At 47.3% G+C, this 50,393-nt stretch carries 43 protein-coding genes, 1 tRNA gene and 1 pseudogene; 14 read left to right on the top strand and 31 right to left on the bottom strand.

The window, feature by feature from the left end:
* The first annotated feature begins 278 nt into the window (after nucleotides 1-278).
* Entirely contained in the window at nucleotides 279-1,043 is a 765-nt protein-coding gene (locus KJS69_RS15840; RefSeq protein WP_213584741.1) for an SDR family NAD(P)-dependent oxidoreductase, read from the top strand.
* 22 nt (nucleotides 1,044-1,065) lie between these two features.
* Nucleotides 1,066-2,538, top strand: coding sequence for an MFS transporter (locus tag KJS69_RS15835; RefSeq protein ID WP_213584740.1), 1,473 nt, complete (start codon nucleotides 1,066-1,068; stop codon nucleotides 2,536-2,538).
* A 454-nt stretch (nucleotides 2,539-2,992) separates the two neighbouring features.
* Here the strand turns inward: KJS69_RS15835 and KJS69_RS15830 are convergent, their stop codons facing one another.
* Nucleotides 2,993-4,351, bottom strand: coding sequence for a sulfatase family protein (locus tag KJS69_RS15830; protein ID WP_213584739.1), 1,359 nt, complete (start codon nucleotides 4,349-4,351; stop codon nucleotides 2,993-2,995).
* Between the two features lie 85 nt (nucleotides 4,352-4,436).
* Between KJS69_RS15830 and KJS69_RS15825 the strand changes: the two genes are divergently transcribed.
* A complete protein-coding gene (locus KJS69_RS15825; RefSeq protein ID WP_213584738.1) occupies nucleotides 4,437-5,312 on the top strand; it encodes a helix-turn-helix domain-containing protein in 876 nt (291 codons plus the stop codon).
* Between the two features lie 220 nt (nucleotides 5,313-5,532).
* Here KJS69_RS15825 and KJS69_RS15820 read toward each other — a convergent pair whose 3' ends face one another.
* From KJS69_RS15820 to KJS69_RS15785, 8 genes are all read right to left on the bottom strand, one after another.
* On the bottom strand, nucleotides 5,533-5,886 hold the full coding sequence (locus KJS69_RS15820) for a metal-sensitive transcriptional regulator (protein WP_213584737.1): 354 nt from the start codon (nucleotides 5,884-5,886) through the stop codon (nucleotides 5,533-5,535).
* A gap of 103 nt (nucleotides 5,887-5,989) precedes the next feature.
* Nucleotides 5,990-6,235, bottom strand: a complete 246-nt coding sequence (locus KJS69_RS15815) for a glutaredoxin family protein (protein WP_213584736.1) — start codon at nucleotides 6,233-6,235, stop codon at nucleotides 5,990-5,992.
* Nucleotides 6,236-6,266: 31 nt separating this feature from the next.
* Nucleotides 6,267-6,470 carry a heavy-metal-associated domain-containing protein gene (locus KJS69_RS15810; protein ID WP_213584735.1) on the bottom strand — a complete coding sequence of 68 codons (204 nt, stop codon included), beginning with the start codon at nucleotides 6,468-6,470 and terminating at the stop codon, nucleotides 6,267-6,269.
* 24 nt (nucleotides 6,471-6,494) lie between these two features.
* Nucleotides 6,495-7,121 carry an NAD(P)/FAD-dependent oxidoreductase gene (locus KJS69_RS15805; protein WP_213584734.1) on the bottom strand — a complete coding sequence of 209 codons (627 nt, stop codon included), beginning with the start codon at nucleotides 7,119-7,121 and terminating at the stop codon, nucleotides 6,495-6,497.
* A 32-nt stretch (nucleotides 7,122-7,153) separates the two neighbouring features.
* Entirely contained in the window at nucleotides 7,154-8,017 is an 864-nt protein-coding gene (locus KJS69_RS15800; protein WP_249730546.1) for a hypothetical protein, read from the bottom strand.
* Nucleotides 8,018-8,067: 50 nt separating this feature from the next.
* Complete coding sequence (locus KJS69_RS15795; RefSeq protein WP_283777466.1) at nucleotides 8,068-10,500, bottom strand: heavy metal translocating P-type ATPase; 2,433 nt, start codon at nucleotides 10,498-10,500, stop codon at nucleotides 8,068-8,070.
* Between the two features lie 26 nt (nucleotides 10,501-10,526).
* On the bottom strand, nucleotides 10,527-10,727 hold the full coding sequence (locus tag KJS69_RS15790) for a copper ion binding protein (RefSeq protein WP_213584732.1): 201 nt from the start codon (nucleotides 10,725-10,727) through the stop codon (nucleotides 10,527-10,529).
* 140 nt (nucleotides 10,728-10,867) lie between these two features.
* Entirely contained in the window at nucleotides 10,868-11,209 is a 342-nt protein-coding gene (locus tag KJS69_RS15785; RefSeq protein ID WP_213584731.1) for a metal-sensitive transcriptional regulator, read from the bottom strand.
* Between the two features lie 140 nt (nucleotides 11,210-11,349).
* Between KJS69_RS15785 and KJS69_RS15780 the strand changes: the two genes are divergently transcribed.
* From KJS69_RS15780 to tnpB, 3 genes are all read left to right on the top strand, one after another.
* Nucleotides 11,350-12,312: a cation diffusion facilitator family transporter gene (locus tag KJS69_RS15780; RefSeq protein ID WP_213584730.1), complete on the top strand. Its 963-nt coding sequence runs from the start codon at nucleotides 11,350-11,352 to the stop codon at nucleotides 12,310-12,312.
* Between the two features lie 260 nt (nucleotides 12,313-12,572).
* On the top strand, nucleotides 12,573-12,884 hold the full coding sequence (gene tnpA, locus KJS69_RS15775; protein ID WP_213584729.1) for an IS66 family insertion sequence element accessory protein TnpA: 312 nt from the start codon (nucleotides 12,573-12,575) through the stop codon (nucleotides 12,882-12,884).
* The gene (gene tnpB, locus KJS69_RS15770) at nucleotides 12,884-13,063 is read left to right on the top strand and encodes an IS66 family insertion sequence element accessory protein TnpB (protein ID WP_213584728.1); all 180 of its coding nucleotides are present in this window, start codon (nucleotides 12,884-12,886) and stop codon (nucleotides 13,061-13,063) included. The genes tnpA and tnpB overlap by 1 nt, the downstream gene beginning before the upstream one ends.
* 318 nt (nucleotides 13,064-13,381) lie before the next feature.
* Here tnpB and KJS69_RS15765 read toward each other — a convergent pair whose 3' ends face one another.
* Nucleotides 13,382-13,552, bottom strand: coding sequence for a helix-turn-helix domain-containing protein (locus KJS69_RS15765; RefSeq protein WP_213584727.1), 171 nt, complete (start codon nucleotides 13,550-13,552; stop codon nucleotides 13,382-13,384).
* A 306-nt stretch (nucleotides 13,553-13,858) separates the two neighbouring features.
* Between KJS69_RS15765 and KJS69_RS15760 the strand changes: the two genes are divergently transcribed.
* Nucleotides 13,859-14,971, top strand: a complete 1,113-nt coding sequence (locus KJS69_RS15760; RefSeq protein WP_213584726.1) for an RNA-guided endonuclease InsQ/TnpB family protein — start codon at nucleotides 13,859-13,861, stop codon at nucleotides 14,969-14,971.
* A gap of 211 nt (nucleotides 14,972-15,182) precedes the next feature.
* Here KJS69_RS15760 and KJS69_RS15755 read toward each other — a convergent pair whose 3' ends face one another.
* The 6 genes from KJS69_RS15755 to KJS69_RS15730 form a co-directional block, all read right to left on the bottom strand.
* Entirely contained in the window at nucleotides 15,183-19,538 is a 4,356-nt protein-coding gene (locus KJS69_RS15755) for a polysaccharide lyase family 8 super-sandwich domain-containing protein (protein ID WP_213584725.1), read from the bottom strand.
* A gap of 156 nt (nucleotides 19,539-19,694) precedes the next feature.
* A complete protein-coding gene (locus KJS69_RS15750) occupies nucleotides 19,695-20,732 on the bottom strand; it encodes a M14 family zinc carboxypeptidase (protein ID WP_213584724.1) in 1,038 nt (345 codons plus the stop codon).
* A 9-nt stretch (nucleotides 20,733-20,741) separates the two neighbouring features.
* On the bottom strand, nucleotides 20,742-21,611 hold the full coding sequence (locus tag KJS69_RS15745) for a carbohydrate ABC transporter permease (RefSeq protein ID WP_213584723.1): 870 nt from the start codon (nucleotides 21,609-21,611) through the stop codon (nucleotides 20,742-20,744).
* 9 nt (nucleotides 21,612-21,620) lie between these two features.
* Nucleotides 21,621-22,541 (bottom strand): ABC transporter permease, encoded by a 921-nt coding sequence (locus tag KJS69_RS15740; protein WP_249730545.1) that lies wholly within the window; start codon nucleotides 22,539-22,541, stop codon nucleotides 21,621-21,623.
* Nucleotides 22,542-22,549: 8 nt separating this feature from the next.
* Entirely contained in the window at nucleotides 22,550-24,118 is a 1,569-nt protein-coding gene (locus tag KJS69_RS15735; RefSeq protein WP_213584721.1) for an extracellular solute-binding protein, read from the bottom strand.
* A gap of 182 nt (nucleotides 24,119-24,300) precedes the next feature.
* Complete coding sequence (locus tag KJS69_RS15730; RefSeq protein ID WP_213584720.1) at nucleotides 24,301-26,508, bottom strand: helix-turn-helix domain-containing protein; 2,208 nt, start codon at nucleotides 26,506-26,508, stop codon at nucleotides 24,301-24,303.
* 331 nt (nucleotides 26,509-26,839) lie between these two features.
* On the opposite strand from KJS69_RS15730, the gene KJS69_RS15725 reads away from it, so the two are divergent.
* Nucleotides 26,840-27,100 (top strand): hypothetical protein, encoded by a 261-nt coding sequence (locus KJS69_RS15725; RefSeq protein ID WP_213584719.1) that lies wholly within the window; start codon nucleotides 26,840-26,842, stop codon nucleotides 27,098-27,100.
* A gap of 67 nt (nucleotides 27,101-27,167) precedes the next feature.
* On the top strand, nucleotides 27,168-27,485 hold the full coding sequence (locus tag KJS69_RS15720; protein ID WP_249730544.1) for a pepsin/retropepsin-like aspartic protease family protein: 318 nt from the start codon (nucleotides 27,168-27,170) through the stop codon (nucleotides 27,483-27,485).
* A 51-nt stretch (nucleotides 27,486-27,536) separates the two neighbouring features.
* Here KJS69_RS15720 and KJS69_RS15715 read toward each other — a convergent pair whose 3' ends face one another.
* From KJS69_RS15715 to KJS69_RS15700, 4 genes are all read right to left on the bottom strand, one after another.
* A complete protein-coding gene (locus KJS69_RS15715) occupies nucleotides 27,537-27,926 on the bottom strand; it encodes a hypothetical protein (RefSeq protein WP_213584718.1) in 390 nt (129 codons plus the stop codon).
* Nucleotides 27,877-28,062, bottom strand: a complete 186-nt coding sequence (locus KJS69_RS15710; RefSeq protein WP_213584717.1) for a class I SAM-dependent methyltransferase — start codon at nucleotides 28,060-28,062, stop codon at nucleotides 27,877-27,879. Before KJS69_RS15710 ends, KJS69_RS15715 begins: the two co-directional genes overlap by 50 nt.
* Before the next feature lie 614 nt (nucleotides 28,063-28,676).
* A complete protein-coding gene (locus KJS69_RS15705; RefSeq protein ID WP_213584716.1) occupies nucleotides 28,677-31,265 on the bottom strand; it encodes an adenosylcobalamin-dependent ribonucleoside-diphosphate reductase in 2,589 nt (862 codons plus the stop codon).
* Between the two features lie 391 nt (nucleotides 31,266-31,656).
* Nucleotides 31,657-32,499, bottom strand: coding sequence for a lipoate--protein ligase family protein (locus KJS69_RS15700; RefSeq protein WP_213584715.1), 843 nt, complete (start codon nucleotides 32,497-32,499; stop codon nucleotides 31,657-31,659).
* Between the two features lie 178 nt (nucleotides 32,500-32,677).
* Here KJS69_RS15700 and KJS69_RS15695 point away from each other — a divergent pair, with 178 nt between their 5' ends.
* From KJS69_RS15695 to KJS69_RS15685, 3 genes are all read left to right on the top strand, one after another.
* Nucleotides 32,678-34,465, top strand: a complete 1,788-nt coding sequence (locus KJS69_RS15695; protein WP_213584714.1) for a DEAD/DEAH box helicase — start codon at nucleotides 32,678-32,680, stop codon at nucleotides 34,463-34,465.
* A complete protein-coding gene (locus KJS69_RS15690) occupies nucleotides 34,462-35,397 on the top strand; it encodes a YqhG family protein (protein ID WP_213584713.1) in 936 nt (311 codons plus the stop codon). Before KJS69_RS15695 ends, KJS69_RS15690 begins: the two co-directional genes overlap by 4 nt.
* A 354-nt stretch (nucleotides 35,398-35,751) precedes the next feature.
* Nucleotides 35,752-36,735 carry a hypothetical protein gene (locus tag KJS69_RS15685; protein WP_213584712.1) on the top strand — a complete coding sequence of 328 codons (984 nt, stop codon included), beginning with the start codon at nucleotides 35,752-35,754 and terminating at the stop codon, nucleotides 36,733-36,735.
* Nucleotides 36,736-36,911: 176 nt separating this feature from the next.
* Here the strand turns inward: KJS69_RS15685 and KJS69_RS15680 are convergent, their stop codons facing one another.
* From KJS69_RS15680 to KJS69_RS15650, 7 genes are all read right to left on the bottom strand, one after another.
* Nucleotides 36,912-37,109: a YqzE family protein gene (locus KJS69_RS15680; protein WP_213584711.1), complete on the bottom strand. Its 198-nt coding sequence runs from the start codon at nucleotides 37,107-37,109 to the stop codon at nucleotides 36,912-36,914.
* A 689-nt stretch (nucleotides 37,110-37,798) separates the two neighbouring features.
* Entirely contained in the window at nucleotides 37,799-39,514 is a 1,716-nt protein-coding gene (argS, locus tag KJS69_RS15675) for an arginine--tRNA ligase (RefSeq protein WP_213584764.1), read from the bottom strand.
* A gap of 396 nt (nucleotides 39,515-39,910) precedes the next feature.
* Complete coding sequence (locus KJS69_RS15670; protein ID WP_213584710.1) at nucleotides 39,911-40,390, bottom strand: DUF6530 family protein; 480 nt, start codon at nucleotides 40,388-40,390, stop codon at nucleotides 39,911-39,913.
* 125 nt (nucleotides 40,391-40,515) lie between these two features.
* Nucleotides 40,516-40,875, bottom strand: coding sequence for a GIY-YIG nuclease family protein (locus tag KJS69_RS15665; RefSeq protein ID WP_213584709.1), 360 nt, complete (start codon nucleotides 40,873-40,875; stop codon nucleotides 40,516-40,518).
* Nucleotides 40,876-40,927: 52 nt separating this feature from the next.
* Nucleotides 40,928-41,971: a vWA domain-containing protein gene (locus KJS69_RS15660; RefSeq protein WP_213584708.1), complete on the bottom strand. Its 1,044-nt coding sequence runs from the start codon at nucleotides 41,969-41,971 to the stop codon at nucleotides 40,928-40,930.
* Nucleotides 41,972-42,021: 50 nt separating this feature from the next.
* Entirely contained in the window at nucleotides 42,022-43,143 is a 1,122-nt protein-coding gene (locus KJS69_RS15655; RefSeq protein WP_213584707.1) for an AAA family ATPase, read from the bottom strand.
* A gap of 22 nt (nucleotides 43,144-43,165) precedes the next feature.
* On the bottom strand, nucleotides 43,166-44,374 hold the full coding sequence (locus tag KJS69_RS15650) for an MFS transporter (RefSeq protein ID WP_213584706.1): 1,209 nt from the start codon (nucleotides 44,372-44,374) through the stop codon (nucleotides 43,166-43,168).
* Between the two features lie 1,062 nt (nucleotides 44,375-45,436).
* Between KJS69_RS15650 and KJS69_RS15645 the strand changes: the two genes are divergently transcribed.
* Nucleotides 45,437-46,288, top strand: coding sequence for an MIP/aquaporin family protein (locus KJS69_RS15645; RefSeq protein WP_213584705.1), 852 nt, complete (start codon nucleotides 45,437-45,439; stop codon nucleotides 46,286-46,288).
* A gap of 59 nt (nucleotides 46,289-46,347) precedes the next feature.
* Here the strand turns inward: KJS69_RS15645 and dhaQ are convergent, their stop codons facing one another.
* Both dhaQ and dhaS read right to left on the bottom strand, forming a co-directional pair.
* The gene (gene dhaQ, locus KJS69_RS15640; RefSeq protein ID WP_213584704.1) at nucleotides 46,348-47,346 is read right to left on the bottom strand and encodes a DhaKLM operon coactivator DhaQ; all 999 of its coding nucleotides are present in this window, start codon (nucleotides 47,344-47,346) and stop codon (nucleotides 46,348-46,350) included.
* Nucleotides 47,330-47,929: a dihydroxyacetone kinase transcriptional activator DhaS gene (gene dhaS, locus KJS69_RS15635; protein ID WP_213584703.1), complete on the bottom strand. Its 600-nt coding sequence runs from the start codon at nucleotides 47,927-47,929 to the stop codon at nucleotides 47,330-47,332. The genes dhaQ and dhaS overlap by 17 nt, the downstream gene beginning before the upstream one ends.
* A 175-nt stretch (nucleotides 47,930-48,104) precedes the next feature.
* Here dhaS and dhaK point away from each other — a divergent pair, with 175 nt between their 5' ends.
* Nucleotides 48,105-49,862, top strand: a complete 1,758-nt coding sequence (gene dhaK / locus KJS69_RS15630; RefSeq protein WP_213584763.1) for a dihydroxyacetone kinase subunit DhaK — start codon at nucleotides 48,105-48,107, stop codon at nucleotides 49,860-49,862.
* A 122-nt stretch (nucleotides 49,863-49,984) separates the two neighbouring features.
* Here the strand turns inward: dhaK and KJS69_RS15625 are convergent.
* Nucleotides 49,985-50,167 (bottom strand): annotated as a pseudogene (locus KJS69_RS15625) (helix-turn-helix domain-containing protein); the annotation flags it as partial.
* Between the two features lie 117 nt (nucleotides 50,168-50,284).
* Nucleotides 50,285-50,371 (bottom strand) — tRNA-Leu (locus tag KJS69_RS15620).
* Nucleotides 50,372-50,393: the final 22 nt, after the last annotated feature.

Below are 50,393 nucleotides of genomic sequence, written 5' to 3'. Positions count from 1 at the left end.
GGCAGACATCTTTGCTCGACTGCGGAGCATCGTATCTACGTTTTTGAAGCAAGGACTTTCTGTTCTCCCTTCCCTTTCCCTCGCACTTCGCGGACAACCCATTCTTCTATAGACCTAAGTAGTAACGTTTTTTCATACTATTTCCTTCAAGAGCCCGTCAGATCAAATTGTACCTTTTATCGTACTAAGTACGAATAAAATGCGTACTTTTCATTTCTTCTGCTCCATACCATAATCAACCTTAAACTAATAAAAATCTTCTGAAAGGGTTGAATGTTATGTTTATTTCTTTAGAAGGCAAGGTAGCTGTCGTAACGGGAGCCAGCCGTGGGATCGGTCTGGCCATCGTCCAGGAACTGACCAAATCCGGAGCCCATGTTGTCGCTGCAACCCGTCGCGTGTCCGGTGAACTGGAAGAATGGAGTAAAACGCACTCCGTGCTCATTGTTGAAGCCGATGCGGTTACGGAAGAAGGAGCCCGCATAGTCATGAAGGAGACTGCCGGTCGATTCGGCCAAATCGATATACTCGTCAACAATATCGGTGCGACGGATCCGCGGCAATCCGTCGGCTTCCAGGAAATCACGGATGCGGAATGGATGCAGATGGTGGAGATTAATTTAATGAGTGTTATCCGCTCGACTCGTGCCGCTTTGCCTTATATGATCAAGCAAGGCGGAGCCATTGTCAACATAGCTTCGATGATTGCACGCATGCCTAAACAAAGCATCATGGCCAACAGCGCCGTGAAAGCGGCCGTCACTAATTTGAGTAAAAGCTTGGCCGAAGAGTTTGCCCCCCAAGGCGTAAGGGTCAACACAGTAGCACCAGGTCCGACACGTACAGCGATGTGGGAAGGTGTTCTTCCCCAGGATCCGGAGGAGGCCAAGCGGTTCGCATTAAACAGAGGGATTTCATTAGGACGATTTGCAGAGCCCCATGAGGTGGCTGAGCTGACCGTCTTCCTTGCTTCCGATCACGCAGCCATGATCACTGGAGCAGATTATATTATCGACGGCGGGTTAGTTAAAACCATTCACTGACAACGGAAAGGAATAGGACTTCATGACCAGTAAAACCAGATCTTCGCAAATACCCGTGCTAATCTTGCTATGCACGGTCCAATTCATGAGTCTACTCGATACGTCCATCGTCCAGGTTGCGCTTCCTTCGATTCAACAGAGTTTCGCTCTGCCCAACCAGCAATTGCAATGGGTTGTCACGGCTTACGCTGTTATGTGCGGCGGATTCTTGCTTCTGGGTGGACGATTGGGCGACTTGTGGGGCAGGCGCCGGATGCTCATGTGCGGAATGGTCGTGTTTACGATAGCGTCAGCTCTCGCCGGCCTTGCTCCCGGAGGGATGATTCTTATTCTAGCCCGTGCTCTTCAGGGGGTTGGAGCGGCTATCATGCTTCCATCGGTTCTTTCCCTGATTTCACTCATTTTTGCCGAAGGGCACGAACGTAATCGTGCCCTCGGCTTACTGGGGACGATTTCAGCAGTTGGCTTTACATCGGGCCTTATCCTTGGCGGACTATTAACCGCTACATTAGGCTGGAGGTTTATCTTTTATGTCAATATCCCCATTGGTTTGATTATTTTAGTCCTCTCGCCCAAGCTTCTTCCGGAAAGTACAAAAGTAAAGCAGCCGCTGGACGTCCTGGGCGCAATAACCGTGACGGGAGCATTTGTCGCATTCCTTTATGCACTGACGATCGCTGGCAGTCAAGGTTGGCACTCCTTACTAACTACTGGACTTATCCTGCTTTCCATATTGTTGTTCCTATTTTTTCTAATTATCGAACGCCATACGAAATATCCACTTATGTCTTTTAGTATCTTTTCGCAGGGATCGTTTATTGGAGCGATTACCGCTTCTCTCCTATTTGGAGCGATTATGGGTTCTTCCGTCTATTTAATCAATCTTTACTTGCAGAATATCCTTGGGTACCGGCCCCTTATGGCTGCTTTCTCCTTTTTGCCTCAAGAATTGCTAACCATGGTGGCGGCGGGCTTCGTCTCCCGACTGGTTTCCAAGTCTGGCGTCCAATTGATTTTATCCGCCGGAATGATTTCATTCGGACTGGGATTATGGTTGTTGACTTTCATTACTCCGACCATGGGTTACTTGTATGCTGTACTTCCCGGAACGTTATTTATTGGTTTAGGCGCAGCTTTGGTGCTGGTCTCGGGTTCGATCGCGGCAACTGCGGGAATCCATCCGGAACAACAAGGATTGGCATCCGGGCTATGGAATACGGGACCGCAGATCGGCACAGCGCTAGGAATTGCGATTGTAAGTGCAGTGACAAATCTAGACACTAATCCTGTTCAAGTTCAAGTTCAAGGCAGCAGCGTATCAATGGCGGAGTCCGCATTAGGAGTCAGCGGGTTTCAATCTGCGTTTGCCACGGCGATGATATTTGCAGGGATAGGCTTATGCAGTGCCCTTCTCTGCAACCGTAAAAATAAGGACCAATCGGATACTGCACGATCAAGACCAAGCGGACATCCAACAAAAAAACGCTCTATGTAAGAAGGCAAGCCGCCGGGTGCGGGCGTTGTTGACGAGGAGAAAATCTCTTTACCACGTCCGCCTTCTGCCTCCAAGTGCCCCATTTAGAACAATATAAAAGATGCGACAAGCGCAATAAAAGATGCCATACGGATCCCTCCGTCTGATTAAAAGTTTTTCACTATCATAAGATAAAGAATAGCAACAGGCAGTAATGTGGCGATGACGCCGAAAACAGCCCATGAGTTCGAGATGTTAGTCTTTCTTACTTGTCAAAACCTGGCTCATGAAGGAAGACACGTCTCCGCTGTGAAAGAAGTCCGACTCATCGGGAAGAAAGAACGGACGCGCAGACCGAGCGACAGCATAACGAACAGTTCAGCCGTTTGGTCCGGATCCACCGAATCTCGAATAACCCCATGCTCCCGTTCCTTTGGCGAGGATGGGCGGGAGCAAATCAGCCATCTGTACTTTCTTATCCAAATAATTCAGCAAAAGGATCGCCAACTCGCTTCATCCAATCCGCCAACTCCTGCTCCAGTCTCTCGGCTTGCGCGCAGTATTCGGGAAGTACAGCCAAGTTGCACAACTCCCATGGATCATTAGCCAGATCAAACAGCTGCAAGCAGTCGCTTCCTCGGCCGGTCGCGGCCGAACGGCGATAACGGATCAACTTCCACCGCTCATCCTTCACCATCCGCTGAATGTCTTTATATAAGGCATATACGGTTGGCCTTCCTTCATCCGTCTCGCCCCGAATCAAGGGCGCCATACTTTGCCCCGCGATAGCATCAGGAGGCTCCATTCCTGCGAAGCTGCACAGCGTAGGGAATATATCGAATTGATATGCAAGCGCGTCGACGCGTCTGCCCGCCGGAACTCCGGGCCCCCGGATCAACCACGGAACCCGAATGCTGTGATCATACATATTTTGCTTGCCGAGCAGAGCGTGCCGGCCGACAGCAAGACCATGATCAGACGTATATACCACAATTGTGTTGTCTAAATTTCCGCTTGCGGCGAGCGTTTGCAGCACCTGATCGATGTGGCGATCCATATGGGTAATCATTGCGTAATAATCCGCAATATGGCCGCGGACTTCCTCTGGTCGGCGCGGATAGGCGGCCAGCTTCTCATCCCGGATATCAAGCTCCCCGTTATCAAAAGGATGTTCCTCCATAAAACTTGGCGGCAGCGGGATTTGCTCGCGGTCATACAAGCTGGCATAAGGCTCCGGCGCTGTCCGTGGATCATGCGGAGAAGTGTACGCCAGATAGAGAAAAAAAGGCTCTTCCCCGGAATATTGCTCCAAAAAATCAATGGCCGAATCGGTAAACAGTTCCGTCGAGAACCGCGTTTCAAGACGGGGCTCTTCAGGAGGATGAAATCCGTCGCCGTCATAATCAAACACCGGCACCCGCTGATGCTCGCTCATGCCACCCAAGAACAAGGCGCTTCCGCTGCAAAAGCCGGCGGTAAAACTGTCTCGATCATTATGCCACTTGCCGATCGCATGCGTATAGTAACCGTGTGAGCGAAACCAGAACGGCATCGTATGTGTTCCTTGAGATATAACATTATTTCTGGCGTAATCGTCGATCGTCTGGCTTTCCGTCGCTTGAAAAATATGCGTTCCTGTTTGAACGCAGGCTCTGCAAGGAATGCAAACAGCGCCACTGACGCCGCCGATAATATGAGTTGAAGCCATCATCGTTCCGGCTTGGGCAAGAGCATCCAACGCCGGCGTTTGCACGACTTGGTCTCCCGCCGCCCCCATGGCGTCATAACGGTGATCGTCAGCAATGATAAAGAGTATATTCGGTCTTGCAGCCATGTTGTCCTCCTTGAGTTACATGTCATTATGGCTATAATTATAATGATGTAAAACCATTATTTACATGGCATAAAGGAGTAATCACATGTCAAAAAGTCTACCACTCGATGAAGCTTCCGCTTTTCTGGATTCACTGCTTCATACGGCGCTTGGTGATCGCATATTTCGTATCTATACTTCCTTTAATGTAACCGTCCCCTCTTCCTGGCGCATCGAGGAACGCGTGCTGGAAGAGTTTCATCTTTTATATGTAAAAAGCGGCTGCGTGATCTATCAGGTTAGCGGAGTCCCTCTGAAGCTAAAAGCCGGCAGCCTCTTGTTCCTGTCCGACGGCGCCGTACACTCGGCATTTCGGGACCAGAGCGAACCGCTGAGCATCATTCCGATCCGCTTCAAAATTGGCCGTTACGAGGATGAGCAAGGCCCGTTCCACCAAACGGAAGCTCCTTGCCACTTCGCCTTCCTGCCGCGGGAACCCGCTAAATTGCGCCTCCTGTTCGAGTCGATTCATCATTGTTTCTCCCTGCCTCCTTCTGTTAGAAGGGATGCGCTATGCCATGCCGCTGTCTGCCAGACGCTGGCCGAAATGTCCCGCCAATTGGAAGACCTCCGGCAAGGCGTACCGATCCATCCGGCCATCTTGCATATTAAAAACCATATCGACTCCAATCCCGCTGATCGCCTTTCCGTTCAGGAGCTCGCCGCTTTATCCGGACTAACGCCCAAATATTGCTCACGGCTGTTTCAACAATTGTTCGGGCTGTCAATCAAAGCCTACCAGATTAAAGCCCGCATCGAATACGCACAATATTTGCTGGAGCATACAGACCAATCTATTATAGAAATCTCGTATCATCTCGGCTACCCCGATCCCTTCTCCTTCTCAAAACAATTTAAAGCCGTTACAGGCACGGCTCCTTCTAATACGATTCAGAAGCGCCGTTCATTAAAAGAGCCATAGCGGATTTACAAAAAACAGCGCACACCCGCCGAATTCGAGCGATGATCCCAGTCTTGATGCCAGCTAGGTCGTAGACGAGGATGACGGTGTTAGCTAAAGAATCGCAGTCGCCCATGCCTTCTACCATTGCGTGGTAAGCACTATCTACTCGGGATGGAGGAAGAGGTTAGTGATCACTTCATCAAAAAATGGGGAGGGCCATAGTCGCCTCTCCCCATTTCTATTTCATTAATTTGGCTACGGTGGTCAACAGCTCATCCAATACGTCACGGTCGCCTTCTTCGATGCGCTCCACCACACAGCTCTTTAAATGGTCTTCCAACAGTAGCTTTCCAACTCCATTGAGGGCGGATTGAATCGAGGCGATTTGATGAAGGATATCATCGCAATACACATCCCGTTCGATCATCCCTTTCACCCCACGGACCTGCCCTTCAATCCGGTTGAGTCGGCTGATTAAATTTTGTTTCGTTTTATCGGAATGATGGCTTTTTCGCTCGGTAGACGATTTATGGTTGAATGAGGCATCCTCAGTTACATTGTGATCGATTTGAATCCCCCCCTTATCTATCATATACCTTACCATGCCCCATTATCATAAGTAAAGAAATCCCCTGCTATGGGGTTGCAAGGAATGACAAAGCAGCCCTTCACATGTGGGCTGCTTTGTAGCAGCATTACGATTTTGCCAGCAAGCTGCTTATTTCATTCAGGTTTTCTGCGAAGCCAACAAATACCTTGTCGCCAATGACAATCGTCGGCACGACCTGCTTCCCGGTAAGGTTCCAAACTTCTTCCGGATATTTCGGGTCTTCTTCGCAGTTATAATCGGTATAGAGAATGTCATTTTCCTTAAAATAGCGCTTGGCAAAGCTGCAATCACTGCATGTTGGAATCGTATAGATTTTTACTGGTTCGTCCATCTTCGTTCCTCCTTACATAGTGACCTTACATCTATGCCTCAACGTTATATCCTTTTTTACGAATGACTTCCTGAATATCGGAAATCTGAACTTTTGATTCGTCAAACCGGACATCGACGGTGCCTTGTTCAAAGTTAACGCGGCCTTCCGCTCCAATCGCATTGATAGCTCCTTCAATTTTCGGAACACAAGAACGGCAAGACATGCCTTGTACTTTAACGGTTGCCTCTTGCATGCTTTTCACCTCCTTTCGTTAGCGTTACACGGATGCCGTGATTTGTTGCAACTGCTCCAGCGTCACGCGGTCTACGAACTTGCTGAATTTCTCTTTGCCTTTGGCATGTTCCTTATAGAAGTCAATGATGGTCATTACGGCAGGAACCAATTGTTCTTCTTTCAATCCGGAATGAAGCCGTTTGGCAAAAGTAGTCTTCAGCCCCTTGGATTCGCCGCCCACGTACAGATCGAACGTATCGCGCATTTTAATCACGCTAATGTCCTTTATCAGCGGCTCACTTGTCCCTAACGCGCAGCCGGCATATCCGATTTTAAGCGGTGTAGGTGTCGAAATACCGGCGATCGCTTCGTTTAAGGCTTTGGCTGCCTTAAGCCCGGCTTCTTCAGCGCCTCTGCAAAAATTGCAGGCGATCAGACTTTTTGTCACAAAGCCCGCCGGATTGACTTCCAGTCCGCTTTGCTCCAGTTCAGCCTGGATTATATCACGCTTCTCCACCGGCACTTCCGCATACAACTGTTTGAACGGAGTCATTTCCACTTTAGCGTCCGATCCGAGCAGAGCACCGATGATGCCGAGCTGTTTGGGTGTGAACAGGCTGCCGCCAAGCTGCACAGCGGGGCTGATTGCGATTTTTACGATCTCTCCCATTCCGATTCTCCCCTTCGTTCCATCATCACACTTTATTGAATCTCAACGACATAAGGGACCGTAAGGACTTTACCTTGATGCTGGAATTGTCCCCAAATTTTATACGTGCCAGGATTCGGGAAGGCGGTCATAAATTCTGCGGCCGGCCCGGATGCTTTTTCGTCAATTGGATGCACATGAAGATATTGCTCCGCGTCCTCCGAAAGAATGACGACGTGTCCGACAGCTCCGAGGTATTGCTCCAGATTGCTGATGCCTTCCTTCGTTTTTTCGTCCTTGACGGTAAACGTCAGCGTAGCCTCATCTTTTGCCTTTGTGCTGCTTAAAGTCAGTGCGACTTCTTTGCCATCAACAACTTTCACCAGCTTCGCATCCGCTTTGACGCTTTCCAGCGGTTTTGTTTCTCCTTCTACCTTCGCCCATTCGCTAAGGGTTGTGCCCGATCCGCCTTTCGGAACAAAATCTGCAAAGACTTTGTATTCTCCGCCTTTCGGAAACGAGGTGTCTATCGTGAACGTCCCTTTTCCGTCCCATTCGGGATGGATGTGGTTGAAGTAAGAAAGGTCCTTGTTCACGATGATCAGATGCATCAGCTTTTCATGGCCCCATTCAAAATCATGAACGGCCTGGCCATTAGCGTCTGTCACTTGAATGTTCAGCTTCGTGTTTTCGGATGCTTTGGCCGTACCTGAAGCAAACGAGAAGGAAGCTTTATAATTGTCTGCTGCGTGGCCGCCTGTATCGTGACCGCCGTGACTGCCATGGTCCCCAGGGCCATCATTATTCGCGGAGGAATTGGTTGTTCCATGTTGATGGGAACCGCCGTGTCCATCGGCACTCTCCTTTGGCGTACTGCAAGCAGCCAGCAATCCAAAAGCCAAAACTCCGGTTAACATAAGCATCATCCTTTTTTCCATTTTAGGTTCGCTCCATTCTGACTTCCTGATTAGTGGCGTACTTTCACACGCTGCAAGCGAAGCGCATTAAGGACAACCGATACCGAACTTAATGCCATCGCTGCGCCTGCCACCCATGGGGCCAGCAAACCAATTGCGGCAATCGGGATGCCGAGCGTGTTATAGCCCAGCGCCCAGAACAGGTTTTGCTTGATATTGGCCATCGTCTTGCGGCTCATGAAGATCGCGTCAGGAATGCTCGACAGGTCGCCCCGCATCAGGGTCACATCTGCTGCTTCCATCGCCACATCCGTTCCGGTGCCGATGGCCATGCCGATGTCCGCTGTCGCCAGCGCTGGCGCATCATTGATGCCATCGCCAACCATCGCCACTTTCTTGCCTTGGGCCTGTAATTTCTTTACTTCCTCTGCTTTGCCTTCAGGCAGAACTTCCGCCCGAACATGATCAATGCCGACTTGAGCTGCAATTGCTTTGGCAGTCCGTTCGTTGTCGCCGGTAATCATGATGACCTCGATGCCCATTTGCTTCAGACGGCTCACCGCCGCTTTCGACGTTTCCTTGATCGTATCGGCTACCGCGACCATACCGGCATAACGGTTGTCGATTGCAACCAGCATGGCGGTTTTTCCTGCTTCCTCCAGACGGGACATTGGATCATATGCCGCCTTCGCATTCACGTTATACTTCTCCATCAAGCGGCGTGTGCCGACAAGCAGCTCCCGGCCTTCTACCACGGCTTTGATGCCGTAGCCTGGAATGGCTTCAAATGATTCGGTTCCCGGCAGCTCGATCTGTTTGGCTTGAATACCGGCCACAATCGCTTCTGCCAGCGGATGTTCCGAATTTTTCTCTGCCGCGCCGACAAGTCGAAGGAAATCCGCTTCGTTGTCTTGCGTGATCACATCGGTCAGTTCCGGCTTGCCTTTTGTGACGGTACCGGTTTTATCCAGAATGATCGCATTGATCTTGTGTGTCTGTTCCAAATGCTCGCCGCCCTTGAACAGAATGCCCAGTTCCGCCGCGCGGCCGGAACCGGCCATTATCGAAGTTGGCGTAGCCAAACCGAGGGCACACGGGCAAGCAATAACGAGAATCGCAATGGCAATTTCAAGTGCGTGGGCAAAGTTGCCAGGCGTAAAAAAGAAGTACCAAACCAGAAACGCCACAATCGCAATCCCTACAACAATCGGAACAAATATGCCAGAGATGACATCTGCAACCCGCTGAATCTGCGCTTTGGAACCTTGCGCTTCTTCTACGACTTTAATGATTTGAGCAAGTGCAGTCTCTTTGCCGACTTTGGTGGCCTTGATACGCAGGATGCCGTTTTTGTTGATGGTAGCCCCGATGACCGCATCGCCAGCCTTCTTTTCGACCGGAAGACTTTCGCCCGTCAGCATGGACTCATCCACCGATGACACGCCTTCAAGCACTTGGCCGTCCACCGGCACTTTATCGCCAGGGCGAACCAGCACCACATCCCCCACGATAACGTCTTCCACCGGGATCGTTAATTCCTGGCCATCTCGAACGACCAAAGCCGTTTTCGCTTGCAGCCCCATCAGCGACTTGATTGCTTCCGAAGTGCGGCCCTTGGCCAGCGCCTCGAACAATTTACCCATTATGACCAGGGTAATCAGCACCGCACTGGTTTCATAGTAAAGCGCAGGGCCATGAGACATATGTTCCCTAGCAAAGAACCAGTCGATACTCATATACAGGCTGTAAAAATAGGCAGCAGAGGTTCCCATAGCGATCAGAACATCCATGTTTGCGCTGCGGTTGCGCAACGCCTTATACGCACCGACATAAAATTGCTTCCCGATATAGAACTGTACCGGCGTGGCCAGCAGGAATTGAACCCAAGGGTTCATTAGGAAATCCGGCATATAAATCCACGAAGTAAAGGAGAAGTGAGCCACCATCGTCCACAACAGCGGAAAAGAAAGAATGGCCGAGATGAGTAATTTCCGCTTCTGCCCACGAATTTCACGAACGCGATGGTCTCCCGCGTTCTGATTTTCCTGTTTGACCAGAGGTTTGTAGCCCAGCTTTTTGACTTTCTCCTGCATGTCCTCAATCGTGATTTCACCTGCCGAATACTCGACGCGGGCCGTTTCCATCGCAAAGTTTACGGTTGCGCTGGTCACGCCAGGCAACTTACTAAGTCCTTTTTCAATTTTGTTGGCGCAGGCTGCGCAGGTCATGCCTTCCAGATTAAACTGCGCCACTTCTGTCACCGTGCTATATCCGAGCTTCTTTATCGTATCTTCCAGGTTTTTCACATCCACCTTGGCCGGATCGTAAGTGACATTCGCTTTTTCCAGTGCAAAGTTGACATTCGCGGTCGTCACGCCATCCAATTTATTAAGCCCTTTTTCAATCCGGTTGGCGCAAGCGGCGCAGGTCATGCCCGTTATTTGAAAAGACGACTGTTTCGTCTTAGCTGCTGTCGTTTCCACTATGCTTCACTCCCTTGTCGAATAGCTTACGCCACGTCATATCCCTGTTCTTCAATGACTTCTTTGACCTGATCTAGAGAAAACTTCTGCTCATCGTACGACACATCGACCGACTCGCCCTTCAGGTTCACTTTTCCCGTTACACCGATTTCTTTCAGCGCACCTTCGATAGAATTAACGCAATGCTGGCAGCTCATGCCTTGTACATTCAATGTTACGTTTTTCATGTTTCATCCGCCCCTTCATGAATTAAATAGTTATCTTTCCCTCATAATATGGTTGCCATAAAACCGCCGCTTTCAAAATTTAGTATACCCCCGTACCCTATATTTAGTCAAGATTTTTTTTCGTGTTTAACATTACCCCTTTATTTCATGAGCTTATTCATGGTAAATAGCAGTTCCGTTATGACCGTTTCATCATTCTGTTGGACGCGCTCAACAATACACGTTTTCAAGTGATTTTCGAGCAAATGCTTCCCTACCCCATTTAATGCGGACTGCACGGCAGCAATTTGATTCAGTACATCACCACAATACGTATCTTTTTCAATCAACCCTTTGATTCCTCTTATTTGCCCTTCAATACGATTAAGTCGGTGAGTTAAATTGTTTTTGGCTTTATCGGAATGATGGCTTTTTCGAATCTCACCGGTTGAACAGCAGATTTGATGGCTGGCCTGTTCTTCAAATTTCAGGTTTATGCTCATGGGACTCGCCTCCTTTAATTCTAAAATACTATACACCCTCTCCCTATTTAAAGTATTGACAAGCTTCGTACGATGCACATATAATAAGCTCAATATGATATATGAGTATATGTTCATGTATAAATATTGGAGGGATTTTTATGTCAGGACATCATCACGATCATGGCCACAACCACGAGCACAGCAACAACAAGAAGATTTTGCTAATTTCATTTGTTATCATTACGGCGTATATGGTGATCGAAGCTGTAGGCGGATTTATTACTAATAGCTTGGCCTTGTTATCGGATGCGGGCCATATGCTGTCCGACTCCTTGGCCTTAGCGATTGCCTTGCTCGCCTTCAAATTTGGCGAAAAAGCGGTCAGTACAGGAAAAACATATGGGTACAGGCGCTTTGAAATACTGGCTGCTACACTCAATGGATTGACCCTGATCGGCATTGCCCTTTACATCTTTTATGAAGCGATTGAACGTTTTGCCAACCCGCCTGAAGTCGCTACGGTGGGCATGCTGATCATCAGTACTATTGGGCTGCTGGTTAACATTCTGGTTGCTTGGATTATGATGCGCGGGGGCGACACGGAGCATAATTTGAATATGCGTGGTGCCTTCTTGCACGTCATCAGCGACATGCTGGGATCGGTAGGTGCAATTGCAGCAGCTCTGCTTATGATGTTCTTTGGCTGGGGATGGGCCGACCCACTGGCCAGCGTTATCGTCGCCGTACTCGTACTTCGCAGCGGATATATGGTGAGCAAGTCTTCTCTGCATGTGTTAATGGAAGGCACTCCGCGCAATGTCAAAGTGGAGGACATCGCACAAGCGATACTGAAGATCGTTGGAGTTAAAGGTGTTCATGATTTGCATATCTGGTCGATTACCAGTAACATGCATGCCCTGACTACCCATATTGTGGTTGATGGCAACAAAACGGTATATGAAACAGAAGCACTATTGCACAAAGTCGAACATATGCTGGAGCATAAAGGCATTCATCACGTGACCTTGCAAGTTGAATCCGATAAGCACAAACATGAAGACAACCTCTTATGCAACATTAAAGCGAGTCCGCCCGATGCACATGCCCATCACAACCATTAATGCCCGGAGCATATAATTTCTGGAGAGCAGTTGGATGTCAACTGCTCTCTTATTTTGAAACGATTTTTCGATTATATAAAAAAGTACCGCTAGGGGGTACCTAATTAAAATAATATCATTGTATAAAAAAATAAACGACATCTCTGCCGTTTGTGTAAGATATTGGTGGACTTAGCGTAAGCGTCAAACCCAGCCCACCTGTTCAAAGGGTAAAGAGTATGGGAAACTAAGCGCATCTAAATGAAAGGGTGTGCTGAACAATGAATGAAACGGAGAAAGCCAGCTATTGGCGAGAACAAGACAGCCAGTATCGGGCAAGCGGCCTGACGATGAAAACGTGGTGCGAGAAGCATCACATCGCCTTCGGACAAATGAAATACTGGATTCGCAAACTGGGCTTGCGTCAGCGTTCGCTTGGAACTGTGGTACCGAATTGGATCGAGGTCACGCCGATCCCCGCGCGTGCTTCTTCGCTCGTCGTTCGGGTCGGCGCTGCCGAGATCAAGGTTGCTGCCGGTTTTGATGCGGCCTTGCTGAAGCAGGTCGTTCAGACGTTGGGGGATCACGCCTGATGCTGCCGCTTCCTGAACGCGTCCTGCTCGCCAGCGGCACAACCGACCTGCGAAAATCGATCGACGGATTGGCGGCTCTGGTTCAGGAATCGCTGGGCGTCAGCCCGTTTGCCCCCACACAGCTTGTTCGTCACCAGCTGGACAACTTACACCATCAACTTCTGGACATTATGCCTTAGCAGTAACAGCTACTTTCCGAATCCATGTTTAAACGAATAGGATCATGTCTTTTTAAATTTTTTTACAAAGGAAGGACTTCTTTTATAGGAGTATATTTCTCTGCTACAACCTGCGCAACTGCAGGGTGTGTAATTTTACCGGAAGAAACGGATAAACCAAAATGATCGGCAATGTCGCAACGAGAACCGTCTTGCCATCCCCTCTCTAACACTTATTCAATATATCGAGCAAACTGAGGGAAAGTAAATCATCGTATTAGCAGATCCTTCACAGCATCGCAGTTTTCCGTAGAAATGCACCATAATCTCGAAAAGTGTCTATTCAATTTTCTTTCGATACTCGCCGGGTGTCATCCCTGTAAACTTCTTAAACATACGGTTAAACGAATTAATATTTTGGTACCCGGATTTCGGGACAATTTCCTTCACTTTCCAATTCGTGGAATGCAACATCTCTTGAGCTTTTCTAATTCGAAAACATTTTTGCATTTTCAGCGTTTCCCCGACAAGCACCGAGGTCTCCCGTTCTCGTGTTCACCGTAATGTCGCTTACAGGCACTGGTTCATGATCTGCGTAAAGGATACTCGCGACTTGAGTCGTGAGAGGAATTTACGCCCTTCTCTTATTAGTCACACCCCTTTCCTCCTCCTCTTTTGATTAGATAAGTGATCTTACACTTATTTCTGAATTTCTGCTTCAAACAGGAACATATGTTTGATATAATGGAGTGTGTAGGATTAGGGTGAGTAACTTACAGCCTAGCCGAATCTAAACGTGAAGCAAGGTGACTTGACTTGAAAATCACTTTAACCGCCAAAGTGAAAATCTTACCCACTCCTGAACAAATCGATGGGTTACGACAGACTTTACGAGCTTATCGTCTGGCAAGTGATTACCTGTCCAAGCTTGTATTTGAAGAGAAAATTCTCTCCAAGACGAAGCTGCATCAGTTGATGTATCGAGAGTTGCGTTCTACCTTTTCCTTGCGATCTCAAATGGCCCAATCAGTCATGCGAACGGTGATTGCTCGGTACAAGTCATTAGTCGGCAACGGCCACCTCTGGACATTCGTCCGGTTCAAGAAACCGGAGCTCGACCTCGTTTGGCGTCGAGATTACTCGCTTGCGAAGCGGATGTTTTCCATCAATACCGTGCATGGCCGCATCAAGGTGGCTTATGAAACGAAAGGCATGGAAACGTATTTCGATGGATCCTGGTCCTTCGGGACCGCCAAGTTAGTCCACAAGCGAGGGAAGTTCTTCTTACATCTCCCGATGACCAAAGAAGTGGAAGAAGTCTCGGATCAATCTTTGAATCAAGTAGTTGGATTAGACATGGGCGTCAATTTTATCGCGACCAGCTATGATTCCCAAGGTCAATGTACGTTCTTTCACGGTAGACCCATTAAGAATAAGCGCTCGAAGTACAAGCATTTGCGAAAGCAGCTGCAGCAACTGGGGACAGCCTCTGCTCGCCGTAAGTTAAAGCGAATCGGGGGACGAGAAAACCGCTGGATGACAGATATCAATCACCGGATATCCAAGGCACTCGTCCGCCGATATGGGGCCCATACGTTGTTTGTATTGGAAGATCTAACGGGCATTCGAAACCGTACAGAGCGGGTTCGGGTCCAGGATCGTTATGAAACCGTCTGTTGGTCCTTCTATCAACTGCGCCAGATGATAACGTATAAGGCCATCCTCCATGGAGGTAAAGTAATCGCGGTCGATCCTCGTTACACCTCACAAGCATGCCCCAAATGTAGGCATACAGAGAGAGCCAATCGGGATAAGAAAAAGCACCGCTTCTGTTGTCAGAAGTGCGGGTATCGCTCGAATGATGATCGCATTGGCGCTATGAATCTTCAGCGCATTGGAATCCAGTACATCGCTGAAGTGGCTGTATAGGTATACCTATGCAATCGGGCAGCAGTCAACCTGCCTATGGTAACGCCACCCCAAGGAAGGAGGCTAACCGCCGTACTCACTTCCGGGCAGTTACAAGCTCGTGACTTGAGTCATGAGTTGTTGACGTTCCTAATCATCATAAAAGCTCGCTACGTACGTTTTTCCTTTCGAATTCGCAAAGTCAACCTGTACGGAGGTCTGTGTTCCTGTTTCAATATATTAACGCCTGATCGTTTTTCACCGTTTCGAGGCTACGATTGATTGTGACAGAGGCGCTATGCAATTTTTGCGTCGGATCACTTAAACTGAGCTCAAATTGACCGTCTTTTTCCTGAATCATCACAATCATAGGATCTGAAACCGTAATATCACCAAATGTCCCAGCTTCCCAAAAGACAATCCCCGTAGCTCCGGTGCTCCGGTCTTTTACCGCCTGCACTTGCTCTGTATTCGCAAGAATCGAAACATCCGGATCGGATGCATAACCCGCTGTCTCAAGGTCATTTTTGTGGGGCAGCAATACATAGGAGTATTCTTCCCCATCCGGATCCACACCATGGTGAAGCCGGAGTTCCATAAACTTAGTCGTATTTCCAAGTTTGGCAACCGTTAGATCGCCGCCATTCGGAAAGTAATAGCCTGCATTGTTTTCCAGGGCAACCCACTCTGCATCAGTCAGTACCACGGTGGAATCATTCTCGAATTCGAGCAATTTCCCGTCTGCAACTATCGTCTCGGCACCTGTTTCAAAAAGACTGGTGTTCTTTAGTTCCAAAGGCAAGTTATCATCTGGTGGATAAACTTGGATTTCTGTATAACTATTCCACGCGCTGCCTGTCGTTCTGCCGTATCCGTAGAGCCTGATGTATTTAGCTTCAACTACTTCTTCAAGTTTAAAAGCTTCCAACTCGGGGGTAGTGCCACTGGTTGCTCCTTCGTACACCGTGGTCCAATTGTCCTCATCATCCGAAACCTTTATCTCGAATAACGCTGCGCTATTTTGCCCAACGTACACCGATATTCCAAAATATCCGATGGGCAAACTCTCTGTCAGCTCCAATTGAATCCAGGCATTTTCCCGCCCTTCATATGACCACCTGCTCCCGTAATCTCCGTCGACGACATTAATCGGAAGATTGCCGTCGCTTCCGACAGCCGTGACGCTTTTGATCAGGTAAGGGATCGCTGGCTCCTCCGTATCAGATGGTGACCTCTCCTTGACTTCTATCAGTCTTCTGTTGTCAACGGTTGTTGCTACCTCATAACCGTCTTCCGCATTGATCCCGGTACCCAGCGCCACAATCTCTTCGTCAAATGCAAACCATGCTTTCTTCGCAACCAGACTGGAATCATGCAAAGGCGGCATACCGCCGGCCCCTTCATCATTACCAACTGGCGGCACATCATTATGATATGATTCGTAAGACATCGCAGCCGTAAAATATAAGTCTTTCAACTGCGCCGCTCCGACAAAATCCTGATTCGATAAAGGTGAATCCGCTGCTCTGATGCTTACCGCCTCACGTTCCTGCGTATCATTGGTCACACCTGGCAAATGATACGGATTTACATTTCTGCGGTAATCGTTGCCAAACTGGTATAAATCGTGATCCAGATATAAATATGTCATGCCATCTCCCGTGTACCAGCCTTTCTGGTTCTCTTGGTTGAGGCTGCTATAGGTCGGTATCCTTGAAGAAGACATCGCGATTCCAAACGCATAATTATCTCTATGCTGCACAACCCGATCTCCCGTGTAATAGACGTATGCGATCTCATAATCATCGGGAGCAATGGAATGGTCTTCAAGGACTTCCCTCAGCTTTGTCAGTTGGCTAATATTTAGAACTCCGAGGATATCCCGAAGATTCTCTTCCGTGACATGACGCTTGATGATTTTTTTCAATTTCTCATCATCATCTAATCCGTATACTCCGATCAGGTCTAACATCCCTGCGATCAATTCCGCGCCCATGAACTGTTCGTTGGTACTACGCGAGAAGCTCCGACCGCCAAACATCACCATATTGCCACCCTTGTACATAATGGGTTCAAACATATGATAAATCCACATGGCCAGATTATATTTATACGGACTTCTGACTTCAAACTTGGAACCGGATAACAGGCTGTAGCCATCCAGCACCCGTTCGAGCAAGGAGACCACTCCATAGGTTCCAGATTGTGGAACACGTTGATAGATGTAAACCCAATCCTCCTGCACGCCCTCTCCGTCTTCCACAGATGCGAGCATACTGTCATAGTCATTCAATAATGAAACCATCATATCCACATCGTGTAAAAGAATCGCTGCCTGAGTTGCGTAATAATTTCGGCTAACGATTGGACGCTGCGATTGCATAGCCTCAAGAATATGCAAGTAAGGGACAAGATACTTCTCGATATCGGCTTGATCCATCTCCGGCTCCATGATTAGCATTACGTTGTTCAGATGCGTCGGGACACCGACCATCCAATCCCACCAATTGAAATCATGGATACTGCGCCAGCCTCTGCCTTCTATTTCATCTAAGCCGTAAAGGTTCTCATACAGCCACTCCAATCCATACAAAATATCGTCTTTAAGCGCTTCATTCTGATACAGTTCAGAACCATACGTCCCATATGCCAATGCCATTATACTCAAATGATTGTACTGTGAAGTCATTTCTGCCGTGGTCGTCGGAAATACGTTTCCAAATAAAATGTTGGCATTCTCATCTTTATTCATTTGATTCCATGATTGCTGTCCAGTCGACGCGATTTGGCTAACATGCTCTGCAATCCATTCGTTCGAGAGTTCGTTATCCTCACTGCCTACCAGATGGTTCCTCGCCTTTTGCTTTAATTCATGAAAATCTTGGTCTGTAATGTCATCACGATTTATCGGCTGGAAGGACAAAAGTTGAACCCCTGCTTCTACCAGCTCGTCATCTGCCTCGAATGCATCAAGGATCTCACGCTCGGCAATGACAGTAAGCTGGTCAAAGGTGCGGGCAGTTCTTCCAAATGCCTCTGCCAACGCAACCACCGGCAGGTAAATCACGCCGTTATTGCTAAACAGAGGGACTGGCATTTCCTGTGTTTGACCGTCAACCGTAAACGTTGATTCGCCCAAGGTGAATACTGCGTTCGTCTGCTCGTATTGAACTTCTACACTGTCGGTAGTCACCGATACTTCCGCGTCAAAGTATTCATCGAAAAAGAGCCATGGGGGATAGACAATACCACCGGCTGTCAAGACACGCAAAGGGTCGCCAGACGCATTTTGCAACTCATTTACTTCCCCGTTACTAAAAACGGCAGCGTTGAAGTTCATCATAGCGAACCCGTCTCCGATCCGTTCTTCAAATATTCTCGGCAGAAATTTCCCACTGGAAAGAGCGGATTCATTCCCATCTCCATCTACAACCGACAAAGCATAATAAGGCTTGATAAGATCAGATTGAAGTTCAGAATCAATCACATATTCCCCTGATGTTGCGGAAATAGATGCCACCAAGATCGCATCATTTTTACTTTCTTCGGTAATCGGGTCATGATCACCGTATATGTTTACGGTAGCCGCCCGTTGTCGTGGAATTAAATCCCAGTGCAGCCGAATCGCCTGATTGATTGTCCCCATTACCTTGAATGAAGCAGCAGGTTGTACTCCAGGCAGTTCATCTGGGATTTTAACTTCCATTTCCTCTGAAATGACATGTTCTTCCCCATCACTACTTGTAAAAGCAACCTTGTAATAATACGTTTTACCAGAAGCAGTGGATCGATCTTGGTATTCAGTTCCCCCCGTACTTCCGATCCATGTATCATCATCCGGAGTGAATCCGCTTGTTGTGGATCGATACACGTCAAATAATGGTTGAGCATCAGGCAAATGGTTGGTGGCCCAATTTACATTCACTACGCCTGTTTCTTCTACCGTCGCATCGTAATGCAGGAAGTCTGCAGGCTGGTTGATATCGACTTCCGTTAAGCTTATGTCATCAAACCACAATTCTCCGGTACCTCGTAACAATATCGGTTGAATATTAAATGTCACTGTATTGGCAGGCGCTCTAATCAGAAAATGAAAAAACGTCCAGTCTTGGGTACCTGACAAGTTACCAAAGTAGCCAACAGGTTGTGTCGAAGCGCGATTCCCATCATAGTATTGAATGCGCACACAAGCACATATGCTCATTTCTAATTCAACGTTTTTGGATTTGGCCCAAAAACTTAGCGCATACGTCTTACCAGCTTCAACCCGGATGTTTGTATCCAAAGCACCTGTGCTACTCGGTTCAGTGGCCGTAATTTTACCCGAATAATCTCCCGCTCGGGCATCTCCATAAACAATCGAAACGACGGAATCTCCACGAGGCATCCAAGTGTTCCAACCCGGAATTTTGCCATTATCCAACACCGGTTCCTCGAAGCCGCTATTGGAAATCAAGTTCGGTGTTTCAGCGATTAGCAGTTGATCTTCAATAGAGAAGTCTTGTGCCTGGATTACAGGTGCAAACATTGAAAATACTAGACTAACAATTAGCATCCAACGAATTACCATATTCCTTTTCCTCTTCATCCTCAAACCTCCTGATTTCATATTGATTCAACTGGAACTAAAACGCTTTCATTTTTTCAATTACACCGTTTCTTCTAGATGACTTTCATTATTCTTGGGAAGGTAACACTACCTACTAGTGGATCCTTTTCGCTAGTAGGCAGCATGGTAACCATTCTATTTCTTCTCTTTCATAAACTTGAACAGTTCCTCAAACAAGATACGATGCGACTCCCATATTTCTTCGTAACTGTAAGCCTCGCCTGGCGCGTCCACCAAGCCCATATTGGTTTCATATGTCATGCTGAGTCCTCCGCTAATATGATGCAAGGTCGATGTCAGATTGAACGAAGGAGTCCTACCGTCCATTCCGTCAATCTCGTTTATCTCAAACACTTTAAATTTGATTTCTTTCGCTTGACTGGCTTCCTTTAATCGTTTGGTAAACTCATACTGCCGTTGTTTGATCGATAACGGCACATAACTCGTGTTGATGATGTGATTGACGCAATTCGTTCCCCCGTGAAGAAGTACGGTAGCATCGACCGCCTCCTCGTCAACCAATTGCATCAAATCCTTCGTTTCCTGTGCCATGGGCATAAAGAAATTGTCATGCATCATATTAATGCCATCATCATTAAAGTACCCGCCCAAGTACTCGACATCGTTCAGGATGGGATGAACCGCTTTGCACCCCGGCCAGTCACACAACGATCCATCCTTCCACGTTCCTTGGACATAGTAACGAAAGGTTCGAAATGACATGCCAACGACAGTATTTACGGGTATTCGCGCTCGTCCATCCGGATTCATGCACGGAATCAGAAGCAGCCGGAATGAGTTTAGAATATCCGATGCATTTTCCGGTTTTTCTCCTCTAAAATCCACGCCGGTCTCCAACGCTTGAATCAAATTCAACACAGCCGCAATACCTTCCAGCTCACCACCGTGAATACCTCCGACAATTAAGAGCACAGGGCGATCTCCCGCTTTTTTATTCGCATAATGATCCGGATTACGTGCTCCGCAAGCGGAATTATAATTCGCCGTTCTGCCAAAATCTTGTTTCTCCCCATATTCAACCATAGGAATATCTCGTCCGCCTGCAGACCGGGAAAGGATTCTCACCTTCCCTTTTTTCACTCGCTTCACTACAGCTGTAATATCTTCCAGACTGGTTTTCCAATAAAAAGGCGCTTCTGTTAATTGTTCCATTGATTACGTTCATCCTTTCAATGATCCGATTAAAACTCCTTTTACAAAATACTTTTGAAGAAAAGGATAGACCATGATGATCGGAAGTGTTGACACCATGATCGTAGCGAATTTAAGCGATTCATCGATCATCATCTCTCCGTCCCCGCCACCTCCAAATGTACCGTCCTGCACCTGGCCCGCCAGTACAATATTCCGTAGAAAGACCTGTAGCGGGAATAAGTCGGCGTTACGCAAATATAGCAACGCATGGAAGAAGTTATTCCAGATTCCAACCGCATAAAACAGACCAATCGTAGCTAAGACAGACTTGGATAAAGGCAGAATAATCCGCGTAAAAACGCCCAGATCGTTCAGACCATCAATTTTTCCCGACTCTACTAATTCATGCGGTATTCCCTGAAAGAATGTGCGCATAATGATCAGATTCCAGGTCGATATCAATCCGGGTATGACCATCGCCCAAATCGTATCCATCACGCCCAGGCTGCGCACGACCAGAAAGGTGGGGATCATGCCTCCATTAAATACAATTGTAAAAACGATCATCAGCATAAAAAACTTCTTGAACACAAAGTTTGCCCTGGAAAGGGAATAGGCTCCCATAGCTGTAAGCATAAGAGACAGGAACGTTCCTAACACCGTATAAATGATCGTGTTTTTATACCCTGTCCAAATCCGCTTATCTTGCAATACATATTGATAAATATCCAGAGTGAATCCTTTTGGAAATAAAAACACTTCGTTTCGAATTACATGTTCAGATGAGCTTAAGGAGACCACTATCATGTACCAGAAAGGATACAATGACAGAAAGCCTACCAAAGCCAATACCATGACATTGACTACAGTAAACAAATCTATTTTACGTTGTCTCATAGCCAGCTCCTACCATAAGCTAGTATCGCTTAGTTTTCGACTCGTGTAGTTAGCGGAGGTTATAAAGATGAGGCTGATAATTCCCATAAACAAATCAATCGCCGTCCCATAGGCAAAGTTGCCCCTAACGATCCCGATACGATAAACATAGGTGGATATAATATCGGCTGTCGCATAAGTCGACGGATTATAAAGCAAAAACACCTTTTCAAAGCCAATATCGATCATGTTCCCGATATTCAAGATAAGCACAATAACGATAGCGGGAGCGATGCCCGGCAGCGTTATATGAAACATTTTCCGCCACCTGTTGGCTCCATCCATTTCCGCGGCCTCATAAAGTTGTGGGTCAATCGTCGTCAAGGCAGCCAGGAAAATGATCGAGCTCCAACCGGCACTCTGCCATATTCCGGAAGCCACATAGATCGTTCGAAACCAGTCAGCCTTCTGCAAAAAATTAATCGCATCAAATCCGAGCCAAGTAATCACTTGATTAACAATTCCCGTTGTGGGGGAAAGAAACATCGTAACCATGCTCACAACAACAACTGTAGAGATAAAATGCGGGAGATAACTAACCGTTTGAATAAACCGTTTATAAAGCATTATCCGAAGTTCGTTTAATAATAAAGCGAGGATGATGGGCACCGGAAAACTGAAAATAACGTTATAGAAGCCTAGCAAGAACGTGTTTCGAATAATTTTAAACGCATCGGGACTTTGAAAAAATTGATGGTAATATTTTAAACCGACCCAATCACTGCCCCAAACTCCTTTAAGCAAATTGTAATCTTTGAAAGAGATAACAATTCCAGCCATCGGAATGTATTTGAATATAATGTAGTACAACAGTACAGGTGCGAATAACAGCAATAAATACTTATCACGAACGATTGCTCTAACAACCGGCTTTTCCAACCATGTACGCAAGTATGACTTCACCTCCGCCGATCCCAAGCTGTCTGATGCAGCTCGATCATTTCCTCCAGACCCAGATTGTAAGCTTCTTCTACATACGCGTCCCATTCATCAAGCGAACGTTCCCCCATAATAAACCGGGCCATCGCTTCTTCGTAATGCGTGTTTATGGAGTCGTTCAACAAATTGTAGCGCTCTCCCTCATCCGGTCTTAAATTCGGAATTACGACTTGTACAGGAAACGCATACTTTGGCGCCTCTTCATACGCATATTGCTCAGATTCGTCAATCATGCTGATGAGCGCATCTGTATCGTAATTCCCGTATGTTCCCTGTGTCATGAGGCCCAGTTCTCTTCTCAAATCTGTAAACTCTGTAAATTCCGGATTAAAGACTCTTTCCCCATTCTGGATGGTATACGTCTCGCCTTCCTTACCCCAACTGAGAACATCTATTCCTTCTTCCGAGTAATAGAAGTCCAGCAATTTTAAGGCTTCCTCCAAATTTTCACTTTGGGAATTTATCGCAAATCCAGATCGCTCATAGTTGGTATCGGCTATATACTGATTATCACCTGTTCCGATTGGAGGGGGAAGGAATACTAACCGACCTTCCGATAGTTGATTGTTTACAATTTCCATTTGACCAATATATTGAACGGTAATAAACGATTGATTGCTCACCATGGCTTGCGTCCACGCCTTCGCATCCATCGAAAGGAAATCCGGAGGACTCAACCCTTCCCGATAAAAATCATGGAGATACGAAATCATGGTCTTGAACTCCTCTTCAACCGGACCATAACGGGCTTCTCCTGTTTCAGGATCCGGGAAGTAACTAGGAAAAGTACCAAAAGCCGGTGCGAAATTCTGCAAATTGCCTAATCCGTGTCGATAAATAAAAGGATAACTGCTCGGATAGAGCTCCTTCAATTGTTTGCTTACCTCATACAATTCATCCCACGTGGTGGGAGGAGTCAAGTTATGTTTTTCAAAAATATCTTCACGATAAAACATAATCATATAATTTGTAATTCCCGCACCATTAATAAGAATGTGGTAAATCTCTCCATCAGGTGCGGTCACTCTCGATTTCAACTGCGGATTTTCATCCAAATATTTCTGAACGTTGGGCAGTTTATCCATATGCTCGGACAAATCGAGGAGAATCCCGTCCGCCCCATATTTGCCCGCCAAACTATCCGGTACGTAAATTAAATCTTGAAGATCCCCAGACGCCACATTTAAAGCTAGAGTGTCTATAAAATCTCCTGTGGGAATACTAACATCTACTTTGATATTCGTACTTTCTTCAATCCATCTCCATACGGGCCAGTCCTCCTTGTATGGCCATGTTTGAGTCACAGCGGTGAACAAGCGCACCGTCGCAGGATCCACTGAATAATAGGAAGGATGGTCTCCCTCTCCTTCTGCTTCCGTCCCGTTCTGCCCACCTTCATTTTGCTCCACATCATTGCCATCATTATTGTCTGGCGCATTCTGCTCCTCTGTACCGCATGCGGCTAACACAATGAGCAATGAAAGCACAAGGAACAGAAACAACTTCGTTCGTTGATGCAACGCTTTCATTCTTGTACAACCCCTCTCTTCCATATTTGATTATGACTGATTAAGGTTCACTATATCCGGCTACAAAAGGGGTAGTAAATCCTTATAATCACAGATTCTTCATCACATTGAATGAAATCTGAAAAATATACCATAATCTAAAAAACTAACCATGTCCGGATGCAGGCAGACTTTTACTCGATTCATTCATCAAGCGAGCTTCTTTTTCGATATTCCCCTGGAGTAATTCCCGTAAGCTTTTTAAACATACGATTAAATGAGTTAATATTTTGATATCCGGATTTCAAAGCGATTTCCCTCACTTTCCAATCTGTAGATTTCAACCATTCCTTAGCTTTCTCAATGCGATATCCATTTAAATACTCAATAAAGTTGCTCCCCGTCTTGCTCTTAAAGTATGTAGACAAGTAACCGCTGCTCATTTTTAACTTGTCCGCCAGTTCGTCAAGATAAATTTCCTCGGCAAAATGAGCCTCCACATATTGTGAAATATAGTCGACAATGTGATCTGTCTCCATCTTTTCCTTCTGTTCTACTATTCGCCCGCAGACTTGATGGATCATATCTTGCAATAAAGATTCAAGCTCCGCAAACGTATGACAACTTTTCATCTTTCCCCATTCGGCATAAAAACTTTGTTCTTCGTCCCTTTCCAAATTATGTATGGTCAGTTGTCTGTGGCATCGGTCCACTACATTTTTAGCGAAGCTCTCCACTTCAACAGCGTATGCCTTCTGATGTTGGAATCTATCCAGCACTTTCCGCACCGTCTTCATCGCGAGCGTTGCATTCCCCTCCCGCAAATGAGCATCGAACTGCTGCTCTTGCTCGATCGAAAAACCGCTGTAGGACATCACTGGAGCAGATTTTTTAATGATCGTTGTCTCATCGCTATAGGGTCTATGATGCACTCTGTCCAGCGCTTCCTCATACGCTTTAGTCAGCTCACTTGAATGCTGATACTCGGAACTGACAGCAATCGTCGCGTACCCGATAGCTTGATCCAAATCCAAAATCGCTTTTACTTTCTGCAAAATCTCCATCAGTTCCAACTGTTCATCTACAAAAGTCAAACATAAAATCTGATTTTTTTCCGTTTGAAAGACTATAGAATTTTCATGTTTTCTGGCGACCGAGATGTCAATAAACTCTTTCACGTATAGATACCACTTATTTTCTGTTTCCTTGACTTCCTGCGAGCGATCCTTGAAAACCAAATCAAACAACAGCATAACAAATGGTCGATTGGAAAAGTTCAACTCTTCATCACCCGATTGCCGAATCTCTTTCAACTGGTTCATGTAGCTGTAATTTTGCTTTTCTCTGGCTAATTGAGTAAATTGATGACTGATCGTGTGGAATTCTTTAATATTGCTATGTACAGGCTGATTGGTATTCATATTTTTTAGCGATACGATGACTTGCTGCAACGGATTATTAATCTTTCGGATAAATAACCAGGCAGCTATAATACTAGCGATCGTCGCTACCGTCAAAATAAACATTAAAGTCGCTTTTATAGTAATTTGAGCGGTGATATCTTCCCTTGGAATCTGCTGGATATAGGTAAAACCGGAATCGGCTCCTGTTTTATAGAAATAATAATGGTCATCTGCAAGAATGTACTCCCGACCATCCTGAGGAAGCGAAGGCAGCTCATCTGGATTTGTTCCATCTGAATTCGGATATAACACGCGATCACCATCACGGATGATCAACCCTTCATTGATCGAGACATGAAATTGTTGAAACATCTTCTGCGCATCCAACAAAGCAACAATATAAAAGGTATCGGACTCGCGAATTTTGAATACTGCCGGGATTATAAGTTCTGTTGTAGAGGGCTGTTTCGGATAGCTGTAGTCCATAAAAGAAACCGCCGGCAAAAATTTCTCTTTAAACGGTTCGGTAAACTGCTCTTCCCAAAATGAAGGAGTGTACGCTGCATTCTGCATAAAAACAGTAAACATCCTTTGTGGATCTGTACTTCTGTTTTTATTTAAAATTTGTGAAGTAGAATCGTTATATAAAATAATATCTTGAATATGGAGTAAAGGATTGGCTACAATTTGTTGAATCTCTTGCTGAATATTCGGAAATGTAAGGTATCGACTTTCCCTCTTAAAGCTCTGAACCTCATTATGGATCATAAAAGACAATAAAGTACGTTTCACCAATTCGTAGTGCTTTTCGTAGCTTTCAACGGTATTATTCAAGTTCAGCATATTGTATTTGATAATTTCCGATCTGACTTGACCCGAAGTCATCGAGATGGTGATAAAGTGAAACGTGACCAATAAAACGATAATCGTCATAAAGCCCAAAATTAAATTCATGAACAGCGAGAGCGAATTGTTTTTGGATGGCAGAAGCTGTTGTAGCGCTTTCAATTTGTTTTCCTCCAATGGCCCACAGAATTTTTATTATACTTTATCAGGCTCAAAGCAGAAATAAGTGCTAGATGTAAGCGGAGGTAGCCACTGCGGGAAATGAGGGGACTTCCGATCGCTGAGCCAATGCTCCCGGAGTGCGCTTTCTGGAAGAAAGCGTTGACCAGTCTCCCTCTTTCCCTCCGTTTCTGTCATGCACTGATTATTAGATTGAGTCCTTTATCATTCGTGATATATTGTACCATATAATGACAATCCTCAGGCTCGCTTCCATCATCCTTGAGCAGCTATGGTATAATAAAAACAGAATAAACCAAGCGAGGTGAAGCCGATGAAATGGGAGGAGATCACCGAACTACATCCAGGTCGATTTGTTCTGGTGGAAGCAATCAAGGCAAGCTCCAGCAACCGTATACGTCAATTAGAGGATATGGCGGTTATTCAAGACTACGATAATCCGCAAGAAGCTTGGAGCGGCTATAAAGAGCTGCACAAGCTCCATCCGACACGTGAGTTATATGTATTCCATACGAGCAGAAATGATGTTGAGGTGGTAGAAGAGTTTTTCTCTGGTGTTCGGCAGCGAACATGAAATTAAAACTACAGCACGGCTTACCCATTGTTTCTTTGATCTTAATTAAAATGAACAATCTATTACTTTGCACAATGTTCTATTCGATACAGGCTGTGCGACAACAGTTTTTGATACCGATGCATTAGCTGCAATAGGTATTCATATTGATTTTGTAAATGAACGAGCTAAGCGAATGTACGGAGTAGGAGGAACAAGCGAAATATGCTATGAGCAGCAGATTCCTGACCTTTGTATTGAACATGTTGCATTAACTGATTTCCCAATTCAGCTTGGCTCGATTCAGGATCCTTATGGCTTTGATGGAATTGTTGGCATTGATTTTATGATGAGAGCAAAATGCAAAGCGGATTTTAAATCCATGACTATTGAGCTTGAAAAATAGACCAAGTGATTCTACTCATCAAGGAGAGTAGCTCGCCTGGTCTATTTTCATCTATGTCGTACCAATTGCTCCAAATAGTTCAAAGCGATAGCAACCAACATGGCGCAAGGTGCCCATTTCCTGCTGATCCTTCACAGTGCCTTTTAATAGTTGCGTTAAGCATTGATCCCTGACCAGAGGTTGCTGCACATTCATTTTTTCGCGTAATTGCTCACTGTCCTCAAGCATACTTTCAATGTGGTGGCGAATCGTCACAAAATCAATTTTTTCCGGTAATACCTGTTCCTTCAGAAAAAAAACAACTGAGCCATAGGCGGCAGAGTTAGAGGAGGGGATCGGGTATAAATAGGCAATAAGCCGTTGACGAGTACCTTCGTCTACGGTAACAAAGTCAATGGGCAAAATAGCCGGAGATATAAGCGCCCTTCGGCGGATACACATAGTTTTCCCCACGATAGTACAATATCAATTCATCTATAATGGAACTGTTAGTACCCAAATATCCGTAACCGCAACCAAAATCGATGATTCGAACAGGGGATGTAATTTTCCAGACGATCCAATAGTAATTGTCCATTCGGATATCCCCTTCAGAACATATTAATTCTTCCAAAACAGTTTACCACTTCATTATCGTTTTGGTGGGATTCCCGACATATTAACCCGTTTGTTGAGCAAGGTGTGCGGAAATGACATATAAGCGATGGACGGATCCAACGCCTGTTTTTTGCAATATCCTGTTCCTTTGATTCTTAAAAAATCTGGCCCTTATACGCAAGACAGGCGCACTTCTTATTCCGTTCGTGCGCTTGATCTGTTAACTAATATTTGCATATAAATGAATTACATTGATTACAAATCGCTCTTTTTTGAATGGCAACAACAATCCGATTCAAAAGAGTGTTCATAAACTCTGAGAAGTTGATTGAAATTGGCCTAAGCTTGACCTGGATGAGGAATATCCATTTCCTCTTCGTTATTTCTTCATATCCTCAAAGCAAAGAAAAAAGCATGCAGAATGGGTATTCCTTTTGGAAAATGGCCTACCCAAATTTCTGCACGCTTTTTACATTATACACCAAAATGCATATTTAACATTTCTGCAAAATTAATGAAAATCCATCTCTATAGCTTTGAAAGTATTCTCTCCAATTATAATAACACACATGGAATAGCCTTAAGTTCACAAGATCAGCTGCACTTGCTGTATCCGCAGTTGGAGCAGGTTTTGCAGCCCTCGACGTTCAGCAGAGCGACCGAGCCGCAGGACGGGCAAATGTCCTTCGGGCTGACACCGGGCATAGGCATTTCCAGTGACGCGGTGACCGGTGCTTCGCTGCTCTCCCTCGAAGCCGCCATTTCATGCTCGGCTTCTGATCCGATGTGAGTTTCCAAAGCTTTGGCGACCGCATCGGCGATTGATTCGACCCGGTTCACCCCGAAGCCAATCGCTCCCGAACCGCCAATTCCTTTGAGATGCTTGATGAGCAAATTAACTTTGTTGCCATGATCCCCGTAGCGAAGGAACAACGAGCAGACGCGTCCAAGCGCTTCGGACATAGCGAAGACGTCAGAACCGGCTTTGCCCACATTCAGGAAAATTTCACTTGGAATTCCGTTCAAATCGTTAATCGTAATATAGGCCATCCCGAAGGGGGTGTTGATTTTATAGGTCGCCCCGCGCAGGACTTGCGGACGGCTCTTGTACTGCTTGTCGAACACCTTCTCTTCCTCAGCACTGGCGTTAACCGGCAGAGCTTGAGACAGATTCGTCAGTGCCGCCGCTTCATTCTCAGCAGAGTCGGCAGCCGATTCGATCGCAACGGGGGAGGCCTCCGATTTATCCTCCTTATTTTCGGTGGATAGAACCTGAACATCCCGGCTTCCGTCACGATAAATCGTTACGCCTTTGCAGCCAAGGTCGAACGCAAGCTCATACAATTGCTTCGTATCTTCGACAGTGAAATCGGCCGGGCAGTTGGCGGTCTTCGATATCGAGCTGTCGACCCAGCGCTGAATGGCAGCCTGTACGCGAATATGATCCTCCGCCGAGAGGCTCATCGCGGTGACGAAATAATCCGGAAGCTCTTCGTTCGGATGGCTGTCTTTCCACTCTTGGGCGATGGGCACATACTGCTTGTCATACCCAAGACGGCTTTGCCGGAAGTATTCAAAGGCGAAATACGGCTCAATCCCCGTGGAGGTCCCCACCATGGTTCCCGTGCTTCCCGTAGGCGCCTGCGTAATAATCGTAACGTTGCGAATGCCTTTTTTCTTGATCTCTTCTCCCACTTCGGGATAAACCTCGACCATATTTTTCATAAATCCGCTTTGCAGGAATTTATCTGCCTCGAATTTCGGGAAAGCCCCTTTTTCCTCAGCAATATCGGCAGAGGCGAGATAAGCTTCCTTCGCCATAAATCCGTACAGCTTGTCAAGAAACTCCATGGACTCCGGACTGCCGTAGCGAATCTTCAGCTTGATCATCAGCTCGGCCAAACCCATAGAGCCCAGCCCTACGCGGCGTTCGCCTTTTTGATTGATCTCATTCTCCGGGAAGTGATAGGGAGTTTTGTCAATGACGTTATCGAGAAAACGGGTGGAGTAGCGAACCACCTTGCCCAGTTCATCCCAAGCGACATCATCATTCTGCTCGTCATAAAACTTGGACAAGTTGATCGCGGACAGATTACAGACTCCCCAAGCTGGAAGCCCCTGCTCTCCACATGGATTAGTGCAGATAATCGGGTTGAAGTACCAACTGTTGGACATTTCATTATAATATTCGATGAAGACGACACCGGGCTCAGCCGATTTCCAGGCCGATTCGATAATGGTATGCCATACCTCTCTGGCGCGAACGGTGCGGTATTCTTTAACCGCTTTGCCCGCTTCCTTCCATTTCTTCAAATCTCCGTCCCATACATCGTTATATTCCGGGTCGGTCGTGTCCGGGAAGACGAGAGGCCATTCCAAATCCTCTTTCACAGCTTTCATGAAATCATTACTGACGCAAACGGACAGGTTAGCGTTCGTAATCTGCCCCATCGTTTGCTTGACCGTAATGAAGTCGAGCAGATCCGGATGCCAGTCGTTAATCATCAGCATCAGAGCACCGCGCCGGCTTCCTCCTTGCTCGATCAGCCCTGTCGTATAACTGAACAAACCACCCCAGGATACGGCACCGCTGGAAGAGCCGTTAACCCCCTTCACAATAGCTCTGCGAGGGCGTAAGGAGGACAGGTTGATGCCTACCCCTCCACCGCGGGACATAATTTCTGTCATCTCGGACAGAGTACTCATAATTCCGCCGCGGCTATCGTGCGGAGACGGAATAACATAACAGTTAAACAGCGTTAATTCATCGCTCGCATCGGCTCCAGCCGCAATGCGTCCGCCTGGAACGAGCTTCCAGTCGTCCAGAATATATTTATATTTTTCCTTCCATTCACGTTGCTTCTCCGGTGTAGGCTCGACGGATGCCATAGCCCCCGCCAGTCGATCCCACATCTGGTCGGGCGTGCTTTCCTTGGTCAGAGTCAGCTTCTCGATCGTAGATTCGACCACTTCTCCTCTGCGCAGCTTTACGGAAACGTTGCGGCCTTCCCGGCGAATAATTTCCCCCACTTCTTTAGCCGGAAATTTAGGATCGTCCTTCGTCAGCACAAGAACGACATCCCCTACTTTCGCATGGTTCGTATCGGCATCCTTCTTTGCGTAGCGGTCCAGAAATATTTTTTCGCTTAATCCTTCCAGCCGATTTGTCTGCGTAGTTTCCATATGCATGACCTCCTATAAATAATGAAGCCCAGTCGTCATCGTCCCGTTCTGTGCCATGCCACCGCCTGGCGGAGGGCAGAAAAATGGAGACCCTGAGGCGGTCCGGTATGAGCAATCCAATCACCGCCTCACAGCCCCCAATGTCCATATATGATGAATTAAGACGATAGTTCGGGCCATTCACGCACCCTGTCTATATGTATATCATTACAACATATTGTGTGCGATATCCATTATACAACACTATATATAGTACTACTAGTAACCAAACAACCAAAAAAATCAATTATCCTGTCCGAAAATGATGTTTTCTTTTATTTACTCTATTAATCTCATTTTTTTATTGAGGACACCTGTCACTCACTCGAAAAATAGGCCTTGACAATCCGGCTTAACGACGGAAGTTCCAGTCATCCGACCCATATTTGTCCCTGACCAGTTGCTCCGCCAGTTCAAGCTCATAGGGGCTCAATTCATCCTCCTCCAGATGAATGTTCATCCCTTCGGCGATGCCGCGTGCAAACGCCTGCTCCACCTCCTCCAGCTTGACCGGGGTCAAGCCCCGTTCCTGTCGAAGCTGATTAATGGCGACCGCCTTGGACGAGAAGCTCCGCTCTAATCTTTCCTTAACGGAATCGTTACGGAACTTGAGCAAGGAGAACAGTTGCTTGGCGTCCATATCCAGCAGAATCGATCCATGCTGCAGGACGACCTCCCTCTGGCGAACCTGCGCGCTGCCGGCCACCTTGCGGCCTTCGACGACCAGCTCGTACCAGGAAGGAGAATCGAAGCAAGCGGCTGAGCCTATCGACTCATATTTCGCTTTTTCTTCCTCGGATGCCAGCGTCACCATTTCGGCGTCCAGGCCGAGGTTGAGAAATCCGTTAAGCAAGCCTTGACTGAGCACCCGATAGGCTTCCGTCACTCTTTTGGGCAAGCCGGGGTAATCCTCCGCCACGATCATGCTGTAGGTCAGTTCTTTGTCATGCAGCACCGCCCGTCCCCCGGTCGCCCGGCGAACGAAGCCGATTCCTTGCCGCCTCACTTCCTCCAAATCCACCTCATGGGTCGCCTTCTGAAAATAGCCGATGCTAAGCGATGGCGGATTCCAACCATAAAAACGCACCGTCGGAGCGGTCTTGCCCTCGCTGTGCGCAATCAGAATCGCTTCGTCCACTGCCATATTGACGGCAGGATCTCCCACTCCGGAACGGATCCATCTCCATTGATTCATTATTATCTGGCCTCTTTCATTCAGTGCTATATTTGCCGATTCTTTCATCATATCGAAAACAGCCTGCCTTTTCCACCCTCCAACTACTGGGTTTTTACCCATAACCCCGGTTATGAAAACGGACCGTTTGGATCATACTAAGCACAAGAATACTTGCCTTTGGACGGGGAGGGAAACTATGAATAAACTAGAAAGTCCGGAGCTCATTCGCACGGTCCATGACGGATTGCAGATTCATTTTGACCGGAGCTGGCTGGAAGATTGGCAAGCCCGCATGGACAAAAACGGTCCCTGGGACAGTTGGACGATGTATCAATTGGCGGTTGAAGCGGAAAAATCAGCGCTTATCGGAAACTTTGACGAGCTGCAATGCCTCGCTCATACGACACAGCTCGTCCCGATGCCGCATCAGATCGACACCGCCAAGAAAGTGCTCTATGAAATGAGAGGGCGAGCCATTCTGGCGGATGAAGTCGGTCTCGGCAAGACGATCGAGGCCGGGCTAATTTTGAAGGAATATATGGTGCGGGGACTCGTCCGCAAAGCGCTTATTCTGGTACCCGCTTCATTGGTGCTCCAATGGGTTCGGGAATTGAATCAAAAATTCGGTATTCCCGCCGCCGCACAAAAGAAAGAATATATGTGGACCTCCTGCGATATTATTGTCGCCTCGATGGATACCGCCAAGCGGGACCCCCACCGCAGCATTGTCATGCAGCAGGAGTATGACATGCTTATCGTCGATGAAGCGCATAAGCTGAAAAATAAAAAAACGACCAACTACCAATTCGTCAACGAGCTGCGCAAAAAGTACTGCCTGCTGCTCACCGCCACACCGATCCAGAATGATATGAGCGAGCTGTACAATTTAATAACTCTGTTAAAGCCGGGACATCTAGGGGGCCAGGGAAGCTTCCAGAGCAATTTTGTCGTAGACAAGCGAGTGCCCAAGAACGAGGATCAGCTTCAGGAGGAGTTGTCCAAAATTATGATCCGTAACCGGCGGAGCGATGGAGGCATCTCATTTACTAAGCGCCAGGTTAATAATATTCTGCTGACATTATCGCCGGAAGAGCAGAAGCTCTATGAAGGCGTTACCGATTTCGTCAAAGGAAGATATTACGAAGCGGGAGGCAATCTGAGCGGAATCTTGTCCCTCGTGACACTTCAACGGGAAGTATGCAGCAGCCGGGATGCCGTATTTGTCTCTCTGGTCAATTTATTTAAGAAAACGGCCGAGGATTCTCCCGATCGGGCCAAAATATGGGAGCTGGTCGAGACGATTCGTGGAATTCAAGCGAATACCAAAGCGGAAAAAGCGATTGAAATTTTGCAGGAAATCGGGGACAAGGCGATTATTTTCACCGAATATCGGGCTTCCCAGGAGTATTTATTGAAATTTTTGAAGGATCACGGCATTTCTGCGGTCCCCTACCGGGGAGGAATGAATCGCGGGAAGAAGGACTGGATGATGGACCTGTTTCGCAACCGGGCCCAGGTGCTGGTCGCCACGGAAGCGGGCGGCGAAGGAATTAACCTGCAGTTCTGCAACCATATCATCAACTTCGACCTCCCTTGGAACCCGATGCGCGTAGAGCAAAGAATAGGCAGAGTTCATCGGCTCGGCCAATCCAAAGATGTTCGCATTTTTAATCTGTCGACAAAGGGAACGATTGAGGAGCATATTCTTTCTCTACTTCATGAGAAAATCAATATGTTCGAGCTCGTCATCGGCGAGCTGGACGTCATTCTGGAAAGAATGGACAAAAAAAACTCGCTCGAAAGCGATTTGATGAAGCTGGCGCTTGAATCGAAGGACGATAACGAATTCCGCAGCAAGATTGACGAATGGGGCCAATCCATCAGTACGATCCGTGAGGAAGTAGAGAAGGAAATCGCTCCGATGATCTCCGTATTGAACGGCATGAATGGAACGGTTGTCGAGCAAGCGGGAGGACGAGGATGAACACTAAGCAAATCCAGAAATATGTCATGCGCTATCTCGAAGGAACGGATTGTCAAGTGATTGAAAAAGGAAAATCCTACGTAACGGTCAAGCTGTCGCCTGAAGCTGACAAAGATCTAACCGGGCGCTCCTACTACTGGAGCTTTGTGGAACGAACCGGTGCAGAGCCGGAGACCATGACCTTCCAATTCGTGTTTGACCCGGAGGGAATGAAAGCGGAAGAGAATCCTGAGCGGGAGCCCGCCTCCGCTCCCTCCCAGCAGCCTCCCGCTCAGGACAGCATATTGGGAAGATATTTTGGCCATGCACCCGCCCAGACGGCGCGGCGGCTTCCCCAAGATGTCCTTACTTATGGCAGCCGCAGGCTGGAGCAAATTTTTAACGTGGTGCGCAGCAAAGGCAAATTTGTCCGGTTATTCGAAGAAAATCGCGGACCGGCTAATCGCAAGCCACAAGCGGTAGGCTACACTTCCTGGTTCGGTGTCAATTTTAAAGTAGAGCTGACTTGCGATATGAAAAGAGATGAATTCCATTCGCTCGGCTTCAATCTATGCACCGGAGAGCTGATGGAACAATTTCATGAACGGATGGAGAGCTTGAAGCTGACTCCTTTGCTGCCGACCAATATCCACCTCCTCCCCAGCCGTTTTACAATAGCTAGAGCTGTCGGGCAGATGGAGAACCATCTGGAGAAAAAGGTTAAGCGTTACGATCATTCCTGGGCGGAGGAAGCCTCTGAGCGGCTGCTCGATGAGCTGGCCCGAATTGAAGGATATTACGAAGAACTGCTGCAATCTGCTGAAGAAGAGAAGAAGCCGGAAATCGAGGAGCAGTATCGAAGCCGCCAACGGGAAATTGAGTGGCAGTACGAGCCGCGAATCGTCATCTCCGTCATGAATTGCGGATTATTTCATCTCAAGAATGATCCCTGACTATCATTTGACGAAAATCGCTAAAAGGTTGCAAGAATAGAAGCAGAAAAAAAACGGATCGGCTACACCGTTATACAAACTTTTTCGAACCATTCCATTACACTAAATTATAACCAAGCGTAAACGGCTATCGCCGACCTTAACGGCGGAATACGTTTCGCGGTGAATGATAAGCATGATAATAAGAGTAAATCTTATGAATTCTTATCATTGATGAAAAAAACTGCAGGAGTCCTTCTAGGACGAGGTGCGCACTTTAGAATGTTTAACACGCCAGCTGTGATCAAGAAGCAGGAACTATAAATATCAGTATTTGGATAAATAAAATCTCGAATGGGCGGGTGATTATTTAAAATGAAAAGAAAATCGCTTTGGCCGCTGCTGCTCCTATTCGGATTCGTCGGGTATATGATGTTCCCATTAACGCTTTCGGCCGTTTCTTCCGGCAATTCCATCATTTCCTCTGGTGGCACAGTCTTTACCGAGGATTCAACTAAAGAGGACGAGCCTTCCTATTATATTCAAAATGAATTTGTCCAGGCGGGAGTAGCGGCCCAGCCGGAGCTTGAGCTGCAAATTGATCAATGGATCTCCTCTTTGTACGACCGTCCCGGATTCGACACCTGGAAAGGAGCCCAATGGGAGGTTCTCCCTCTGGGCCCCGGACTGCACGGGTGGGTTGTTCTATTGAATCAAGGAGACCGCCAGGTCGGATACCTGATAGTCAGCGCGGCCGAGGATGGGACCTACCATCTAACGGAATATGGAACCGGAAGCAAGCCGCTTTATAGTATGAGAACGCTGCATCAATCGTTGGTGCAGCTCGGACTAATCGATTCTTCTTACGATCAGTTTGAAGCAGACCAGAGCGTGCGCAAAGAAGCCCACTATTCCAATGGTTTGCAAGCATTGTGGAAAGTCACCGTTTCGGAGAAGGTTCATTATTTCGACGCGAAATCGGGGGAGGAACTGCCGGACCTGTCCAGCGTGTTTCCCGTCCTCCAAAGTGCAAAGCAGGGGACGTCTTCCTCTGTGAAATCTATCGTCCAGTCCGCTGAGGCTCCGGAATTCGATCCGTTCGAGCAGGCGTACTGGATTCAGGGAACTCCATTACAAGAATGGACTGAGGAGAATGTGTTCGACAAATGGACCTCCTCCCGGCAAGTGACCTACACGGCCCGACTATTCGATGGAGCGGTTTACAACCCCTATGCAGTTACTGGAATTCATCGCTGGAATAACGGCTCCGTATATATGGCCTTGGATCAGGACGGGCCCCGTTACTTCCCGTTCGAAACGCTTCGTCTGCAGGGACAATGGTTTGAGAAGCCTGAATAGGAAGGCCTTTTCAAGAGGAGCAATTAATTCTGTAAGAACAAGCTTTCTATGCGCGCTCTCCCGGGGCGCGTTGCGGTGCTGACAAGAGATGTTCAGACTCATGAAGAAACAAGCAGCATTCACCGGATAAGTGACGATGGTACCCGAATAAGCTCCATTCCAGATAAGGAAGAGCTTTATTTTTTGCGCCTATGCTGGTCGACGTACATTTGCAAGGAGAATGGAATTAGGCCAAACCAGCGTTCCGTCCATTTCTCCATCGATCGGGCCTGTTTTTTAAGCTGTCTGCGTTCCCTTTTTACATCACGCGGTGTGTCTATATATGTGACAAGCTGTTGAGTAATATATTTCACAAATTCATCTGTTTTGACCATGCCGCCCCTCCTTCTCGAAACAATACCCTGGCGAATTCCAGTGTGAATAAGTTCCACAAAAATAGCTTTCCCGTTTTCTCGAAGGCTTAAACCAGGCTGTCTTTTACTATGATTGATGCACATTTAGCCGCAGCGAGAAAAATGCCTGACAACATCGTGAAGATGAACAAGCGCAACACGCAGGCGGGGGTAGATTAGATTTGGTGCAGCAGAGGCTGTCAGGCAAGCTAGATGCTGTGTTGCGTGCTGCGAGTAAGTGTTGCTGCAACCTATGACACAGACTAGGGGCTGCTCCACAGGTTAGGCGCCCTGCTGACAATCGACTGCATCTGTACAGTCGTTTGGACCGGAATCTGCTCTTTTCCATCCATCGACTGCAATTCTGCAGCCAAATCGTTGGATTCATCTCTTTATCGGGCCTAAACGGGCAAATCTACTGCACATTTGCAGTAGATTTGTCAAAATTAGAGGAATAATTACCGATCGACTGTATTTTTGCATTCGCATCGGTCTGACCATTCCCATGCCAGCGCCGCAACCCGCGCCGGGAAGCGCGCGTAGAATTACGCAAAACCTTCATATCGTGCGAACCCCAATCTACACTTCCGCAACTAATGGTTTTCTTTACGGTTGTTGTAACATTCAACAACAAGAATAACCGCCCCGTCAAGGGCGGTCATCGCTGTAACTTATATTTGCCGCGGAGCCTCCAGTCCGATTAGACGAAGCCCGTTCTCCAACGTCATTCTTACACTCTGCACAAGAGCCAATCTGGCTTTGCGAAGTTCATCATCTTCCACCAGAATGGGACAATGATGATAAAACCGGTTGAAGCTTTGCGCTAAATCAACAAGATAGCGGCTGATCAACGAAGGCTCCATCTTGATCATGGCCTGCTCTACCGTTTCGGTAAACAGGGCAATCTGCTTGGCTGCAGCATAGGCTTCCTCATTTAGCAGCTGTGAGGCATCGAATGATTCGGCCGAAGGAAGCTCAATCGAACTTCCCCCGCTCGCTTTGCGAAGTACACTGCAGCAGCGGGCGTGAGTATATTGAACATAGGGACCCGTCTCCCCATCGAAATTCAACGCCTCTTCCCAGGAGAAAACAATATCTTTAATCCGATTTGTACTCAAATCATTAAAGATGATCGCTCCGACTCCGACTTGTCGGGCCACCTCTTCCTTGTTCTCCATATCCGGATTTTTGCTGTCGATAATTTCCCGGATCTTCGCTATCGATTGCGTCAGCAAATCTTCAAGCATGACGACATTGCCCTTGCGGGTAGATAGTTTAGCCCCTTCCAAGCTGACCTTCCCGAAGGCGACATGAACCAGGTCATCGGCCCAATCGTAGCCCATCCGCTCAATCACTTTAAACCATTGCTTAAAGTGCAGGCTTTGCCCGGCATCGACGACATATATCGCTTTTTCAAAGTCATAAGTGTTTTTGCGATACAAGGCGGCCGTAATATCTCTGGTATGATACAAAGTTCCGCCGTCTTTTTTAAGTATCAGCGCAGGAGGCATGTTATACTCATCGAGACGAACGAGCATCGCGCCCTCGTCCTCTTCGAGCAGCTGCTTATCTTTCAGCTCCTCGACTACCGCTTGCATTTTATCGTTATAGAAGCTTTCCCCAGCGTATGAATCAAAGCTTACGCCGAGCAGTTCATAAATTTTATTAAATTCCTTCAGGCTGATGTCCACGAACCATTTCCACAGCCGGATCGCTTCCTCATCCCCTTGCTCCAGCTTGACAAACCATGCCCGCGCCCGATCTTCCAATTCCGGTTGAGACTCCGCTTCATCGTGAAACTTGACATACAGGCGCAGCAGTTCGCCGATGCCCTCCTGTTCCACCGTCTCCGCCTGGCCCCATTCCTTGTAAGCTACAATCAGCTTGCCAAACTGGGTTCCCCAATCTCCTAAATGGTTCACACGAACAACATGATAGCCGAGAAAGGAGAAAATTAAATAAAGGGCATTGCCGATAATCGTCGTGCGAAGATGACCGACGTGAAATGGTTTGGCGATATTGGGCGAGGAGTAATCGATGACAATCGTTCGGCCTTGGCCGATATTTTGCGAACCATACCGTTCTTTGGCAGTGAGAACTTCGGTCAATTGTTGTTGTAAGAAGCTCTCTTTGTCCAAATACAAGTTGCAATAACCGGAAACCGCCTCTACCTTGTCCAGCCATTCGGCTTGCTCCAGCTTTGACTTCAGCTCCTCCGAGATCGCCTGGGGCGGCTTGCGCAGCGTCCGGCTCAGTTTGAAGCATGGCAGCGAGAGGTCCCCCATGTCCGGATTTGGAGGATATTCCAACATGTCGACAATGGCTGATTCCTCCATACCTTCTAGCATTGGAGCAAGATAGTCGGCTACCTTCTGTTTGTACTGAATCATATTCGCTTTTGTCCTTTCCGGCAATGAGTATACAAAATTTATGCAACAAAGCACCCCATGGTTAGGGGTGCCCGCGTAGATTATGTAATGGTGCGGTCGAGAGGACTCGAACCTCCACGGGATAAGCCCACACGGACCTAAAACTTCTTCGACATTATACCATAAGCGGAATATAAGTCAAGGAAGAGGAAGTTAAACCGTCAAAAACCTTGTAAAATCAAGGTTTTTGACGGTTTTTTGTTCAGACCCGCGACGAAAGGGTGCCCGGTAATTCCGTAAAATGTGGCCGTTTTGGACGTTCGAGAGAACTCTGAGATGACGATAAAACCAGCCCACTACCCTACCACGGACCAATAAACGTAGCGATTCCCCATAAAGTGAGTAGAAACAATTTTAATACCCCATATCCTTTAATATTCTGGATAACGTGCGCAAACGCTCACCGATCATTTCATCATCGTCGCTCAACGCTTGATTGAACAGCTTAATATCTTCATTAATTCTCTCATTGTCCGTACATATAGCTACGGTCATGGCATCCCCTTGCAAGCCAACCCGATCGATAACGGGGTTTTGAGGGTCATATAAATCCTCGTAACGATAGGCTTCGCGAAAATGTTCCAGAGTCCGGCAAATCAGAATGGACAAATCAAGAATACGATGGAGAGGCAGTTCCTCCGATTGTCTTGACCATTTTTCACCCGTGTATCTCCATACCTTGGCCGAAATATCGACCTTGCCTCTATCGTTCCACTGGGCCAATCCCAGGGAAAGACCTTTCGCGTCCGTGTCCCCGGCCATCCGTCCATCAATCTTCTCATAATTTTCCGACACAACAACAGGTTTATGTTTTAACGTTGTAGGTATTTTCATATTCATTCCCTCATTCCGTTTGCCTATTTACTAATTTACTAAATGACGGTTTCATCTTAACTTGAATTTTACCGCTAGTCAAATCCATCTGGATTAGATCAGCTTTATTTTATCTGCAGATTCATTTAATCCTTTGGAGGCTTGTTATATCCTCTGTCCCCATAGGGCTGTAACTTCTGGAGCCACGGCTTCAGGATTTGCTTCTGCTCCCAGCGCATATCCGTTACCTTACCGGTTTCCTTCTGTTCCAGAACCTCATAAGTGAACGCATCCTCTCCGAATTCTTTCCAATCCTTCTGCAACTGGGCATTGGCGAATCTCCCTTGATCCAACTGCATCCGAAGCGTTAACCACTTGTTTTTCAAGTTGGGATAGCTGTCGATGTAAATTTTCCCATTGATTTTATTTTGGATTTGGGCGACGCCCATATACGTCTTGATCTGCTTGTATTCCTCCAGCAGCTTCCTTCGCTTATTCATATCCATGTCTTTCTCTCCTTATCATAGCTTTATCATAGCTAATGAACATTCATGAAAATTACAAATACCGAGCGATGATCCGAACTAACTTTGCAGGGAACTCATTTAAATTTGTAATGTCCAAAAATCTCTCATGACCATAAATTTCACTGATGACATCCTTGTCTTGACCTATTGCCGCGGCAAGAAAGGTAATGCCTTTCCGTTCGTATTCCTCTATTATTTGCTGCATATCTGTAATGGCATAACTCCCGGTATAATCGTCCATTGCTTTTGGCTGTCCATCACTGATGCTAATCAACAGCTTTGTCTGCTGCATTGAAACGGCCAACCTTTCCCCCATAATTCTAAGGGCCATTCCGTCACGATTATTGCTTCTTCCCTGAATTCGCATCAGCCTGAATCGATCATTGGAATCCGGTTTATCAAAGTCGGCATAGGCAAAGATCGACATTTGCTCCATCTTGGAAACATCGGCAGTATCCCCGTAGATTAAAACAGGAATATGACATATTTGACAAAATTCATACACCGCAATGACTGCTCGTTTAGCTGCTTCCAGTCTTCCAAAGGCCGACATCGATGCCGATTCATCAACCCTTAGTCCCACTACCAGAGAAGGGGATTCCGATGGAGGACGTTTTTTGGCAAAATACCTATAATCCCTGTAAGCGACGCTGTCCGCTTGAAACTTGCTGCCATAGTAACGATTCCTTTCAAATTCGGAAGACGTTTCATGTTCCAGGAGCGGAAGCGTCTTTCTGGCAATTTCCTGTACGATCGGCATGAGTTCCTTGCTTAGACTGAAATATTCCTTTTGGACTTCCTGATCGTAATCCGGACGATGAACCATGAGCTTTACTTTTTCATGAATGGAATCGGACACCATCTTTCTTGCGGCTTGATTGAGCTTTTTACGGAAATCGCGTTCTTTTTGTTTCGCATCCTCTGACATGGGCTCGGGGTTGGCCTGATGATATTGCGGAGAGCCGTTTTCTTCGGTATCCGTACTTCTCATGTCGGTTGATTCATCGGATACACGGGAAGAGCTTTCTTCGCTATCCGCAGACTTTTTTAGTGCGATCCCCTCTTCGTCAACCATCTTGTCATCATCAACATTAGTGACGGCTATATCTCCCCATGTCTTGATTTCTATGGCATCGCCGTTAATTTTTCGTTTTTTTTTACCCCATTCGTAATGGTCTCTAAACTAGTTATCAGATCATGCTTTTCAAGTGCTTCTTCCAATATCTTAATTTCCTCTGAATCGGTAGTTATTTTGTAGAGGACCTTATGATAAAGAGATTCTTTGGCCGAGGCCCCTCCCGCAACCGCATCTGTCCAGTAGAACAAGGAACGCATTCCAGCCACGCCCTTGATTGCATTGGCCCGGGCTGTTGTATCCAAAATCATGATCGCATCTGCTAACACGCCCAATACCTCTTCATCTTGATAACCGGTTTTGGCCATGGCGCGTTCTATCATGACTTCTTTGGTGGGCAGATCCATCTTCTCCGAGTGTTGGACCCTGTCGCGCAGGGATTCATTTAGCGGCCTTGACCCTACATATCCGCGATTTGTTGTAATGACTGCGATGAAGTCCGGATGTCTTCGTATGATTTCGGTAGGAAGATTGATGCTGCCATCCAGTTCCAGAGCAGAGTTCAACGCCATGAGTACCGCGGCATCCCGAATCACGTTGGGTTCTTGGATTTCTAGAAGATACCCGTTCTGATAAGCCCTGACGATCTCCGAAGGGTAAAAACGATACTCCACGGCTTCTCCATCCGTATGTTCCTCAACGAGCTCCAGCAATTGCTTTATCTCTAAGGCTGCTTGTTCTTGGGTAAGCCCCAATACATCCATTAAAATCTCAGTCGTGCTTTGAAAACCATCGCTTTCATATAATGCTTTCAAAATGCATTTCTGTCCAGGGTCCAGTTTCTCTAATTGTTCAGAAGAAATCACCGGCAAAATAGCGCCAATAATATCCGATTTGTCCATATCTGCAAAACAGGTCACTTTCGTATAGGGCAGCCCGAAATTCGCTGATAATGCTTTCGCTAATTGGGTTTTGCCAGAACCGGCATCGCCTTCTAACAATATATTGGCAATTTTCATTTCCCCGCGATTCCAGTTCCGTTTTACCTCTTTACTAATCCGACGTTCTTCCTCACTGGTCTTATGCGATACTGGCTTTTTCCAGACCAGCTTTTTTTCTGCATCACTCCATGGTCTCTCAGGTGACAAATAATATTCTTTACTTTCTTGCATTGACTTCTCTCCTCCTTGCCCGTCATGATGCTGGACCCGTTTTGGCTTTACTTCTTTCCTTAACCACAATAGGGAGCAGTAAAAGTGCACCGATCATCACAAAAACACCACTCGCCATATATACACCCGGCAGGGAGAACGTATCCTTGAGATAGCCGGAGATGAACATGCCAATGACCATCATTCCCATAAAAATAGGCGTGATCGCTCCTAATACCCGTCCAATAAATTCCCCTTCGGTATTCCGGATAAGAAGCGTCTGGATCCCGGCTTGAATACAAGGAAAGAACAAACCGCTGATCACCAACAGAATAAGGGTCAGCCAAATTTGTTTGGACGCGCCCATTCCAACCGTACAGACGGCAGTGACAAGCAAGCCTACCAAGAGCAATAGTTGTGGCTTCACCTTGGGGGCCACCGCTACGATGACAGCTCCGCCTGCCAACATGGCTGCCCCATTGGTCATCACCAACCACTGCAGAAATGGTTTGTCTTGTCCCAAATTCTCGATGACAAGGAAGATCTGAAGCGGCTGAGTCAGCCCTGATGCCAAACCGACTGCCGAGAAAGTCAAACCAAGTGTTCTTAAGGATTGGTTAGACCCGATGTAGCGCAGGCCATCCGTCAACTCCTTGATAAAGCCGCCGGCTTTCCCCGACTTCGGTTCCTCCGTATCACGGGGAAGCGACGATAATACAAGCGAGGACCCCAAGAACAGAACGGCTGTCAGGATCAAAGATGCTTGAATTCCAAACTGTATGAATATAAACGTGCCGATGATCGGACCCAGAACCATAAAAACAGCTACAAGAGTTTGGGTCATCGCCATCACGCTCTGCAGTTGTTCAGCCGGCACATGCCGCTTGTACAGTTTCATGGCCGAAGGCTGAGAAAATTGAGACAGGCTGGCTGAAATAAACGTTCCGATGAGAAGTGCGACCCATCCGCCATTCATGACGGCAAGCAGCACAGCCCCAACGGACATACCTGACAGCAAATCGCTCCATACCATTGTGCGTTTTGGCCGCCATCGGTCGGCAAGGGTCCCGCCAATAAGGCCGAATAGAAAGATCGGAGCAAATTCCACAACCGAAATCAGAGATACATAAAGCGGATTATTGTTCGTCAAATTGGTAACATAAAGAAGTACGGCATAGTTCCGGATCCAAATTCCCAACTGCAACAGCACCCGGGAGAAGATAATGGTTCGAACATATTGATTGGAAAACATTTTTATTACCCCATATCCTTTAATATCTTTGATAGTGCACGAAGACGGTCACCGATTCATCTTGTCGTTGTCGCTCAGAGCTTATTTCCCCTCGTTCAGTTTACTAAATTACTAATTTACTTATTTACTAAATTACTGATTAAAATCATAACTTGGATTTCATCGTCAGTCAAGTCGTTTTTTTACGTCCGTTCTTCTGATTTCTTTTTTTACTATATAAATTGAACTAAAGAAAGGATAGGACATGGAGTGGGAAAAGAAAATTAATGAAATGCTTTAAAAGTCTCTAAAACTTCAAAAAACTCCCTATACAGCTCCATATCCGTCGTTTGGAATAAAACGAACACCCTACCCTTGCTCTTACCCCTGCCTCTACCCTTGCCCTGACCCTGAGCGCGTATGCACTTAACATTCTTAAACAATTTCAACAGTCGGCGGTGTAATATCGTGTACGTTCAAGTGTCTATAGGTGTACACGAATTGCTGCGATAGTGCATCTATTATGGACCACGTTCGATCATTCGAAAGAAAAGCTGCGATAGTGCATTAATTTTCTTATGAAACGCCCCGACCTCACTTGGAACGAGCAAAAAGATGTATTTTTTCAGGCTTTGCTGCGGAAATGGGGTAGAACGGCCGGAAAGGATGCACAATTGCAGGCTTTCTACAAGTTGAAGTAGAACGGTTGTAGGTAGCTTTGAGCGGTGGTAGCATTGACGAGACTGCGTTAAATGATGCTATATGTTGAATGGCGAACTACGCGTTGAATGGTGCACTAAGGAAGAAACGGGTAAAGAATAGCTCATAATCTCATGAAGGCTGCTCTGCCAGAAAAAGCAGATCAGAAACGTGTCGCCGGATAGTTTGTTGGCAAAATCACCAGAATTCGCCGTTCTGGATGGCGACTGTCACAGGTTCAGGCATCAATTCCTCATGGGAAAAAATGTATCCATAGTTTCCTCTTTTTTGACAATTCCACTTTTTTGTCCGTTTACTGTAAAGCGCTTACACCCTAATATGAAATCATGAAATCTGTATAAACTTTTGAAAGGGGTAATCAGCATGTCTCCATTTATGGGTGAAGTCATAGGAACCTTGATTTTGGTGCTGTTCGGCTGCGGCGCTGTAGGCGGCGTTGTGCTGAACAAGTCGAAGGCGCATAATTCCGGCTGGATCGTCATTTCGCTGGGCTGGGGGTTGGGGGTCGCCGTCGCCGTTTATGCGGTGGGCAGCATTAGCGGCGCGCATTTAAATCCGGCCGTCACGATCGGACTCGCTTCGGTCGGCGCCTTTCCATGGGAGCAAGTGCCGGCATACGTACTGGCGCAATTTATCGGAGCTTTTTGGGGCGCGATCATTTTGTGGCTGTTCTATTATCCGCATTGGAAAGAAACGGCGGACCCCGGCGCAAAACTTGCAGTTTTTGCAACCGGCCCGGCCATCCGCCATACGCCGTCCAACTTGATCAGCGAAATGTTGGCAACGGCGGTGTTCACGTTCGGCCTGCTGTCGATCGGGGCCAACCAGTTTGCCGACGGGCTCAATCCTCTCATTATCGGATTCTTCATAGCGGCAATCGGCATATCGCTCGGCGGAACGACGGGATTTGCCATCAATCCTGCGCGTGACCTGGGCTCGCGGATTGCCCATTTCCTCCTTCCGGTTGCCGGAAAAGGCGCTTCCGATTGGAAATATGCGTGGATTCCCGTCGCAGGGCCCATCATTGGCGGCGTTATGGGCGCACAATTTCATCAAGCTTTGGTTGTGAGCGGTTCGAGCAACTCCTTGTCCCTGTTAATCGGGATTCTCACTGCGATTGTCGTGCTTGCCCGGGTGACCATCGGTTCCGCCAAAAGCATCGCCCCGCGGCGCCAAAATCCGCCGGCCAACGCACAGGAAAAACATGTCTCCTAATTTCAAGAAGCCCCTGGCTTCAAGGCCGGGGGCTTGACTTGTCTCATGATTCCGCCATCTTACCATTTCGCTACTGCAACGTCCGCTTTCAGCCACACTTCCCACTTTGGATCTTCGAGCTTCAGAAAACTGAGCGAAATCCCTTTCATATCAAGCGAAGTCAAATGCGTGCCGATTTTGACAAACCGGACATCCAGGTTTTCCAGTTCACACAAGCGGCGGATGTCATTGGCGAACACATACTGTTCGACCAGGGGGGTCGCGCCTAAACCGTTGACCAGAATCGCGAAGCGGTCTTGCCTTCTCCAACGGTATACGCTTTTCAGCTTATTGAACAGCTCGACCGCGAGCTTCTCCGAAGAAGAAAAAACCTCTTTGCGGTACCCTTTCTCCCCGTGGATGCCGACGCCGTAAAACGCTTCGTTGTTTTGCAGCGTAAACGACGGTTCGCCCTTCGTCGGATCGTTCGCCGGCGACAGCGCCACTCCCAATGTGTGCAGCATACCGATCACTTGCTCGCCGAGTTCCTTCAATTGCTCCAGCGTGAAGCCTTCCCGCGCGGCAGCCCCCAATATTTTATGGACCAGCACGGTACCGGCGACGCCCCTTCTTCTTTTGTTGTACGTCACGTCATCTTCGATCGACACATCGTCGTCAACGATGATATGGTCGACCCTTCGCCCTTCTTCTTTGGCCAGAGCTTCGGCTGCTAGAAAATTGCCTACGTCCGCAGGAAAGTTTTTAATGATGAGCAGCACGCTTCTGCTCCTGTCCACGAGGCGGATCGCCTCCAACACTTGCTCCGCCGTCGGCGGCAAGAAAATTTTACCCGCAACCGCAACGGAAAGCATGCCTTCGCCCACATAGCCGAAATCTGCCGGCTCATGGCCGCTTCCTCCCCCGCTGATGAGTACGACATGCGGGGCCATGCTCCCGAGGTCTTTACGGAATATCAAATTATATTTCGCATTATAGGACACCAGGTCTTTATGCTCAAAATAGAATCCGTGCAGCATATTGCGGACGATATTTTGGACATCGTTAATGATTTTCGTCATTGGTTTCTCCACCCTGCTTTGTTTTTCCCGGTATGCTCAGCAGCACCAGTTGATTACGGATCATCTCTTTGATGAGCGAAGACAGCACCGAAGGTTGAATGGAACAATGATGTTCGATCCAATCTTTGATCGTCCCGACAAACCCATGACTGTAAAACGACGCCAGCCTATTTTTGTTCACCTCGGAGATAGGGATCGGCTTGTCCCTCAACAGTTCATCGATGATTTTAATATATAAACTTTTCGTATGTTCAAATAAATATTGGTTAAACGAATTTTGCTCGATTACTTTAAACGCCCTCCGGTAAAACCGCTGATTCTCGTAGAAATAGTCCATCAGCAAGTCGAAAATGTTCTCCCACTTCTCATAATCCAAAAAGTCCTCGATGTTTTCCTTCGTTTCTTCTTTGTATATCCAGCCCAAGAGCTCATACTTGTCCACGAAATGATAGTAAAACGTTTGCCTGCGCATCTGGCAATGCTGCATGATATCGCTTACGGAAATTTTGTGGAACGATTCGGTTTCCATCACTTTTTTCAAGGAGTTGGCTATGATCTTTTTGGTAATGAGCGAAGTGGTCATTATCATCTTCCTAACCCTAGTATTACTGTTAATCTTAACAAAATCCCAATGTTTATTGAAGCTAGTGTTGTTTGACAGTTTGCCGATTTTGTCCGTTCCCCATAAAACGCTTTCATAGTATGATGGAGATTAATCAAACCATTTGGAATTTATGGATCGCAGGAGGTATGGCAAAGTGAAGAAGATCGTCAACAAACCGGAGACGCTCGTCGCGGAAATGTGCAATGGGCTCGTCATGGCCTATCCGGAGTTGGAGTTTATCCAGAAATATAAGGTGATCAAGAAAAAGGAGCTGGACGAAAACAAAGTCGCCTTGATCAGCGGCGGCGGCAGCGGGCACGAACCGGCCCATGCCGGGTTTGTCGGCAAAGGGATGCTGGATGCCGCCGTATGCGGGGATGTGTTCGCATCCCCATCCCAAATTCAGGTATACCAAGCAATTAAAGCAACTGCGGGCCAAAAAGGGACGCTGCTGATTATCAAAAACTACAGCGGCGACGTCATGAACTTCAAAAACGGCGCTCAACTGGCCGCAGAAGACGGCATCCAAGTGGAATATGTGCGCGTCGATGACGACATTGCCGTTGAAGACAGCTTGTACACGGTTGGACGCCGCGGCGTCGCCGGCACGGTGCTCATCCATAAAATTGCCGGAGCTGCCGCCGAAGAAGGCCGCGAATTGCTGCAAGTAAAAGCAGTCGCGGAGAAAGCAGCACATAACACGCGCAGCATCGGCGTGGCGCTCACATCTTGTACCGTTCCTGCACACGGGTCGCCGACGTTCAAACTTGGCGAAGATGAAATGGAATACGGCGTGGGCATTCACGGCGAACCGGGACAACGGCGGGAAAAAATCGTCAGCGCGGACGAACTGGCCAAGCGGATGACGACCGAACTGTTAAACGATCTGGGCATTCAAGACGGGGACAACGCGGAAGTTGCCGTGCTCGTCAACGGCTTCGGAGCAACCCCTTTGCATGAATTGTACTTGTTTAACAACGCGGCGGTTCGCGAACTCGCAGGCAGGAACATCCGGATTTGCCGCACGTTTGTCGGCAACTATATGACGAGCATTGATATGGCGGGCATGTCGCTGACGATTACGAAGCTCGATGACGAACTGAAAGCGCTGCTATCCAAAGAATGTCATGCGCCGGCATTCCGGGTGGACGGTCCGGTACCGCAGGTCGAATATGCGAACAGCAAGGAAGCCGACGACGACCGACCGGTTTCCTTCAAAACAGAAACGCCGGAACATTGCGCGGCGGTACAAAACGGTGTGCTAACTCTACAAAACATGATCTACATCGTCGATAAAATGAGCGAAATCATTATCGACAATGAAGTTCTGTTCTGCGAACTCGACTCGCATGCGGGGGATGGCGATTTCGGGATGAGCGTCTCCAGCGGATTCAAGCAGTTAAAGCGGGAATGGAGCATGATGTTGGCCCAAGAGACGTTAACAATCGGTTCTTTCCTGGACACATGCTCAATGGTCATTATGGAGTATTGCGGCGGCGCTTCCGGACCGATTTGGGGCTCGGCGTTCCGCGCGGCCGGCAAAGCGGCGGGAGATAAAGCGGAACTGACTGTTGCGGAATATGCGGAAATGCTGCAAGCCGCGGTCAAAGGCATTCAGGCAATGGGGGAGCGTTCCTTCGGCAGAGGCGCCGTCGTTGGCGACAAAACGCTGATTGACGCCTTGGTGCCTTATGCAGATTCGTTCACGGCAAGCGCTGCGGCAGCCGATGACTTTAAAACCGCTTTTGGTAAAGCGGCACAAGCTGCGGTGGAAGGCGCCGAGACAACGAAGCAAATCGTCGCCCGAATGGGGCGCGCCGGCAATGTCGGCGCACGCAGCCTGGGCTATCCGGATGCAGGCGCCTACGCGCTTGGCGTCATCTTCTCGGAGATCGCCCGCTGCTTGAAATAATGGAAGAAACCGCGGCCGGATGAGGACATCACGCTTGTCCTCACCCGCGGTTTTTTCTTTTTAAACCGTAATCATTTAACCCTTGAACCCAAAGCCGGAGCTGCCCAACTTCAATGTTCCCCTCAATGTATATGTGACCTATAACCAAATGCCGTTGTTCCATATACACTTTTAAAATGTCTGTTTAAATGGGCTAAATCAACAAAACCGCAGTCAGCTACTGCTGAATAAATATCTTTATTCTTTTCGATTAAACTTTTTGCACGTTCGATTTTGCAGTTAAGAAAATATTGGTAAGGTGAAATTTCTGGCAAAGCCGTCTTTCATCCTACGATTAAAACCGGGGCTTTCAGTCGGCAATTACTGTAATGTAAGAACAAAAAATAAAAACCTCTTCCAAAGAAGGGTTTTATTAACGGATATGGTGCGGTCGAGAGGACTCGAACCTCCACGGGGGTAAGCCCACACGGACCTGAACCGTGCGCGTCTGCCAATTCCGCCACGACCGCGAATAATGTTTGCCGAACTCTC

This window comes from Paenibacillus sp. J2TS4, from assembly GCF_018403245.1.
Taxonomy (GTDB): Bacteria; Bacillota; Bacilli; order Paenibacillales; family NBRC-103111; genus Paenibacillus_L.
The sequence above is the reverse complement of the archived record's forward strand: the minus strand, read 5'-3'. Positions and strand labels throughout refer to the sequence as shown.

What these genes read in the sequence shown, in the direction of transcription:
- KJS69_RS15840 (WP_213584741.1), top strand. Translation starts at nt 279, where the DNA reads ATGTTTATTTCTTTAGAAGGCAAGGTAGCTGTCGTAACGGGAGCCAGC.
- KJS69_RS15835 (WP_213584740.1), top strand. Translation starts at nt 1,066, where the DNA reads ATGACCAGTAAAACCAGATCTTCGCAAATACCCGTGCTAATCTTGCTA.
- KJS69_RS15830 (WP_213584739.1), bottom strand. Translation starts at nt 4,351, where the DNA reads ATGGCTGCAAGACCGAATATACTCTTTATCATTGCTGACGATCACCGT.
- KJS69_RS15825 (WP_213584738.1), top strand. Translation starts at nt 4,437, where the DNA reads ATGTCAAAAAGTCTACCACTCGATGAAGCTTCCGCTTTTCTGGATTCA.
- KJS69_RS15820 (WP_213584737.1), bottom strand. Translation starts at nt 5,886, where the DNA reads ATGATAGATAAGGGGGGGATTCAAATCGATCACAATGTAACTGAGGAT.
- KJS69_RS15815 (WP_213584736.1), bottom strand. Translation starts at nt 6,235, where the DNA reads ATGGACGAACCAGTAAAAATCTATACGATTCCAACATGCAGTGATTGC.
- KJS69_RS15810 (WP_213584735.1), bottom strand. Translation starts at nt 6,470, where the DNA reads ATGCAAGAGGCAACCGTTAAAGTACAAGGCATGTCTTGCCGTTCTTGT.
- KJS69_RS15805 (WP_213584734.1), bottom strand. Translation starts at nt 7,121, where the DNA reads ATGGGAGAGATCGTAAAAATCGCAATCAGCCCCGCTGTGCAGCTTGGC.
- KJS69_RS15800 (WP_249730546.1), bottom strand. Translation starts at nt 8,017, where the DNA reads ATGTTAACCGGAGTTTTGGCTTTTGGATTGCTGGCTGCTTGCAGTACG.
- KJS69_RS15790 (WP_213584732.1), bottom strand. Translation starts at nt 10,727, where the DNA reads ATGAAAAACGTAACATTGAATGTACAAGGCATGAGCTGCCAGCATTGC.
- KJS69_RS15785 (WP_213584731.1), bottom strand. Translation starts at nt 11,209, where the DNA reads ATGAGCATAAACCTGAAATTTGAAGAACAGGCCAGCCATCAAATCTGC.
- KJS69_RS15780 (WP_213584730.1), top strand. Translation starts at nt 11,350, where the DNA reads ATGTCAGGACATCATCACGATCATGGCCACAACCACGAGCACAGCAAC.
- tnpA (WP_213584729.1), top strand. Translation starts at nt 12,573, where the DNA reads ATGAATGAAACGGAGAAAGCCAGCTATTGGCGAGAACAAGACAGCCAG.
- tnpB (WP_213584728.1), top strand. Translation starts at nt 12,884, where the DNA reads ATGCTGCCGCTTCCTGAACGCGTCCTGCTCGCCAGCGGCACAACCGAC.
- KJS69_RS15765 (WP_213584727.1), bottom strand. Translation starts at nt 13,552, where the DNA reads ATGCAAAAATGTTTTCGAATTAGAAAAGCTCAAGAGATGTTGCATTCC.
- KJS69_RS15755 (WP_213584725.1), bottom strand. Translation starts at nt 19,538, where the DNA reads ATGAAGAGGAAAAGGAATATGGTAATTCGTTGGATGCTAATTGTTAGT.
- KJS69_RS15750 (WP_213584724.1), bottom strand. Translation starts at nt 20,732, where the DNA reads ATGGAACAATTAACAGAAGCGCCTTTTTATTGGAAAACCAGTCTGGAA.
- KJS69_RS15745 (WP_213584723.1), bottom strand. Translation starts at nt 21,611, where the DNA reads ATGAGACAACGTAAAATAGATTTGTTTACTGTAGTCAATGTCATGGTA.
- KJS69_RS15735 (WP_213584721.1), bottom strand. Translation starts at nt 24,118, where the DNA reads ATGAAAGCGTTGCATCAACGAACGAAGTTGTTTCTGTTCCTTGTGCTT.
- KJS69_RS15725 (WP_213584719.1), top strand. Translation starts at nt 26,840, where the DNA reads ATGAAATGGGAGGAGATCACCGAACTACATCCAGGTCGATTTGTTCTG.
- KJS69_RS15715 (WP_213584718.1), bottom strand. Translation starts at nt 27,926, where the DNA reads ATGTGTATCCGCCGAAGGGCGCTTATATCTCCGGCTATTTTGCCCATT.
- KJS69_RS15710 (WP_213584717.1), bottom strand. Translation starts at nt 28,062, where the DNA reads ATGGACAATTACTATTGGATCGTCTGGAAAATTACATCCCCTGTTCGA.
- KJS69_RS15705 (WP_213584716.1), bottom strand. Translation starts at nt 31,265, where the DNA reads ATGGAAACTACGCAGACAAATCGGCTGGAAGGATTAAGCGAAAAAATA.
- KJS69_RS15700 (WP_213584715.1), bottom strand. Translation starts at nt 32,499, where the DNA reads ATGAATCAATGGAGATGGATCCGTTCCGGAGTGGGAGATCCTGCCGTC.
- KJS69_RS15695 (WP_213584714.1), top strand. Translation starts at nt 32,678, where the DNA reads ATGAATAAACTAGAAAGTCCGGAGCTCATTCGCACGGTCCATGACGGA.
- KJS69_RS15690 (WP_213584713.1), top strand. Translation starts at nt 34,462, where the DNA reads ATGAACACTAAGCAAATCCAGAAATATGTCATGCGCTATCTCGAAGGA.
- KJS69_RS15685 (WP_213584712.1), top strand. Translation starts at nt 35,752, where the DNA reads ATGAAAAGAAAATCGCTTTGGCCGCTGCTGCTCCTATTCGGATTCGTC.
- KJS69_RS15680 (WP_213584711.1), bottom strand. Translation starts at nt 37,109, where the DNA reads ATGGTCAAAACAGATGAATTTGTGAAATATATTACTCAACAGCTTGTC.
- KJS69_RS15670 (WP_213584710.1), bottom strand. Translation starts at nt 40,390, where the DNA reads ATGAAAATACCTACAACGTTAAAACATAAACCTGTTGTTGTGTCGGAA.
- KJS69_RS15665 (WP_213584709.1), bottom strand. Translation starts at nt 40,875, where the DNA reads ATGGATATGAATAAGCGAAGGAAGCTGCTGGAGGAATACAAGCAGATC.
- KJS69_RS15660 (WP_213584708.1), bottom strand. Translation starts at nt 41,971, where the DNA reads ATGGTTGACGAAGAGGGGATCGCACTAAAAAAGTCTGCGGATAGCGAA.
- KJS69_RS15655 (WP_213584707.1), bottom strand. Translation starts at nt 43,143, where the DNA reads ATGCAAGAAAGTAAAGAATATTATTTGTCACCTGAGAGACCATGGAGT.
- KJS69_RS15650 (WP_213584706.1), bottom strand. Translation starts at nt 44,374, where the DNA reads ATGTTTTCCAATCAATATGTTCGAACCATTATCTTCTCCCGGGTGCTG.
- KJS69_RS15645 (WP_213584705.1), top strand. Translation starts at nt 45,437, where the DNA reads ATGTCTCCATTTATGGGTGAAGTCATAGGAACCTTGATTTTGGTGCTG.
- dhaQ (WP_213584704.1), bottom strand. Translation starts at nt 47,346, where the DNA reads ATGACGAAAATCATTAACGATGTCCAAAATATCGTCCGCAATATGCTG.
- dhaS (WP_213584703.1), bottom strand. Translation starts at nt 47,929, where the DNA reads ATGACCACTTCGCTCATTACCAAAAAGATCATAGCCAACTCCTTGAAA.